The sequence below is a fragment of the Azospirillum sp. VT-I1 genome (genome assembly GCF_055698305.1).
Genome location: NZ_CP168800.1, coordinates 1,681,062 through 1,736,604, shown reverse-complemented (window position 1 = coordinate 1,736,604; position 55,543 = coordinate 1,681,062). Strand labels below are relative to the sequence as shown.

Annotated in this window: 54 protein-coding genes and 1 tRNA gene (1 of these 55 running past the window's edge); 33 read left to right on the top strand and 22 right to left on the bottom strand. The window is 68.7% G+C overall.

What is annotated here, in order from left to right; all coding sequences use genetic code 11:
- Window positions 1-169: 169 nt before the first annotated feature.
- From AB8P05_RS08390 to AB8P05_RS08335, 12 genes are all read left to right on the top strand, one after another.
- Window positions 170-256: transfer RNA gene (locus AB8P05_RS08390), tRNA-Leu, on the top strand.
- A 120-nt stretch (window positions 257-376) separates the two neighbouring features.
- The gene (locus AB8P05_RS08385) at window positions 377-1,003 is read left to right on the top strand and encodes a ribonuclease D (RefSeq protein WP_012972732.1); all 627 of its coding nucleotides are present in this window, start codon (window positions 377-379) and stop codon (window positions 1,001-1,003) included.
- Between the two features lie 357 nt (window positions 1,004-1,360).
- Window positions 1,361-2,410 carry a KpsF/GutQ family sugar-phosphate isomerase gene (locus AB8P05_RS08380; RefSeq protein WP_455172787.1) on the top strand — a complete coding sequence of 350 codons (1,050 nt, stop codon included), beginning with the start codon at window positions 1,361-1,363 and terminating at the stop codon, window positions 2,408-2,410.
- Between the two features lie 52 nt (window positions 2,411-2,462).
- Window positions 2,463-3,185, top strand: coding sequence for an LPS export ABC transporter periplasmic protein LptC (gene lptC, locus AB8P05_RS08375; RefSeq protein ID WP_472757614.1), 723 nt, complete (start codon window positions 2,463-2,465; stop codon window positions 3,183-3,185).
- Entirely contained in the window at window positions 3,182-4,054 is an 873-nt protein-coding gene (locus AB8P05_RS08370) for an LptA/OstA family protein (RefSeq protein WP_472757613.1), read from the top strand. The genes lptC and AB8P05_RS08370 overlap by 4 nt, the downstream gene beginning before the upstream one ends.
- Window positions 4,051-4,848 (top strand): LPS export ABC transporter ATP-binding protein, encoded by a 798-nt coding sequence (gene lptB / locus AB8P05_RS08365; protein WP_455172784.1) that lies wholly within the window; start codon window positions 4,051-4,053, stop codon window positions 4,846-4,848. Before AB8P05_RS08370 ends, lptB begins: the two co-directional genes overlap by 4 nt.
- Before the next feature lie 33 nt (window positions 4,849-4,881).
- Window positions 4,882-6,498 (top strand): RNA polymerase factor sigma-54, encoded by a 1,617-nt coding sequence (gene rpoN / locus AB8P05_RS08360; protein ID WP_472757612.1) that lies wholly within the window; start codon window positions 4,882-4,884, stop codon window positions 6,496-6,498.
- A gap of 137 nt (window positions 6,499-6,635) precedes the next feature.
- Window positions 6,636-7,226 carry a ribosome hibernation-promoting factor, HPF/YfiA family gene (gene hpf, locus AB8P05_RS08355; RefSeq protein WP_455172782.1) on the top strand — a complete coding sequence of 197 codons (591 nt, stop codon included), beginning with the start codon at window positions 6,636-6,638 and terminating at the stop codon, window positions 7,224-7,226.
- Between the two features lie 34 nt (window positions 7,227-7,260).
- Complete coding sequence (gene ptsN, locus AB8P05_RS08350; RefSeq protein ID WP_455172781.1) at window positions 7,261-7,719, top strand: PTS IIA-like nitrogen regulatory protein PtsN; 459 nt, start codon at window positions 7,261-7,263, stop codon at window positions 7,717-7,719.
- A 152-nt stretch (window positions 7,720-7,871) separates the two neighbouring features.
- On the top strand, window positions 7,872-8,417 hold the full coding sequence (locus AB8P05_RS08345) for a Uma2 family endonuclease (protein ID WP_472757611.1): 546 nt from the start codon (window positions 7,872-7,874) through the stop codon (window positions 8,415-8,417).
- Between the two features lie 191 nt (window positions 8,418-8,608).
- On the top strand, window positions 8,609-8,947 hold the full coding sequence (locus AB8P05_RS08340) for a type II toxin-antitoxin system MqsR family toxin (protein WP_472757610.1): 339 nt from the start codon (window positions 8,609-8,611) through the stop codon (window positions 8,945-8,947).
- Window positions 8,944-9,384, top strand: a complete 441-nt coding sequence (locus AB8P05_RS08335; RefSeq protein WP_472757609.1) for a type II toxin-antitoxin system MqsA family antitoxin — start codon at window positions 8,944-8,946, stop codon at window positions 9,382-9,384. Before AB8P05_RS08340 ends, AB8P05_RS08335 begins: the two co-directional genes overlap by 4 nt.
- Window positions 9,385-9,548: 164 nt before the next feature.
- Here AB8P05_RS08335 and ubiG read toward each other — a convergent pair whose 3' ends face one another.
- Window positions 9,549-10,343, bottom strand: a complete 795-nt coding sequence (gene ubiG / locus AB8P05_RS08330; protein ID WP_472757608.1) for a bifunctional 2-polyprenyl-6-hydroxyphenol methylase/3-demethylubiquinol 3-O-methyltransferase UbiG — start codon at window positions 10,341-10,343, stop codon at window positions 9,549-9,551.
- A gap of 183 nt (window positions 10,344-10,526) precedes the next feature.
- Between ubiG and AB8P05_RS08325 the strand changes: the two genes are divergently transcribed.
- The 7 genes from AB8P05_RS08325 to prfA all read left to right on the top strand — a co-directional run bounded on the left by AB8P05_RS08325 (window position 10,527) and on the right by prfA (window position 20,467).
- Window positions 10,527-11,762 (top strand): aspartate kinase, encoded by a 1,236-nt coding sequence (locus tag AB8P05_RS08325; protein WP_472757607.1) that lies wholly within the window; start codon window positions 10,527-10,529, stop codon window positions 11,760-11,762.
- A 53-nt stretch (window positions 11,763-11,815) separates the two neighbouring features.
- The gene (locus AB8P05_RS08320) at window positions 11,816-12,934 is read left to right on the top strand and encodes an NAD(P)H-dependent flavin oxidoreductase (protein ID WP_472757606.1); all 1,119 of its coding nucleotides are present in this window, start codon (window positions 11,816-11,818) and stop codon (window positions 12,932-12,934) included.
- A 55-nt stretch (window positions 12,935-12,989) separates the two neighbouring features.
- Complete coding sequence (gene ptsP / locus AB8P05_RS08315; protein ID WP_472759322.1) at window positions 12,990-15,269, top strand: phosphoenolpyruvate--protein phosphotransferase; 2,280 nt, start codon at window positions 12,990-12,992, stop codon at window positions 15,267-15,269.
- Between the two features lie 187 nt (window positions 15,270-15,456).
- Window positions 15,457-16,734, top strand: a complete 1,278-nt coding sequence (locus AB8P05_RS08310) for a helix-turn-helix domain-containing protein (RefSeq protein WP_472757605.1) — start codon at window positions 15,457-15,459, stop codon at window positions 16,732-16,734.
- 148 nt (window positions 16,735-16,882) lie between these two features.
- Window positions 16,883-18,049, top strand: a complete 1,167-nt coding sequence (gene ispG, locus AB8P05_RS08305; RefSeq protein ID WP_455172775.1) for a flavodoxin-dependent (E)-4-hydroxy-3-methylbut-2-enyl-diphosphate synthase — start codon at window positions 16,883-16,885, stop codon at window positions 18,047-18,049.
- Between the two features lie 38 nt (window positions 18,050-18,087).
- A complete protein-coding gene (gene hemA / locus AB8P05_RS08300; protein ID WP_455172774.1) occupies window positions 18,088-19,419 on the top strand; it encodes a glutamyl-tRNA reductase in 1,332 nt (443 codons plus the stop codon).
- Window positions 19,394-20,467 carry a peptide chain release factor 1 gene (prfA, locus tag AB8P05_RS08295; protein WP_472757604.1) on the top strand — a complete coding sequence of 358 codons (1,074 nt, stop codon included), beginning with the start codon at window positions 19,394-19,396 and terminating at the stop codon, window positions 20,465-20,467. Before hemA ends, prfA begins: the two co-directional genes overlap by 26 nt.
- Here prfA and AB8P05_RS08290 read toward each other — a convergent pair.
- The gene (locus AB8P05_RS08290) at window positions 20,355-20,945 is read right to left on the bottom strand and encodes an endonuclease domain-containing protein (RefSeq protein WP_472757603.1); all 591 of its coding nucleotides are present in this window, start codon (window positions 20,943-20,945) and stop codon (window positions 20,355-20,357) included. The genes prfA and AB8P05_RS08290 overlap by 113 nt on opposite strands.
- A 97-nt stretch (window positions 20,946-21,042) precedes the next feature.
- Between AB8P05_RS08290 and prmC the strand changes: the two genes are divergently transcribed.
- Both prmC and AB8P05_RS08280 read left to right on the top strand, forming a co-directional pair.
- Complete coding sequence (gene prmC, locus AB8P05_RS08285; protein WP_472757602.1) at window positions 21,043-21,891, top strand: peptide chain release factor N(5)-glutamine methyltransferase; 849 nt, start codon at window positions 21,043-21,045, stop codon at window positions 21,889-21,891.
- 283 nt (window positions 21,892-22,174) lie between these two features.
- Complete coding sequence (locus AB8P05_RS08280) at window positions 22,175-22,612, top strand: DUF4167 domain-containing protein (RefSeq protein WP_472757601.1); 438 nt, start codon at window positions 22,175-22,177, stop codon at window positions 22,610-22,612.
- 10 nt (window positions 22,613-22,622) lie between these two features.
- Here the strand turns inward: AB8P05_RS08280 and AB8P05_RS08275 are convergent, their stop codons facing one another.
- Both AB8P05_RS08275 and AB8P05_RS08270 read right to left on the bottom strand, forming a co-directional pair.
- A complete protein-coding gene (locus AB8P05_RS08275) occupies window positions 22,623-23,387 on the bottom strand; it encodes an MOSC domain-containing protein (protein WP_472757600.1) in 765 nt (254 codons plus the stop codon).
- A 130-nt stretch (window positions 23,388-23,517) separates the two neighbouring features.
- The gene (locus AB8P05_RS08270; RefSeq protein WP_472757599.1) at window positions 23,518-24,105 is read right to left on the bottom strand and encodes an NUDIX domain-containing protein; all 588 of its coding nucleotides are present in this window, start codon (window positions 24,103-24,105) and stop codon (window positions 23,518-23,520) included.
- Window positions 24,106-24,408: 303 nt separating this feature from the next.
- Here AB8P05_RS08270 and clpB point away from each other — a divergent pair, with 303 nt between their 5' ends.
- A complete protein-coding gene (gene clpB, locus AB8P05_RS08265) occupies window positions 24,409-27,012 on the top strand; it encodes an ATP-dependent chaperone ClpB (RefSeq protein ID WP_472757598.1) in 2,604 nt (867 codons plus the stop codon).
- Between the two features lie 45 nt (window positions 27,013-27,057).
- Here the strand turns inward: clpB and AB8P05_RS08260 are convergent, their stop codons facing one another.
- The gene (locus AB8P05_RS08260; RefSeq protein ID WP_472757597.1) at window positions 27,058-27,693 is read right to left on the bottom strand and encodes a glutathione S-transferase family protein; all 636 of its coding nucleotides are present in this window, start codon (window positions 27,691-27,693) and stop codon (window positions 27,058-27,060) included.
- A gap of 226 nt (window positions 27,694-27,919) precedes the next feature.
- On the opposite strand from AB8P05_RS08260, the gene AB8P05_RS08255 reads away from it, so the two are divergent.
- Window positions 27,920-29,302, top strand: coding sequence for an aspartate aminotransferase family protein (locus AB8P05_RS08255; RefSeq protein ID WP_472757596.1), 1,383 nt, complete (start codon window positions 27,920-27,922; stop codon window positions 29,300-29,302).
- 75 nt (window positions 29,303-29,377) lie between these two features.
- Here the strand turns inward: AB8P05_RS08255 and AB8P05_RS08250 are convergent, their stop codons facing one another.
- From AB8P05_RS08250 to AB8P05_RS08240, 3 genes are all read right to left on the bottom strand, one after another.
- Window positions 29,378-30,604 (bottom strand): class I SAM-dependent methyltransferase, encoded by a 1,227-nt coding sequence (locus tag AB8P05_RS08250; RefSeq protein WP_472757595.1) that lies wholly within the window; start codon window positions 30,602-30,604, stop codon window positions 29,378-29,380.
- Window positions 30,605-30,723: 119 nt separating this feature from the next.
- The gene (locus AB8P05_RS08245; protein WP_472757594.1) at window positions 30,724-31,629 is read right to left on the bottom strand and encodes an AraC family transcriptional regulator; all 906 of its coding nucleotides are present in this window, start codon (window positions 31,627-31,629) and stop codon (window positions 30,724-30,726) included.
- A gap of 61 nt (window positions 31,630-31,690) precedes the next feature.
- Window positions 31,691-32,848: an asparaginase gene (locus tag AB8P05_RS08240; RefSeq protein ID WP_472757593.1), complete on the bottom strand. Its 1,158-nt coding sequence runs from the start codon at window positions 32,846-32,848 to the stop codon at window positions 31,691-31,693.
- A gap of 79 nt (window positions 32,849-32,927) precedes the next feature.
- Here AB8P05_RS08240 and AB8P05_RS08235 point away from each other — a divergent pair, with 79 nt between their 5' ends.
- Window positions 32,928-33,509 (top strand): RNA methyltransferase, encoded by a 582-nt coding sequence (locus tag AB8P05_RS08235; RefSeq protein ID WP_455172761.1) that lies wholly within the window; start codon window positions 32,928-32,930, stop codon window positions 33,507-33,509.
- A gap of 7 nt (window positions 33,510-33,516) precedes the next feature.
- Here the strand turns inward: AB8P05_RS08235 and AB8P05_RS08230 are convergent, their stop codons facing one another.
- Window positions 33,517-34,077, bottom strand: a complete 561-nt coding sequence (locus AB8P05_RS08230; protein ID WP_472757592.1) for a class I SAM-dependent methyltransferase — start codon at window positions 34,075-34,077, stop codon at window positions 33,517-33,519.
- Between the two features lie 202 nt (window positions 34,078-34,279).
- On the opposite strand from AB8P05_RS08230, the gene AB8P05_RS08225 reads away from it, so the two are divergent.
- The 5 genes from AB8P05_RS08225 to AB8P05_RS08205 all read left to right on the top strand — a co-directional run bounded on the left by AB8P05_RS08225 (window position 34,280) and on the right by AB8P05_RS08205 (window position 39,850).
- Window positions 34,280-34,855, top strand: a complete 576-nt coding sequence (locus tag AB8P05_RS08225) for a DUF1178 family protein (protein WP_472757591.1) — start codon at window positions 34,280-34,282, stop codon at window positions 34,853-34,855.
- A gap of 356 nt (window positions 34,856-35,211) precedes the next feature.
- Entirely contained in the window at window positions 35,212-35,514 is a 303-nt protein-coding gene (locus AB8P05_RS08220) for a DUF485 domain-containing protein (RefSeq protein ID WP_455172758.1), read from the top strand.
- A 50-nt stretch (window positions 35,515-35,564) separates the two neighbouring features.
- On the top strand, window positions 35,565-37,238 hold the full coding sequence (locus AB8P05_RS08215) for a cation acetate symporter (RefSeq protein WP_455173067.1): 1,674 nt from the start codon (window positions 35,565-35,567) through the stop codon (window positions 37,236-37,238).
- Window positions 37,239-37,482: 244 nt separating this feature from the next.
- Window positions 37,483-39,351 (top strand): DUF294 nucleotidyltransferase-like domain-containing protein, encoded by a 1,869-nt coding sequence (locus tag AB8P05_RS08210; protein WP_472757590.1) that lies wholly within the window; start codon window positions 37,483-37,485, stop codon window positions 39,349-39,351.
- A 7-nt stretch (window positions 39,352-39,358) separates the two neighbouring features.
- Entirely contained in the window at window positions 39,359-39,850 is a 492-nt protein-coding gene (locus AB8P05_RS08205; protein WP_472757589.1) for a 3'-5' exonuclease family protein, read from the top strand.
- Between the two features lie 22 nt (window positions 39,851-39,872).
- Here AB8P05_RS08205 and AB8P05_RS08200 read toward each other — a convergent pair whose 3' ends face one another.
- The 4 genes from AB8P05_RS08200 to AB8P05_RS08185 all read right to left on the bottom strand — a co-directional run bounded on the left by AB8P05_RS08200 (window position 39,873) and on the right by AB8P05_RS08185 (window position 42,135).
- The gene (locus tag AB8P05_RS08200) at window positions 39,873-40,709 is read right to left on the bottom strand and encodes a carbon-nitrogen hydrolase family protein (protein WP_472757588.1); all 837 of its coding nucleotides are present in this window, start codon (window positions 40,707-40,709) and stop codon (window positions 39,873-39,875) included.
- Window positions 40,706-40,969 carry a glutaredoxin 3 gene (grxC, locus tag AB8P05_RS08195; protein ID WP_109152413.1) on the bottom strand — a complete coding sequence of 88 codons (264 nt, stop codon included), beginning with the start codon at window positions 40,967-40,969 and terminating at the stop codon, window positions 40,706-40,708. Before grxC ends, AB8P05_RS08200 begins: the two co-directional genes overlap by 4 nt.
- Before the next feature lie 117 nt (window positions 40,970-41,086).
- Window positions 41,087-41,854 carry a ComF family protein gene (locus AB8P05_RS08190; protein WP_472757587.1) on the bottom strand — a complete coding sequence of 256 codons (768 nt, stop codon included), beginning with the start codon at window positions 41,852-41,854 and terminating at the stop codon, window positions 41,087-41,089.
- A 14-nt stretch (window positions 41,855-41,868) separates the two neighbouring features.
- Window positions 41,869-42,135, bottom strand: coding sequence for a flagellar biosynthetic protein FliQ (locus tag AB8P05_RS08185; RefSeq protein WP_310111241.1), 267 nt, complete (start codon window positions 42,133-42,135; stop codon window positions 41,869-41,871).
- A gap of 112 nt (window positions 42,136-42,247) precedes the next feature.
- On the opposite strand from AB8P05_RS08185, the gene AB8P05_RS08180 reads away from it, so the two are divergent.
- Window positions 42,248-43,159, top strand: coding sequence for a methyltransferase domain-containing protein (locus AB8P05_RS08180; RefSeq protein WP_472757586.1), 912 nt, complete (start codon window positions 42,248-42,250; stop codon window positions 43,157-43,159).
- 19 nt (window positions 43,160-43,178) lie between these two features.
- Here AB8P05_RS08180 and AB8P05_RS08175 read toward each other — a convergent pair whose 3' ends face one another.
- From AB8P05_RS08175 to AB8P05_RS08165, 3 genes are all read right to left on the bottom strand, one after another.
- Complete coding sequence (locus AB8P05_RS08175) at window positions 43,179-43,949, bottom strand: sulfite exporter TauE/SafE family protein (protein WP_472757585.1); 771 nt, start codon at window positions 43,947-43,949, stop codon at window positions 43,179-43,181.
- A gap of 302 nt (window positions 43,950-44,251) precedes the next feature.
- Window positions 44,252-45,199, bottom strand: coding sequence for a replication protein RepA (locus AB8P05_RS08170; RefSeq protein ID WP_472757584.1), 948 nt, complete (start codon window positions 45,197-45,199; stop codon window positions 44,252-44,254).
- Window positions 45,200-45,504: 305 nt separating this feature from the next.
- A complete protein-coding gene (locus tag AB8P05_RS08165; protein ID WP_472757583.1) occupies window positions 45,505-46,344 on the bottom strand; it encodes a universal stress protein in 840 nt (279 codons plus the stop codon).
- A gap of 519 nt (window positions 46,345-46,863) precedes the next feature.
- Between AB8P05_RS08165 and AB8P05_RS08160 the strand changes: the two genes are divergently transcribed.
- Window positions 46,864-48,609, top strand: a complete 1,746-nt coding sequence (locus AB8P05_RS08160; protein ID WP_472757582.1) for a putative bifunctional diguanylate cyclase/phosphodiesterase — start codon at window positions 46,864-46,866, stop codon at window positions 48,607-48,609.
- Window positions 48,610-48,770: 161 nt separating this feature from the next.
- Here AB8P05_RS08160 and AB8P05_RS08155 read toward each other — a convergent pair whose 3' ends face one another.
- From AB8P05_RS08155 to AB8P05_RS08130, 6 genes are all read right to left on the bottom strand, one after another.
- Window positions 48,771-49,238: a protease complex subunit PrcB family protein gene (locus AB8P05_RS08155; protein ID WP_472757581.1), complete on the bottom strand. Its 468-nt coding sequence runs from the start codon at window positions 49,236-49,238 to the stop codon at window positions 48,771-48,773.
- Between the two features lie 7 nt (window positions 49,239-49,245).
- The gene (locus AB8P05_RS08150) at window positions 49,246-50,427 is read right to left on the bottom strand and encodes a M20 aminoacylase family protein (RefSeq protein WP_472757580.1); all 1,182 of its coding nucleotides are present in this window, start codon (window positions 50,425-50,427) and stop codon (window positions 49,246-49,248) included.
- Window positions 50,428-50,502: 75 nt separating this feature from the next.
- Complete coding sequence (locus AB8P05_RS08145; RefSeq protein ID WP_455172746.1) at window positions 50,503-51,138, bottom strand: glutathione S-transferase family protein; 636 nt, start codon at window positions 51,136-51,138, stop codon at window positions 50,503-50,505.
- Between the two features lie 109 nt (window positions 51,139-51,247).
- Window positions 51,248-51,496 (bottom strand): DUF1272 domain-containing protein, encoded by a 249-nt coding sequence (locus AB8P05_RS08140; protein WP_455172745.1) that lies wholly within the window; start codon window positions 51,494-51,496, stop codon window positions 51,248-51,250.
- 113 nt (window positions 51,497-51,609) lie between these two features.
- Window positions 51,610-53,250: an HD domain-containing phosphohydrolase gene (locus AB8P05_RS08135; protein WP_472757579.1), complete on the bottom strand. Its 1,641-nt coding sequence runs from the start codon at window positions 53,248-53,250 to the stop codon at window positions 51,610-51,612.
- Between the two features lie 131 nt (window positions 53,251-53,381).
- Entirely contained in the window at window positions 53,382-53,756 is a 375-nt protein-coding gene (locus AB8P05_RS08130; RefSeq protein ID WP_472757578.1) for a response regulator, read from the bottom strand.
- A gap of 232 nt (window positions 53,757-53,988) precedes the next feature.
- Between AB8P05_RS08130 and AB8P05_RS08125 the strand changes: the two genes are divergently transcribed.
- Together AB8P05_RS08125 and rlmN are read left to right on the top strand one after the other, a co-directional pair.
- The gene (locus AB8P05_RS08125; protein WP_472757577.1) at window positions 53,989-54,540 is read left to right on the top strand and encodes an invasion associated locus B family protein; all 552 of its coding nucleotides are present in this window, start codon (window positions 53,989-53,991) and stop codon (window positions 54,538-54,540) included.
- A gap of 77 nt (window positions 54,541-54,617) precedes the next feature.
- Window positions 54,618-55,543, top strand: partial view of a dual-specificity RNA methyltransferase RlmN gene (rlmN, locus tag AB8P05_RS08120; RefSeq protein ID WP_472757576.1) — the 5' portion only. Its footprint extends 244 nt past the window's final position; 926 of the gene's 1,170 nt are visible here — the first part of the coding sequence; its start codon is at window positions 54,618-54,620; its stop codon lies beyond the right edge, outside the window.

The window sequence follows — 55,543 nt, the reverse complement described above, 5'->3', positions numbered from 1 at the left end:
CGGGCATGCTTATAGCGAATGGACCGCCGCCAATCTAGGGACTGCATTGCCGCGCCGGCCGGCGATGGGGTGAAAACCCGCGATGCGACAAAAAAATGAAGGGGTCGAAAAAAGCTGTTGACGCCCCCCGGCCGGATCATTAAACAACCGCCCACACACCGAGCACCGAGCCCAGGTGGCGGAATTGGTAGACGCGCAGGTTTCAGGTACCTGTGGCAGAAATGTCGTGGAAGTTCGAGTCTTCTCCTGGGCACCATTTCTTTCTACCCGGCTGCGCCGCATGCACAGCTCCTTCGATCGAGAAGGAGGAAGTGCAGAGCGGCGTTCGTCGTTTCTAGGGTCCGTGGCCGGGGGCCTGACCACCCGGGAAGCGACCATGCCCATCGACCTTCATGACGGCGACCTCCCCGACGGCCTCGACCTCGCCGCCGGCGCCCGCGACAACTGCGTGGCCATCGACACCGAGACCATGGGGCTGAACCCCCACCGCGACCGCCTGTGCCTCGTGCAGCTGTCGGCCGGCGACGGTGCGGTCCATCTGGTGCAGTTCCGTCCCGGCCGGTACGAGGCGCCGAACCTGAAGCGTCTGCTGACCGATCCCGGCGTGACCAAGCTGTTCCATTTCGCCCGCTTCGACGTGGCGGTGATGAAGGCCTATCTGGGCGTCGATTGCCGGCCGGTCTATTGCACCAAGGTCGCCTCCAAACTGGTCCGCACCTTCACCGACCGCCATGGCCTGAAGGATCTGTGCAAGGACCTGCTGGGGGTGGAAATCTCCAAGCAGCAGCAGTCCTCGGACTGGGGCGCGCCGGAGCTGACCACCGACCAGATGAAGTATGCGGCGTCGGACGTGCTGCACCTGCATGACCTGAAGGCGAAGCTGGACGTCATGCTGGCGCGCGAGGGACGCACCCATCTGGCGCAGGCCTGCTTCGACTTCCTGCCCGCCCGCGGCGAGCTGGACCTCGGCGGCTGGGAAACCCCGGACATTCTGGCGCATTGACGGCCTGATCATCGCCCTCTCCCGCCTCTCGCACAAACTTCGTTTGTGCTGACGGCGTCAGGCGGATCGAAGATCCGCTGAGAGCCCCGGGAGAGGGAGGGGACCCACGAAGTGGGGAGGGTGAGGGGTGATCCAAGAAACCCGGACCGCAAGGTTCCTTGGATCACCCCTCACCCTTCCCACCGCTTTGCGGCGGGCCCCTTCCCTCTCCCGGGGCGGGAGAGGGAGCCATACCGCCCCCTGACCGGCCGTGGATTTGACCCGGGGTCCGGGGGTGGGCATACTGCATGACGCGCCTGCCGGGAGCCATCCCGGCGGGCGCGCGTTTGTGAACGGCCCATCGACCGGGCCTTTTGAATGGAAGGCATGACAGCCTTGACCAGCGTTATCACGTCCGGCCTGACCGCCAGCCTGTCCGGCGACTCCGCCGCTTCGACGGAATCGAGCGCCGTGGAGAACCGCGACCTCGCCTGCGCCACCCGCGTCCTACGGACGGAGGCCGATGCGCTGGTCGCCCTGGCGGACAGCCTCGACGGCGCCTTCCTCAAGGCGCTCGACCTGCTGAACGGCATCGAAGGGCGCGTGGTCGTCACCGGCATGGGCAAGTCGGGCCATGTCGCCCGCAAGATCGCCGCCACCATGGCCTCCACCGGCACGCCGGCCTTCTTCGTCCATCCGGGCGAGGCGAGCCACGGCGACCTCGGCATGATCGCGAAGAACGACGCGGTGGTGGCGCTGTCCAATTCGGGCGAGACGCACGAGCTGGCCGACATCATCGCCTACACCCGCCGCTTCGGCATCCCGCTGATCGGCATGACCCGCCGGGCCGCCTCCTCGCTGGCCGAGCAGTCGGACGTGGCGCTGATCCTGCCGCCGGTGCCGGAGGCCTGCCCGCTGGGCCTGGCGCCCACCACCTCCACCACCATGATGCTGGCGCTGGGCGACGCCATCGCGGTGGCGCTGCTGGAACGGCGCGGCTTCTCCGCCGCCGATTTCCGCGAGTTCCACCCCGGCGGACAGCTGGGCCGCGCCCTGCTGAAGGTGACGGACATCATGCACAAGGGGACCGATTTGCCCCTGTGCCGTCTTGACTCGCCGCTGTCCGACGTCATCTTCGAGATGACGGCCAAGCGGCTCGGCTGCGTCGGGGTGACCGACGAGGCGGGGGCGCTGGTCGGGATCATCACCGACGGCGACGTTCGCCGTCATCTGACGCCGGAGCTTCTGGCAGAGCGCGCCGACAGCATCATGTCGCCGCGGCCCAAGACCATCCGCCCGAAGGCGCTGATCGTCGAGGCGCTGCGCGAGATGAACGAGAAGAAGATCACCACCCTGTTCGTGATCGAGGACGACCGGCCGCTGGGCATCGTGCACATCCACGACTGCCTGCGCGCGGGCGCCGCCTGACCGCGTTCTTGTCCATTATGGAAGCCAAGCGCCGAGCCGGAGGGACAGAGAGTTGAGCCTGGACGACCTGCGCAGCCCCGACCGCACCGGAACCGCCCAGCCGGCGAGTGGAGAGGCCCGCCGCGTGTCCGCCGCCGCGGAGCCGCCGGCGGTGCTGCGCGCGCACCGGCGGCGCGACACCCGCCCGGTCAGCCGGTTCCACAGCCGCTTCGTCTCGGCCCTGAAGTTCGCGCTTCCGGCCGCGGCGCTGGCGATGGTGGCGCTGCTTGCCGCCTGGCCGTCGCTGAACAGCCCGCCGACCCCGCGCATCTCCGCCGACGCCGGGCAGAGCGAGATGCTGAAGCCGCGCTATTTCAGCCTGGACGAGCACAACCAGCCCTTCTCGCTGGTGGCGGCCAAGGCCGACAAGTCGGCCGACCAGCCCGACATCGTGCTGCTGGACGACCCGCAGGCGGAGATGACCGAGAACACCGGCACCTGGGTGACCATGCGGTCCGACAAGGGCTGGTACAACCAGGTCACCGGCATCCTGCTGATGCGCGGCAACGTCCATGTCCTGCGCGACGACGGCAACGAGTTCACCACCAGCGAGGCCGAGGCCGACATCCGCAAGGGCAACGCCTGGGGCGACCAGGCGGTGGCCGGCCAGGGTCCGCAGGGCGAGATCAACGCCAAGGGCTTCCGCATGACGGACCGCGGCAAGAATGTCGTCTTCCTCAACCAGTCGAAGGCCGAGGTCCAGGCCGCCGAACGCCCCGGGAGCAAGAAGCCGTGACGTCCAAACGGTCGCCGTTCAGAACCGTTTTCTCCCTGCCGGCGGTCCCGGCCGCCGTGGCGCTGGCCGCCGGGCTGCTGCTCGCCGCTCCGGCCTTCGCCCAGGGCCTGCCCGGCATGGGCGGCAAGCAGCCGGTCGAGATCAACGCCGACCAGGCGATCGAATGGCACCAGGACGTCCGCGCCTATGTGGCGCGCGGCAACGCCTCGGCCAAGCGCAACGACTCGACCGTCTTCGCCGACGTGCTGACCGCCTATTACCGCGAGGTCCCCGGCAAGGGGAACGAGGTGTTCCAGCTGGTGGCCGACGGCAATGTCCGCATCGTCGGCCCGACCCAGCAGGTGTTCGGCGACCATGGCGTCTATGACGTCGACAAGCAGGTCGCCGTCGTCACCGGCAAGGACCTGAGGCTGGTCACCAACAAGGACGTGGTCACCGCCCGCGACAGCCTGGAATATTACGAGGCACGCGAGCTGACCGTGGCGCGCGGCGACGCGGTGGCGGTGCGCGGCACCGACCGGCTGCGCGCCGACGTCCTGATCGGCCGGCTGAAGAAGCTGCCGGACGGCACCACCCAGATGGAGCGGATCGACGGATCCGGCAACGTCGTCGTCACCACCCCCACCGATGTGGCGCTGTCGGACAAGCTGGTCTATTCGGTGGCCGACAATGTGGCGGTGCTGATCGGCAATGTCAGGATCACCCGCGGCGACAACCAGCTGAACGGCGAAGCCGCCGAGATGAACATGAACACCAAGATCAACCGCGTCATCGCCGGCCGCGACGCCGGCGGCCGGGTCAGCGGCCTGCTGATCCCCGGCGAAAAGACCGGCGACCAGCCCGGCGCCGCGGCAGGCAAGAAGCCGTGACCGTGCTGACCGCCAACGGACCCGGCGCCGCCCCCGCCCCTTCCGGTTCGCACGCCGCAGCATCCGCCCCGGTCGAAGGGCTGGTGGCGCAGCATCTCGGCAAGTCCTTCAAGAAGCGGCCGGTGGTGCGCGACGTCTCGATCAGCGTCCAGCGCGGCGAGGCGGTCGGGCTGCTCGGCCCGAACGGCGCCGGCAAGACCACCTGCTTCTACATGATCACCGGCCTGATCGCCGCCGATTCCGGCACGATCACGCTGGACGGGCAGGACATCACCGCGCTGCCGATGTACCGCCGCGCCCGGCTCGGCATCGGCTATCTGCCGCAGGAAGCCTCGATCTTCCGCGGCATGACGGTGGAGAACAACATCCGCTCCGTTCTGGAGGTGGTGGAGAGCGACCGCGACGCGCGCGAGGCGATGCTGGACGAGCTGCTGGCCGAATTCTCGGTCACGCACCTGCGCCGCTCCCCCGCCCTGGCGCTGTCGGGCGGCGAGCGGCGGCGCGTGGAGATCGCCCGCGCGCTGGCCGGACAGCCGCATTTCATCCTGCTGGACGAGCCGCTGGCCGGCATCGACCCCATCGCGGTGAACGACATCCGCGAGCTGGTCGGCCACCTGCGCGACCGCGGCATCGGCGTGCTGATCACCGACCACAACGTGCGCGAAACGCTCGACCTCGTCGATCGGGCATACATTTTGCACGATGGTGTGGTACTAATGGAGGGACGGCCGGACGAGATCGTGGCGCACGAGGGCGTGCGTCGGGTCTATCTCGGCGACCGGTTCAGTCTGTAGCCCTCCGTTTCCACTGGTCCCGGTTCCACAGCCATGGCGCTTGCTCAACGTCTCGATCTTCGACAAGCCCAGACCCTGGTGATGACGCCGCAGCTGCAGCAGGCGATCAAGCTGCTGCAGCTGTCGAACATCGAACTGTCGGACTTCGTCGACCGCGAGATCGAGCAGAACCCGCTGCTGGAGCGCGACAGCGGCCCCGGTGACGGCGGCAGCGACCCGGTGGGCGACGGGGCCGGCGGCGAGGCGCCCGGCGGACTGGACGGTCCCGGCGGCATGGAGGCGAACGGGCTCAGCGCCGACGGGCTGAACGGCCGCGACGACGGGCCGGCCCTGCCGATGAGCGACGGGCGCACCCGCGACACGGTGGAGATGACCTCCTCGGACACGCTGGCCTCCTCGTCGGAAGCGCCGCTCGACACCGATTTCGAGAATGTCTACGGCGACGACCGCTTTTCCGACGGGTCGGACGGCGGCAGCGAGGTCTACGGCTCCTACGGGGAGCGCGGCGGCCGCAGCGGTTTCGAGGATGACGACAGCAACCTTGAAGCGACGCTGACCAGCGAAAAGAACCTGCGCGACCACCTGACCGAGCAGCTGAAGATCGACCTGCCCGACCATGGCGACCAGCTGATCGGGCTGGCCCTGATCGACATGCTGGACGAGGCCGGCTGGCTGATCGGCTTCGACGCCCAGGCGCTGGCCGAGCAGCTGGGCTGCGGCGTGGACCGGGTGGAACGGGTGCTGGCCGCCTGCCAGCGCTTCGACCCGCCCGGCATCTTTGCCCGCTCGCTGAAGGAATGCCTCGCCATCCAGCTGCGCGAGAAGAACCGGCTGGACCCGGCCATGGCGGCGCTGCTCGACAATCTGGAGCTTCTGGCCGCCCGCAACCTGCCGGCCATCATGAAGGTCTGCGGCGTCGATGCCGAGGACGTCGCCGACATGGTCGCCGACATCCGCAAGCTGAACCCGAAGCCGGCGCTGGCCTTCGACCACACCCCGGCGCAGCTGGTCACCCCCGACATCCTGATGCGCGCCAATCCCGGCGGCGGCTGGCTGATCGACCTGAACCCGGACACGCTGCCGAGGGTGCTGGTCAACCACCGCTATTTCGCCCGCATCTCCGACAGCGCCAAGTCGAAGGCCGACAAGGAGTATCTCTCCGAACGGTTCCAGTCGGCGAACTGGCTGGTCAAGTCGCTGCACCAGCGCGCCACCACCATCCTGAAGGTGGCGAGCGAGATCATCCGCCAGCAGGACGCCTTCTTCATCCATGGCGTCTCGCACCTGCGGCCGCTGATCCTGCGCGACATCGCCGAGGCCATCGGCATGCATGAGAGCACCGTCAGCCGCGTCACCACCAACAAGTTCATGGCGACCCCGCGCGGCGTCTTCGAGCTGAAATACTTCTTCACCTCCGCCATCCAGGGTGCGGACGGCCAGGCCGCCCATTCCGCGGAAGCGGTTCGGCACCGCATCAAGACGATGATCGATGCCGAGAAGCCGGACGACGTGCTGTCGGACGACAAACTGGTGGAGATTCTCCGTGCCGAAGGGATCGACATTGCGCGAAGGACGGTCGCGAAGTATCGTGAAGCGATGAAAATACCGTCATCGGTGCAGCGACGCCGTGCCAAGATGTCACGCATGTAGGCAGGTTCGGCGGGGGAGGGCTCGATTGACAGTCTGGTGGCCCTTGCCTATCGTCCCGGCCCGCACGCGGTGGACCGCATCTCCACACGTCGTCTCTACACCGTCCCCAGCGGACCAATTTTTGGAAACGTTCCACCATGCAACTCACCGTCAAAGGCAAGCAGCTCGACGTGGGCGACGCTCTGCGCACCCATGTGGCCGATAGCCTGAACGCCGTCGTCGGCAAGTACTTCGACAAGCCGATCGAAGCGACCGTGATCCTGACCAAGGACGCGCACCTCTACAAGGCCGACATCCAGGCCCATGTGGGTCGCGGCATCATGCTGCAGAGCGCCGGTGACGCCACCGAGCCGTATCCGGCCTTCGACATCGCTTGCGACAAGCTGGCCAAGCGCCTGCGCCGCTACAAGCGCCGCCTGCGCGACCACCACGCCGCCGAGAACGGCGCCGCCATGCCCGCGAACTACCGCGTGCTGGAGGCCGACGCCGACGAGCAGCATGACGAGGTCGAGACGGTCGCCGACGGCGCCCACCAGCCGATGGTCGTGGCGGAGATGGAGACGAGCATCGCCACCCTGTCGGTCAGCGAGGCGGTGATGCGCCTGGAGCTGGCGCAGGCCCCCGCCCTGATGTTCCACAACGGTGCGCATGGCCGCCTGAACATGGTCTATCGCCGCGCCGACGGGAACATCGGCTGGGTCGATCCGGCGGAGAAGGCCGGCGCCTGACGGCGCCGACCCGTCCCACTGGTCTAGAAGCGTCATGCTCGACCTCATCTCTCCGCACGCCATCCTCCCGAACCTGAAGGCCGGCAACAAGAAGCAGGCCCTGCAGGAGATGGCGCGCAAAGCGTCCGAGCTGACCGGTCAGCACGAGCGGGCGATCTTCGACGTGCTTCTGGAGCGCGAAAGGCTGGGCACGACCGGCGTGGGCCATGGCATCGCCATCCCGCACGGCAAGCTGTCCAGCCTGGACCGCGTCCATGGCGTCTTCGCCCGCCTGGAGCGGCCCATCGATTTCGACGCGATCGATGAGCAGCCGGTCGATCTGATCTTCCTCCTCCTCGCCCCGGAACAGGCGGGAGCCGACCATCTGAAGGCTCTGGCCCGCGTCTCGCGCCTTCTGCGGGACCAGTCCATGTGCGAAAAGCTGCGCGGAGCCCAGTCCGGCGACGCGATGTACGCGCTCCTGACCCAGCACGAGCCGAGCCCGTCCAACTGACGGGTCGCCGGTGCGGGAACCAAGATGCCGAAGGGCCGCTGCACGGGCTGTGCGCGGCCCTTTTTCTTTAGGGCCGGATGCACCAAGTGGTGTGGGGCCGGATGGGCTGGTAGGATACCGGCAAGCCGACACGACCGACGGGGGCCAAGGCCATGGCGGGCATATCGCGCAAGCCGTGGATTACGCCGCAGGACTATCTCGCCGCCGAGCGGACGGCCGAGGTGCGTCATGAGTATGTCGATGGCGAGATCTTCGCCATGGTCGGGGCGAGCCGCCGGCATGCGACCATCGTCGGCAACCTGTTCGTCGCCCTGCGGCAGGCCGCCCGCGCCCGCGGATGCCAGGCTTACGCCAACGACGTGAAAGTCCGGGTCGAGGCGGCGAACGCCTTCTACTATCCCGACCTTGTCGCGACCTGCGCCGGTGGCGACGACGATCCCTATGTGGTCAAGGACCCGGTGCTGGTCGTGGAGGTGCTGTCCGACAGCACCGAGGCCATCGACCGGCGGGAGAAGCGGACCAACTACCAGAAAATCCCGTCCCTACGCGAAATCGTCCTGGTCTTGCAGACCGAGCGTCTGGTCGAGGTGTACCGCCGCGACGGCGGCGGCTGGACCGTCGATGTGCTGCGCGAGGGTCCGGTCATGCTGGCGTCGCTGGACCTGACCATTCCGCTGGAGGCGGTGTACGAGGACTGAGGGTGGTCAGGAATCGCCTCTTTGACACGTCTCAGTTTAGCAGCAACGCATGCCGCCTTATTTGCTGTCTCTATCGGCGAGGCGATACTTCGGGCGTGCAATTGACGCCAGCCAAACCCCAAACACGGCAAAAACAACCGATAAGGTTGTTTTTGCTTGTAGGCCTCCCATCTTCATGGCACGATTGAGGTATGTCGACGAAGCGTAAACCAACCTATGCTCTGGCTAGCTTTCAGGCAGTGGTTGCCCGAGAGATCAAATCGAAGGGCGACAATGGTGTGATTGCCGGCAGTGCAATCAAGGGCGCTCGCTCCATAGGCTTTGGTATTGCCCAAATGGGAAACGTTATCGCTTCCCTCACCACAAACCACTTCAATCACTCTGTGACCACTATCGGCAACAGTAAGGAGTGGCAGGACGTTTACTACTTCCCATATGAAGATAAGTTAACGATCTATATCAAGTTTCGCGCTGACGCTGTATGCGAGTTCCGCCTACTGTCGTTCAAGGAAAAGGACGAGGGATCATGACGATGACCAACACCGACAATGCAAAGCCAAACCCGCATTGCGACTGTGGTGGCGAAATGGTCCGAGATAGCCGCCCTATGGAGTTCAAATATCGCGACCAGTCAGTCATACTGGATCAACCCGCTTGGTACTGCACTTCGTGTGGTGATAGTCTGCTGTCTGTCTCAGACAGTCTTGCGACTGAGGCGGCGTTCATGGACTTTAAGGCCGTTGTCGATGGCTCGCTGCCCGCTGCCGAGGTGAAGCGAATCCGGAAAAAACTGCGACTGACGCAGGATGAGGCGGGCAGGAGGCTTGGTGGCGGACCTGCTGCTTTCAACAAATACGAAAAGCGTCGAGAAATCCCCTCGCGAGCCATGGCCAATCTGCTCAGGCTTTTGGATCGAGATCCGAGCCGGCTGAATGAAATCGCTCCCACCGACAAGTCGGCAGCGTAACGTTGGTGCCCAGCTGCGTGGCTGGCCGACACTATTTCAGAGGCAGTCGTTCGCGATAAGTGTACCATTGATATCAAGCGTGTTCGATGCCCAAGGACCGCTACTCAGAGTTGGCGGTCCTTGGTGTTTTCGGCTTATGGCTGATTCCAAAAGCTTACAAACTCTCACCCCCGCTCCGCCCAGCCCATGTAGTTCACGTCCAAATCGCGCGCGTTCAGCCGGAACTCGTCGCTCAGCGGGTTGTACGTGATGCCGGTCAGGTCGCGTACGCTCAGCCCGTACGTGCGTACGGCGGCGTTCAGTTCGGACGGGCGCAGGAACTGGCGCCAGTTGTGGGTGCCGCGGGGAAGCCAGCGCAGGATGTACTCCGCCCCGACGATGGCCAGCGCGAAGGACTTCGGCGTGCGGTTCAGCGTCGCCAGGAACAGGACGCCGCCCGGCGCCAGCAACTCGGACAGCGACTTCACGAACAGGCTCACGTCGGCGACATGCTCGATCACCTCCATCGCCAGCACCACGTCGAACGTCTCGCCACTGGCGGCCAGGGCCTCGGCGGTGGTGGCGCGGTAGTCGACGGTCGTGCTGGTCTCGGCGGCATGGGTGGCGGCGGTCTTGATGTTGTTTTCCGACGCATCGACGCCGACCACGGTGGCGCCCATCCGCGCGATCGGCTCGGCCAGCAGGCCGCCGCCACAGCCGATGTCGACCACGCGCAGGCCCGCCAGCGGGCTCGGCGCCAGCGGGTCGCGGCCCAGCCGCTTGCACACGCTGTCGCGGATATAGGTCAGGCGCAGCGGGTTCAGCCGGTGCAGCGGCTTGAACTTGCCGGTCGGGTCCCACCATTCGGCGGCGATGGCCGAGAAGCGGGCGACATCCTCCGGATCCACGGTTCCGCCCCCGATACCGCCGGCAGGAGCGGTTGCGGATGCATGCGGGAAGGCGGAGGAGGACGCGGTCATGGTGAAAATCCGTAAACTGTGAGGCGGGACGGACGCGGGCAACTTGCCTCGCTTCCACCGACGGAGTATGGATACGCCGCCCCGCGCCGGCAACGGTGGAGCGGGGGTGCGCTCAGCCGACCCGCATGATCCAGATGGCATGATCCAGATGGCATGACCGGGCGGCCAGACATGGTGTGAGGTATGGCGCGGATCGTCCTGAAGTTCGGAGGCACGTCGGTCGGCGACATCGACCGCATCAAGAACGTGGCCCGAAAGGTCGAGCAGGAAGTCAAGGCGGGACATCAGGTCGCCGTCGTCGTGTCGGCGATGTCCGGCGTGACCAACCAGCTCGTCAAATACTGCAACGACATCGACAAGCTGCACGATGCGCGCGAATATGACGCGGTCGTCGCCAGCGGCGAGCAGGTGACCTCCGGTCTCCTGGCCGTCGCCCTGCAGTCGCTCGGCATTCCCGCCCGTTCCTGGGCCGGCTGGCAGATTCCGATCCGCACCGACGATACGCACGGCAAGGCGCGCATCGTCTCCATCGACACCACCGAGATGGAGAAGTCCCTGCAGACCGGCGAAGTCGCCGTGGTCGCGGGCTTCCAGGGCGTGTCGAACGAGGGCCGCATCACCACGCTGGGCCGCGGCGGCTCCGACACCTCCGCGGTGGCGCTGGCGGCGGCGGTGAAGGCCGACCGTTGCGACATCTACACCGACGTGGACGGTGTCTACACCACCGACCCGCGCATCGTCGCAAAGGCGCGCAAGCTCGACAAGATCACCTACGAGGAAATGCTGGAAATGGCCTCGCAGGGGGCCAAGGTGCTTCAGACCCGCTCGGTCGAGATGGCGATGAACCACCGCGTGCGCGTGCAGGTGCTGTCCAGCTTCGAAGCGGCGGCGGGCAGCTCGCTTCCCGGAACCCTGGTTGTTGACGAGGACGAGATCGTGGAAAAGGAAGTTGTTAGCGGCATCGCCTACAGCCGCGACGAGGCGAAGGTCACTCTGGTGGGCGTCGCCGACCAGCCGGGCGTCGCCGCCGCCATCTTCGGTCCGCTGACCGACAACGCGGTCAACGTCGACATGATCGTCCAGAACGTGTCGGAAGACGGCAAGTCCACCGACATGACCTTCACCGTCGGCAAGGCCGATCTGGCCCGCGCCGTGAAGGTGCTGGAGGACGCGCAGTCCACCCTGAACTACAAGCGCATCGTGTCCGATGCCAACGTGGTGAAGGTGTCGGTCATCGGCGTCGGCATGCGCAGCCATGCCGGCGTCGCCCAGCGCATGTTCAAGGCGCTGGCCGACAAGGGCATCAACATCCAGGTCATCTCGACGTCGGAGATCAAGATTTCGGTCCTGATCGCCGAGGAGTATGCGGAGCTGGCGCTGCGCGCGCTGCACACCGCCTACGGCCTGGACGCCGCCTGAGCGCAGGTGGGGACCCGGGTGCCGGGGACCGCAACAGCAGGAAAGGGCCGGCCATGACCGACGCCATATCGCACGCGGCGGCAGGATCGGTCCGGCAACGGCCCAATCTGGCGCGTCTCGACCGGCTCTGGCAGCGGGGCCGGGACTTCCTCGGCACCCGCACCGCCGTGATGGGCGGTGCGATGAGCTGGGTGTCGGAACGGCATCTGGTCTCCGCCATCTCCAACGCCGGCGGCTTCGGCGTGCTGGCCTGCGGCTCCATGGCCCCGGACCAGCTGGCGGTGGAGATCGCCGCCACCCGGGCGCTGACCGACAATCCGTTCGGCGTCAACGTCATCAACATGCACCCGGCGCTGGACCAGCTGCTCGACGTCTGCCGCGAGCAGGGTGTGGGCCATGTGGTCGTCGCCGGCGGGCTGCCGTCCGGGGCCACCCTGCGCCGCATCAAGGACGGCGGGGCCAAGGCGATGGCCTTCGCCCCCACGCTGGTCGCCGGTCGGCGGCTGGTGAAGCATGGCGTCGACGCGCTGGTGATCGAGGGGACGGAGGCCGGCGGCCATATCGGCCCGGTCTCCACCACCGTGCTGGCCCAGGAAATCCTGCCCGACCTGCGCGAGGTGCCGGTGTTCGTCGCCGGCGGCATCGGCCGGGGCGAGGCCATCCTCTCCTACCTGGAGCTGGGGGCGGCCGGCGTTCAGGTCGGCACCCGCTTCGTCTGCGCCACCGAATGCGTGGCCCATCCCAATTTCAAGCAGGCCTTCATCCGGGCGTCCGCCCGCGATGCCCAGCCGTCGGTACAGATCGACCCGCGCTTTCCGGTGATCCCGGTGCGGGCGCTGGCGAACGAGGCGTCCAAGCGCTTCATGGAGTTCCAGCGCGAGGTCATCGCCAAGGTCGATGCCGGCGCCATGAGCCGCGACGAGGGCATGCTGGAGATCGAGCATTTCTGGGCCGGCGCCCTGCGCCGCGCGGTCATCGAGGGCGACGTGGAGACCGGATCCCTGATGGCCGGCCAGAGCGTCGGGCTTGTCACCCGCGAACAGCCGGTGGCCGATATCCTCGCCGAATTGATCGCCCAGGCCGAATCGGCGCTGGCACGGCGGGCGAGTGATGAGGCATCGTTGGTGGGATTGGGGGACATGGTGGCGGAGCCGCCCGTGGGAGCGCTGTAGCGACATGACCGACACCCTCGACACGGCAGCCGGCGATGGTGGTATGGGCGGCGGTATGGGAGGGGGCATGCATTCCCGCTTCGACGGCACCTCGTCGCGCCGGCTGCTCGCGCGTCTGCGCGACATCATGGCCGGGTCGGGGTCGGGTCAGGACCGGCTGGACAAGATCGTCACGCTGATCGCGGCCGAGATGAAGGCCGACGTCTGCTCCTGCTACATCATGCGGGCCGGCGAGGTGCTGGAGCTGTTCTCCACCGAGGGCCTGAACAAGACCGCCGTCCACAACACCCGCCTGCGGGTGGGCGAGGGTATCGTCGGCTACATCGCCGGCCACGCCCGCCCGGTCGCTCTGGACAACGCGCCCTCCCATCCCAGCTTCGCCTACCGCCCGGAAACGGGGGAGGATCCGTTCCAGTCGCTGGCCGGCGTGCCGATCCTGCGCGGCAGCAAGGTGCGCGGCGTGCTGGTGATCCAGCACAAGGATCGCCGCCGCTATGTCGAGGAGGAGGTGGAAACCCTCCAGACCATCGCCATGGTCGTCGCCGAGCTGGTGGCCCAGAGCGAGCTGGTCAACCCGGTGGAGGTCACCACCACCGGCGATCCCGTGCTGCTGCCCGCCCGCCTGTCCGGTACGGCGATGAGCGCCGGGCTGGCGATGGGGCTGGCCGTCATCCACCGGCCGCAGCTGACCGTCCGCCAGATGGTGGCGGAGGACGCCGACGTCGAGCTGGAGCGCTTCAACACCGCGCTGCAGACCATGCACAGCGCCATCGACGACCTGCTGGAAGCGGCGTCGCTGGCGGGCCTCAGCGAACCGCGCGACATCCTGGAGACCTACCGGATGTTCGCCGAGGACCGCGGCTGGCTGTCGCGCATCCGCGAGGCGATCCGCGTCGGCCTGACCGCCGAGGCCGCGGTGCAGCAGGTGCAGAACGACACCCGCGCCCGCATGAGCCACCTGACCGATCCCTACATCCGGGAACGGTTGATGGATTTCGAGGACCTGACCAACAGGTTGCTGCAACATCTGGCCGGCAAGACCAGCGGCACCGACGGCGCCACCCTGCCGGACGACATGATCCTGGTCGCCCGCTCCATGGGGCCGGCGGAGCTGCTGGATTACGACCGCACCCGCCTGCGCGGCCTGCTGCTGGAGGAAGGGTCGCCGGCCAGCCATGTCTGCATCGTCGCCCGCGCGCTGAACATCCCGGTGGTGCAGGCGGCCGATGCGCTGAACCGGATCGAGCCGCTGGATCAGCTGATCGTCGACGGCGACCATGGGCAGGTGTTCATCCGTCCCGCCGAAGACATCCAGATGGCCTTCGCCGAGGCGGTGGCGCTGCAGCACCGCAAGGAGCAGATGTATGCGGAGATCCGCAACCTGCCTTCGGTGACGCGCGACGGCGTGCCGATCTCCATCCAGCTGAACTGCGGCCTGCTGATCGACCTGCCGCACCTGACCGCCAGCGGCGCCGAGGGGGTCGGGCTCTACCGCACCGAGATTCCCTTCATGGTCCGGGCCTCCTATCCCGACGTGAAGGCGCAGACCGACCTCTATTCCCGCATCCTGGACGAGGTCGATCCGAAGCCGATCGTCTTCCGCACGCTGGATGTCGGCGGCGACAAGATGCTGCCCTACATGACCGGCGGCGAGGAGGAGAACCCGGCGCTGGGCTGGCGCGCGGTGCGCATCGGCCTGGACCACCCGTCGCTGCTGCGCCAGCAGTTGCGGGCGCTGCTGCTGGCCGCCGCCGGCCGGCCGCTGTCGGTGATGTTCCCGATGATCGCCGAAGTCGCGGAGTTCGACGGCGCCCGCCGCCTGCTGGACCTGGAGCTGAAGCGGCTGGACTCCCAGGGTATCGAGCGGCCCAGCGGCCTGCGCGTCGGCACCATGCTGGAGGTGCCGTCGCTGTTGTGGCAACTTCCTGCCCTGCTGCCCAAGCTGGACTTCCTGTCGGTCGGCTCCAACGACCTGACCCAGTATCTGTTCGCCGCCGACCGCGGCAACCCGCGCACCTCGACCCGCTACGACCCGCTGTCGCCGTCGATGCTGTGCGTGCTGCGCCGGCTGGTGGACGAGTGCGCCAAACACAAGGTGTCGCTGAGCATCTGCGGCGAGATGGCTGGCCGGCCGCTGGACGCCATGGCGCTGATCGGCGTCGGCTTCCGCACCCTGTCGATGTCGCCGCCGTCGGTCGGTCCGGTGAAGACCATGCTGCGCTCGCTGGATGTCGCGGCGCTGCGGCAGTACATGAGCGGGCTCTACACCGGCGCCGACCACAGCCTGCGCGACAAGCTGAAGACCTTCGCCAAGGATCACGGGGTGATGATCTGAGGGGGCAACCTCGCCCCCAGGCCACTCCCCAGGCCACTTGTCACGACCCGCACCCCCTGACCCGCGGTCATTGCGGTTGCGCCGCGGGAGCGGCTGTCGTACCCATTCCGCTTGTTGCATCCGCACGGATGCCCCGGTTGCGCATGACTTTCGGCGTGCGCGCAAGTTGCGAGCAGATGGCGAGCCCATGGCCAAGCGCAAGGTTTTCGACGATTTCGATCCGGCCCCGCCCGGCCCCTCCGTCTCCGAGACTCTGCGCTCCACGCGCATGGCGCACGGCTATGACCTGCGCGACGTCGCGGCGATGCTGCGCATCCGCTACCCGTATCTGCTGGCCATCGAGGAAGGGCGGTTCGACGAGCTGCCGGGCAGCACCTATGCCATCGGCTTCCTGCGCTCCTATGCCGAGTGCCTGGGGCTGGACCCGGACACCGTCGTCACCCGCTACAAGGACGAGGCGGCGGGCACCGTCCGCCGGCAGGAGCTGTACCTGCCGACCCCGGCGGCCGAAGGGCGCGCGTCGGGCGGGACGCTGCTGCTGGGCACGCTGGTGCTGGCCGGCATCGTCTATGGCGGCTGGTACTATCTGTCGGCGACCGACCGGACGGTGACCGATCTGGTGCCGACCCTGCCGGACCGGCTGGTCTCGCTGCTGGACGGCGTGCCGTCCAAGCCGGCAACCCCGGCGCCCGAGCAGGCTGGCACCGCGACGCAGCCGGGTGCGGAGCCGTCGGTTCCGGCACCGGTGATCGCCTCCGCCCCGACCACGCCCGCCCCGACCACGTCCACTCCGGCCACGTCCACCACGCCGCCGCCTGCCGCTGCTCCGGCGACTCCCGCCCCGGCGACCGGCGCCCCTGCTCCGGGTGCCGCGGTGAAGCCGCCGCAGGGGGCCGCCCCCGCTGCGCCGGCTCCGGCCGCTTTGACGGCTGCCGGCAAGCCGCCGGCCGTCGCGGCCGTTCCGCCCGCGGTTCTGCCGCCGGCCCAGTCGCCGCTGCCGTCCGCGAACCCGCCGTCCACCAACCAGGCGGCCGGGCAGACCCCGGGGCAGACCATCGTCAACGTTCCGGCCCCGCCGCCGGAGGATGACGAGGAGGCGTCCCCCCAGGACCCGACTCCGCTGAACGCCGCGGCCAACCCGCCGGCCGCCCCGGCCGCGCCGACGGCGACGGTGCCGGCCAACGGCAAGGTCTATGGCACGCTGAACACCAACGCGAAGCTGGTCCTGAAGGCGACCCAGGAAAGCTGGCTGCAGGTGCGCGACGGCAGCGAGATCGTCTTCACCCGCGTGCTGAAGCCGGGCGACACCTTCCGCGTTCCCGACAAGCCCAACGTGAAGATCCGCACCGGCAATGCCGGCGGTCTGGTGGTGATGGCCGACGGCGGCGAAAGCCCGCCGCTGGGCTCGGTCGGGCAGGTCCTGCGCGACGTCGCCATCGACAGCCACGGGGTGGTGCGGCGCTGAGCCCCGCCATCCCGCATCGCCCACTTAATTGCATGGCTTGAATACCCGATCTTGAATCCGGGGCGGCGGACCGCACTTCTGGCCTGACGCCGGCTGCGCTAGGATGCGGCTCCCGGCACCGCTTTCGCTGTCCAGAGGCTGACCTGAGATGACCGTCCGCGCCTACCGCCAGATCCTTCGCCGCAAATCGCGCCAGATTCGCGTCGGCAACGTGTTGGTCGGCGGCGATGCGCCGATTTCGGTCCAGACCATGACCAACACGCCCACCACCGACGTCAAGGCGACGGTGGAGCAGATCCAGGCGGCCGAGCGGGTGGGGGCGGACATCGTCCGCGTCTCCTGCCCCGACCGCGAGTCGGCGCTGGCACTGAAGGACATCGTGCGGCAGGTGAAGGTGCCGATCGTCGCCGACATCCATTTCCACTACAAGCGCGCCATCGAGGCGGCGGAGAGCGGTGCCGCCTGCCTGCGCATCAACCCCGGCAACATCGGCTCGGCCGAGCGGGTGCGCGAGGTGGTGAAGGCGGCCAAGGATCATGGCTGTTCGATGCGCATCGGCGTGAATGCCGGCTCGCTGGAGCAGGATCTGCTGGAGAAATACGGCGAGCCCTGCCCGGAGGCGATGGTCGAAAGCGCGCTGAACCACGCCAAGATCCTGGAAGACAACGATTTCCGCGAGTTCAAGATCTCGGTGAAGGCGTCCGACGCCTTCCTGGCCGTCGCCGCCTACCAGGGCTTGGCCGAGGCCTGCGACTATCCGCTGCATATCGGCATCACCGAGGCGGGCGGCCTGCGCGCCGGCACGGTGAAGTCGTCCATCGGGCTCGGCATGCTGCTGTGGTCAGGCATCGGCGACACCATGCGCGTCTCGCTGTCGGCCGATCCGGCGGAAGAGGTTCTGGTCGGCTACGACATCCTGAAGTCGCTGGGCCTGCGCCGCCGCGGCGTGACCGTCATCTCCTGCCCCAGCTGCGCCCGGCAGAACTTCAACGTCATCAAGACGGTGGAACTGCTGGAACAGAAGCTGGCCCACATCACCACGCCGCTGACCCTGTCGGTGATCGGCTGCGTCGTCAACGGCCCGGGCGAGGCGCGGGAGACCGACATCGGCCTGACCGGCGGCGGCAACAACACCCATCAGGTCTATCTGTCCGGCGTCACCGACCACCGGCTGAAGGACCAGGACATCGTCCAGCATCTGGTCGGGCTGGTCGAGAAGAAGGCGGCGGAGATCGAGGCGGCGAAGGCCGCCGCGGAAGCCGCAGAGGCTGCGGAGGCCGAGAGCAGGCAAGACGTGGCCCCCGCCGCGGAGTAAGCTGCCCGGAATTCGGGCAAGGGACAGCGACCCTCGGCGTGACCACCACCTCCTACCTCGTCATCGGTGCCAGCCACCGGACCTGTTCCGGCGCCGTCCGCGACCGCCTGTCCACCGACGAGGCGGAAGTGGCGGGCATGCTGGACCGGCTGCGCGCCGCGGGCGTGGGGCAGGCGCTTTGGCTCAGCACCTGCGACCGGGTGGAGGTGCAGGCGGTCCATGAGCGCCCCAACGAAGCGGCGCTGACGATCGCCGAGGCGATGGCCGACCGCGTCGGCCTGCCGACATCCGATCTGGCACCGCAGCTCTACACCCGCACCGGCATCGACGCGGTGCGCCACCTGTTCGCGGTGGCCTGCTCGCTCGACAGCCAGATCGTCGGCGAACCGCATATCCTGGGCCAGCTGAAGGCCGCTCACCGCAGCGCCGCGTCGGCCGGCATGACCGGGCCGGAGCTGGAGGCGGTTCTGCAGGCCGCCTATGCCGCCGCCAAGCGGGTGCGCAGCGAGACGCCCATCGCGGAGGGCGCCACCTCGCTGGCCGCCGCCGCCATCCAGGTGGCGCGCGACCTGCACGGCGACATCCGGCGCTGCGGCGCCCTGCTGCTGGGGCTGGGCGACATGGGCGCCCTGGTGCTGGAGGGGCTGCGCGAGGCCGGGCTGCCGCGGCTGACGGTGGCGGCGCCGGTGGACCGGCGGGCGGAAGCGGCGGCGCGGCGGCTGGACGGGCATTTCGCCCCCTGGGCCGATCTGGAGACGGCGATGACCGGCGCCGATATCCTGGTGGCCGCGGCCGGTCTTGGGCGCTATATCCTCACGGCTCCGATGATGGAGGCGGTGCTGAAGCGCCGCCGCCGCCGGCCGGTCTTCGTGGTCGATGCCGCCATTCCGGCCGACGTCGATCCGGCGGTGGCGCGCATGGACGGTGCCTTCGTCTATGATCTGGCCGATCTGGAGCGGGTGGCGCTGCAGGGCCGCGTCGGACGCGAGGCGGCGACCCAGGCGGCCTGGATGATCGTGGACGAGGCGGTTTCCGCCTTCGCCCGCGACCGGGCGGAACGCGCCGCGGTGCCCGCCGTGGCGGCGCTCCGCACCCATTTCGAGGCGGAGCGGCGGCGCCTGCTGGCCGGCCACGGTGACCTGGACGCGGCGTCGGCGACGCGGCTGCTGGTCAACCGGCTGCTGCACGCCCCGTCGGAGGCGCTGCGGGCGCTGGCCGCCGACGGCAGCGGCGAAGGGCTGGCCGAACGGGCCGCCGCCGAACGGCTGATGTTCCGGCTCTTCGGGCTGGACAGGGTGACGGGCGCGGCACTGGAAGAGAACGAACGGGATAAGGACGAGCGACGTGAGCCTGGACGAGAAGTTCGATAAGGTGATGGCCCGGTACGACGAGCTGCGCGACACGCTTGCGGCCGGCCTTGCCGAGTCCGGCGACTTCGCCCGGCTGTCCAAGGAATATGCCGACCTCACCCCCATCGCCGAAGCCATCGCGGAGCTGAAGAAGGGCCGCGCCGAGGCCGCCGATCTGGCGGAGATGATCGCAGCACCCGACGCCGATCCAGAGATGAAGGCGATGGCGGAGGAGGAGTTCCACCTCCTGACCAAGCGCATCCCCGATCTGGAGCGCAAGGTGCAGATCTCGCTGCTGCCGAAGGACGAGGCGGACGAGAAGAACGCCATCCTGGAGGTGCGCGCCGGCACCGGCGGCGACGAGGCCGCCCTGTTCGCCGCCGAGCTGTTCGAGATGTACCGCCGCTATGCCGGCCTGCATGGCTGGCGGTTCGAGGCGATGGACGTCAGCGAGACCGGCATCGGCGGCTACAAGGAGGCCACCGCCAACATCACCGGCCGCGGCGTGTTCGCCCGGCTGAAGTTCGAGTCCGGCGTCCACCGCGTCCAGCGCGTGCCGGCGACCGAGGCGCAGGGCCGCATCCACACCTCCGCCGCGACCGTCGCCGTGCTGCCCGAGGCGGAGGAGGTGGACATCCACATCGACGAGAAGGATCTTCGGATCGACGTCTTCCGCTCCTCCGGCCCCGGCGGCCAGTCGGTCAACACCACCGACAGCGCCGTGCGCATCACCCACCTGCCGACCGGTCTGGTGGTGAGCCAGCAGGACGAGAAGTCGCAGCACAAGAACAAGGCCAAGGCGCTGAAGGTGCTGCGCGCCCGCCTGTACGACCGCGAGCGTGCGGAAAAGGACGCCGCCCGCGCCGCCGACCGCAAGAACCAGGTCGGCAGCGGGGACCGGTCCGAACGGATCCGCACCTACAATTTCCCCCAGGGGCGGGTGACGGACCACCGCATCAACCTGACGCTCTACAAGATCGACAAGGTGATGGCCGGCGAAGCGCTGGACGAGCTGGTCGACGCGCTGGTGTCCGAGGACGAGGCCGCCCGGCTGGCGGAACTGGGGTGAAGGGCTTTGCCAAGCGACCCCTAATCCCCTCCCCCGCCCAGCTCTCGCACAAAGCTCCGCTTTGTGCTGACGCGGCAGGCGGACCAAAGGTCCGCCGAGAGCGGGGAGGGTTAGGGTGGGGGCAAGTGTCCGCACTCCTTGGCCCTCCCAAAGCCTCCAGCACGCTCGCCGCCACCCCCTCGGGATTGCGAAGAACATCGTTGTTCCAAAACCTCAACACCCGCCAGCCGCGCTCCATCAAAAACGCCGTGCGCGATTCGTCATAGCCGGAGTCGGCATGCTGCCCGCCATCGACCTCGACCGCGAGACAAACCTCCAGGCAGGCGAAATCAAGGATGTAGGGAGGGATAGGATGCTGACGCCGGAATCTCCAGCCGCCAAGCTGGCCGTTGCGCAGGTACCGCCACAGGCGCCGCTCGGCGTCGGTCGGCAGCATGCGCATGCCGCGGGCGCGGTGCTTGAGGACGGGGTCGCGCATGGGGGGAGTGCGTATGTGTGGGGAGTTTGCCCCCACCCTAACCCTCCCCCGCTGGGCGGGGAGGGGATGAGTTGTCACGGGGGAGGGGAGTGCATCCATGAACCTCCGCACCCTGCGCGCCCAGGCCGAAGCTCGCCTGCGCGAGTCCGGTGTCGATACGCCGGAACTCGACGCCCGCTACCTGCTGGAACATGCGCTGACCCTCACCCGCACCGACTTCGTTACGAAGGCGGAACAAACCATTCCCGACGCCGATGCCGCCCGCGCCCTGGCGCTGGTCGAGCGGCGCGCCGCGCGGGAGCCGGTGGGGCGCATCCTGGGGCACCGGGAGTTCTGGACCATCGACCTCGCCCTCAATCCCGACACGCTGGAGCCGCGGCCCGACACCGAGACGGTTGTGGAGGCGGTGCTGGCCGCGATCCCTGACCGAAAAGCCAATCTAAAACTTGTCGATTTCGGAACCGGAACAGGTTGCATCCTGCTGGCGCTGCTGTCGGAGCTGCCGAACGCCACCGGTCTCGGCGTCGATCTCAGCCCGCTGGCGGTCGAGGGGGCGGCCGGCAATGCCGAGCGCAACGGGCTGGCGGACCGCGCCCGCTTCCAGACCGGCGATTGGGCCAAGGGGATCGGGGATCGTTTCGACATCGTGGTGTCCAACCCGCCCTACATCCCCAGCGCCGACATTGCTGCGCTGGAGCCGGAGGTGCGGGAGCATGATCCGCTCCGCGCGCTGGATGGCGGGCCGGACGGGCTGGAGCCCTACCGCATCCTCGCCGCCGAACTGCCGCGCCTGCTGGTGCCCGGCGGGCTGGCCGCCTTCGAGGTCGGGCAGGGTCAGGCGGAGGACGTGGCGGCGCTGGTCGAGGCGCAGGGGTTGGGGGAGACCGCGATCCTGTGTGACCTCGGTGGGGTAAAGCGCTGCGTCAGGGCACGAAAGGGCCTGTAGGACGGGCGGTTATCCAAAAAAACGGTTGGATCGGCAGGCTTTGCCGGGTAGTGTGCGGTACACGACCGCGAACCTACGGCCTGCGGAGCAAGAAACTCGGATGGTTTTCTGCCGAGCGCTGACCGCCATGGCCCGCCGCACCCGATGCGGACGCGTCGTTTGAACCCCGTGAGCGACCCATGGAAATCGTCCATGGCGGGCTCGGTGGCCGGGCCGGAAGGCCGGATGGCCGCCGGAGCGTTCCGGGGACTGCGCTTCTCTTGCATGGGGCCTTAAGAGCCGAATGAGACAGGGACCGAACTCCAGGCGTTCGCGTGGTCGTGGCAACAGCGGCGGCGGGGGCAGCGGCGGTGGTGGTGGTGGCGGCGGCGGTGCCGGCCGGCGCCAGAATGTTCCGCTGCGTCACCAGACCTTCGACAGCAACGGCCCCGACGTCCGCATCCGCGGCAATGCGTGGCAGGTGCAGGAAAAGTACCAGGCGCTGGCTCGCGACGCGATGTCGTCCGGCGACCGCGTGCAGGCGGAAAACTACCTGCAGCATGCGGAGCATTACCTGCGCATCATCAACCAGATCCAGGAATCGGAAAACCGCCAGCGCGGCGGCCAGCCCGGCAACGGGCACAGCCATCAGCCGCAAGGGTCCTCCCAGGTTGGCGAGGATGACGACCAGCCGGCCGAGGACGAGACCGACGGCGAGGAACGGGCGGCCGTCAACGCCTGAGACTTGATGCTTATCCGGCCGGCGTGACCGGGTCGCCCACCGCGATCCGGCCGCCGCCGGTCACCCGGGCGCGCAGCAGGATCTGGCTGTGGCCGTAGCCGCGCTCCATGATGGTCGGCAGGCTGAGGTCGGCGATACCGCTGTCCGGGTTCACGTCGTTGCCGGGCGTGCAGTCCAGCGCCTCCACCACCTCCAGCGTCGCAGGCCCGACGGTCAGCGTCCGGCCGATCCAGCCGCGCTCCGCCCAGGGATCGACGCCGTCCAGCAGCAGGTTGGCGCGCAGGCGGCGCGGATCGACCGGCTGCTTGGCGATCCGCTCTTCCAGGTCGCGCAGGCTGGCGAGGTTCAGCAGGGTGACCGACGGCTCCTCGCTGTTGCCGAAGGCGCCGTGCTGCGCCTCGATCAGGCGGGGCATGCCGGGGACGATGCCGGCCAGATAGGCGGCGAAGAACTGTTCCAGCAGCGTCCGGCCCATCGGCTGGTCCAGCCGGCCGCGCGACACCTGCCGGCCGCCGCGCCGGATCAGCAGCGCCCGCGTCTCCTCGTCGAATTCGGTCTGCAGCGCCGCCAGCTTTTCCGTGCGGTCCAGCGTGAAGAAGTCGGACGGCAGGCGCCAGCCCTCCGTCTCGGTATCCAGCGCGGCCGGGCCGTGCAGCAGACCGTAACGGCGGTCGAGCGGGATCGCCTGTCCGGCGGTCAGGTCGGTGGCGGTCAGGTCCTGGCCGCTCATGCCCTTGACGGGATAGCGGCGGATGGCGGTCAGTGTGGCGTTCATTGCACTGCACAATGAAAGGGCCGGAGCGTCCCTGTCAACCGATGCGGTGCCTGTTTCTCACCTTGCGGCTGGGGGATAGGCGGCCGGGGATCATCCGGACCGCCCGCTCCACCCCCATCATCTGGTGCCGCTACCAGCGTTCGGCGACGGGCTGGTGCCCCAGAAATTCCTGCAGCCGCCGCCCGGTGGCCGGCGACAGCTCCGCCGGAAGCCGATCGATCGGGAAGAAACGCGCCTCCACGATCTCCATCCCGTCCGCCTTGGGCTGGCCGCTCCATCCGCGCACGACGAAGACCGCCACATGGTCGCTCGCCCCGTTGCGGAAGCGGGCATAGATGCCGAAAGGCTGAGCGGGACGGTCGGCGATCAGACCGACCTCCTCCCGCACCTCCCGCCGCATGGCGTCGGACAGCGTTTCCCCCCGCCCGACGCCGCCGCCGGGGAAATGCCAGCCGCCGACATAGCTGTGGCGGATCAGCAGCACGCGCGGGCAGGCCGGGTCCGACTCGTCGAGGATGATCGCCCGCACCCCCATGGTCAGCGGCCGCGCCACCCGGTGCCAGATGCCGCGCAGGCTCCAGGCGAGGCGCAGCAGCCGCGCCGTGATGGTCCGCGGCGTGGTCTGGCCCTCGGGCGCTGTTGCGGGCTTCAGGTCGGTGGCGGTGCGCGTGGCGGGGCGCGTGGCAGGGGGCGTGGTGGAGCTGGCCAGATCGGTCATGATGGGAATCCGGGGCGGGGAAACCGGCGGAAGGCGGGCTGGCGGCAGTCTAGCCGGGGCGGGCGGGCGCCGTGTAGGGGGGCAATCGGCGGGTCGCGCGCTACCCCTTTTCCCGGTCCTACGCGGTCCGGGGGACGGCCGGACGGCAGGATTTCTCCTGCGATAACCTTTCTACGCCGATGGTCTTGCATGACCTCCGGCCCTGCCTACATCTCCGGCAGCATCCTTGCGGATCGCACAATTGCGTGGATCGTGTTGGCCGGGCTGCCTCGCGGACGGTCGACGGGAGATAAGGGGAGCATCATGGATTTCGAGCAATACACCGAGCGCAGCCGCGGATTCATCCAGTCGGCGCAGACCCTGGCCGTGCGCCGCGGGCATCAGCGCCTGACTCCGGAACATCTGCTGAAGACCCTGCTGGACGACAAGGAGGGCCTCGCCGCCAACCTGATCCGTGCGGCGGGCGGCGACCCCAGGGCGGCCCTGTCGGCGGTCGACGCCGAGCTGGACAAGCTGCCGAAGGTCGAGGGCAGCGGCGCCGGTCAGCTCTACCTGACGCCCGAACTCTCCCGCGTCTTCGAACAGGCAGAGAAGGTCGCCGAGAAGGCCGGCGACAGCTTCGTCACCGCCGAACGCATCCTGCTGGCGCTGGCCATGGCCGACGGCACCCCGTCGGCGCGTGCGCTGAAGTCCGCCAGCGTGTCGCCGCAGGCGCTGAACACCGCCATCAACGACATCCGCAAGGGCCGCACCGCCGACAGCGCCAGCGCCGAGCAGGGCTATGACGCGCTGAAGAAGTATGCGCGCGACCTGACCGCCGCGGCGCGCGACGGCAAGCTCGACCCCGTGATCGGCCGCGACGAGGAAATCCGCCGCACCATCCAGGTCCTGGCGCGGCGCACCAAGAACAACCCCGTCCTGATCGGCGAGCCCGGCGTCGGCAAGACCGCCATCGTCGAAGGGCTGGCCCAGCGCATCGTCAAGGGCGACGTGCCGGAAGGGCTGAAGAACAAGCAGCTGCTGTCGCTCGACCTCGGCGCGCTGGTGGCCGGCGCCAAGTATCGCGGCGAGTTCGAGGAGCGGCTGAAGGCCGTCCTGTCGGAAATCCAGGCGGCGGCCGGCGAGATCGTCGTCTTCATCGACGAACTGCACACGCTGGTCGGCGCCGGCAAGTCGGACGGCGCGATGGACGCCTCCAACATGCTGAAACCCGCGCTGGCGCGCGGCGAGCTGCACTGCGTCGGCGCCACCACGCTGGACGAGTTCCGCAAGTATATCGAGAAGGACGCGGCGCTGGCCCGGCGCTTCCAGCCGGTCTTCGTGTCGGAGCCGACGGTGGAGGACACCATCTCCATCCTGCGCGGCCTGAAGGAGCGCTATGAGGTGCACCACGGCGTGCGCATCACCGACAGTGCCATCGTGTCGGCGGCGACCCTGTCCAACCGCTACATCACCGACCGCTTCCTGCCCGACAAGGCCATCGACCTGATCGACGAGGCGGCGAGCCGCCTGCGCATGGCGGTGGACAGCAAGCCGGAGGCCATCGACGAACTGGACCGCCGCATCATCCAGCTGAAGATCGAGCGCGAGGCGCTGAAGCGCGAGCAGGACTCCGCCTCGCGCGACCGTCTGGTCAACCTGGAGCGCGAGCTGTCCGACCTGGAGCAGGAGTCGGCCGAGCTGACCGCCAAGTGGCAGGCTGAGAAGGACCAGCTGCAGGGCGCGCAGAAGATCAAGGAGGACCTGGAGAAGGCCCGCACCGAACTGGAGACGGCGCAGCGCGACGGCAATTGGGGCCGCGCGGGTGAGCTGGCCTACGGCGTCATTCCGGGCCTGGAAAAGGCCCTGAAGGAGGCCGAGGAGCATGCCAGCAGCCGCATGCTGAACGAGGAGGTGCGCGACGGCGACATCGCCGCGGTGGTCAGCCGCTGGACCGGCGTGCCGGTCGACAAGATGCTGGCCGGTGAGCGCGAGAAGCTGCTGGCGATGGAGGACAAGCTGCGCGGCCGGGTGATCGGCCAGGACGAGGCCATCGTCGCCGTGTCCAACGCGGTGCGCCGGGCGCGGGCCGGCTTGCAGGACCCGAACCGTCCCATCGGCTCCTTCCTGTTCCTGGGACCGACCGGCGTCGGCAAGACCGAGCTGACCAAGGCGCTGGCCGAATTCCTGTTCGACGACGAGACGGCGATGGTCCGGCTCGACATGTCGGAATACATGGAGAAGCATTCCGTCGCCCGCATGATCGGCGCGCCTCCGGGCTATGTCGGCTATGAGGAGGGCGGGGCGCTGACCGAGGCGGTGCGCCGCCGGCCCTATCAGGTCGTGCTATTCGACGAGGTGGAGAAGGCCCACCCCGACGTCTTCAACGTGCTGCTGCAGGTGCTGGACGACGGCCGCCTGACCGACGGGCAGGGCCGCACGGTCGATTTCCGCAACGTCGTCATCATCATGACCTCCAACCTCGGCTCGCAGGCGCTGGCCGAGCAGCCGGAGGGCCAGGACAGCGGTGCGGTGCGCGAGGAGGTGATGGAAGCCGTCCGGGCGCATTTCCGGCCGGAGTTCCTGAACCGCCTGGACGAGATCCTGCTGTTCCACCGGCTCGACCGCCGGCATATGGGCGGCATCGTCAAGATCCAGCTCGGCCGCCTGACCAAGATGCTCGCCGACCGCGAGATCACGCTGACGGTGGACGAGGCCGCGACCGAATGGCTGGCCGAGGCCGGCTATGATCCGGTGTACGGCGCCCGTCCGCTGAAGCGGGTGATCCAGCGCGAGTTGCAGAACCCGCTGGCGACCCTGATCCTGGAAGGCCGGATCAAGGACGGGCAGACCGTGGCGGTCGGGGCCGAAGGCGGATCGCTGACCATCGACGGCCAGCCGGTCAGCGGGCTGGTTCGCAAAGGGTGAGCGGTCGACATTGAAATCCCCTCTCCCGCCCCGGGAGAGGGCGTTTTAGTAATACGGCGCCGCCAGCCCCTCAGCCTCGAAGGCCGCCTTCACCGCCGGGCGTTCCAGCACGCGGGCCAAGTACGGGCCCAGGTTGGCGAGCGTACGTGCCGGCCGGCCCATGAATCGGGTCCAGCGGCACAGCATGAACAGGTACGGGTCGGCCGCGCTGTACGTGTCGCCAAGCAGCCACGTACGCCCCGCCAGCGCCCGGTCCAGCCCATCGAAATGGCCGTTCAGCCGGGCCTCGGTCGCCGCCTTGAAGGCGGCCTGCGCCTCCGCGCCCTCGACATAGCGTTCGGGGTAGAAATACAGCAGCATCTCCGCCTGGACGCTGTTGGTCAGGTAGACCAGCCACTTGTAGAACTCCGCCCGTTCGGGCGTGCCGACCGCCGGGGCGAGCTTCGCCTCCGGATGCCTGTCGGCCAGATGCAGGCAGATGGCGGCGGCCTCGTACAGCACCAGATCGCCGTCCACCAGCGTCGGCACCCGGCCGTGCGGGTTCAGCGCCAGATAGGCCGCACTCCTGTGCTCCCCCTTGTCGCGGTCGAGCAGCACGAGGTCGAACGGCCGGCCGATCTCGCGCAGCAGGATGTGCGGCGCCATCGCGGCGGTGCTGGGCATGCCATAAAGCGTGGGCAAAGCGGTTCCTCCCGTCCTGTCGTTCCGGTCAAGCTGTCCCATCGGCTCCGGCGTCCCGCCAGCGCCTTGCGCGCATGGCACGGATGACCACGAAGCAGGTTTGTCGAGTGGCCGAACTGTGCGTATGATCGGCGGTACTGTTTAACAAATCGAACACCCCCCGGCAGACCTCCCGGGCATTGCGGGGGGAACGAAACCGACAAGACTGAACAGGAAGACCCTCTCCATGACCGCTTCGGGCAGCACCGTCGGCAACTCCGCCGCCAGCCGCGACAAGGCCTTCATCCTCCATCCCTACACCAACCTAGACGTCCACGAGACGCAGGGGCCGCTGATCATCGAGCGCGGCGAGGGTGTCCGCGTCTTCGACGACGGTGGCAAGGATTATATCGAGGGGATGGCCAGCCTGTGGTGCGTCTCGCTCGGCTGGGGGGAGGAGCGGCTGGTGCAGGCGGCGGCCAAGCAGATGCGGCAGCTGTCCAGCTATCACATCTTCGGCCACAAGTCGCACGAACCCGGCATCGATCTGGCGGAAAAGCTGATCGGGCTGGCACCGGTGCCGATGTCGAAGGTCTTCTTCGCCAATTCAGGATCGGAAGCCAACGACACCGCGATCAAGCTGATCTGGTACTACAACAACGCGCTCGGCCGGCCGGAGAAGAAGAAGATCCTCTCGCGCCAGCGCGCCTATCACGGCGTGACGGTGGCGACCGCCAGCCTGACCGGGCTGCCCAACAACCACCGCGACTTCGACCTGCCGATCGCCCGCATCATCCATGGCGACTGCCCGCACCATTACCGCAACGGGCTTGAGGGCGAAAGCGAGGATGCCTTCGCCACCCGCCTCGCCGAACAGCTGGAGGCGCTGATCCTGGCCGAGGGGCCGGACACCATCGCCGCCATGTTCGCCGAGCCGATCATGGGCGCCGGCGGCGTCGTGGTTCCGCCCGCGACCTACTTCGCCAAGATCCAGCCGGTGTTGAAGAAATACGACATCCTGCTGGTCGCCGACGAGGTGATCTGCGGCTTCGCCCGCACCGGCAATTTCTGGGGCAGCCAGACCGTGGGCATGCAGCCGGACATCCTGACCTGCGCCAAGCAGCTGTCGTCGGGCTATTTGCCGATCTCCGCCGTGATGGTCACCGACGCGATCTATCGCGCCTGCGTCGACGAGAGCCGGAAGATCGGCACCTTCGGCCATGGCTACACCTACTCCGCCCACCCGGTGGCGGCGGCGGTGGCGCTGGAAACGCTGAAGATCTACGAGGAGCGCGACGTGCTGGGCCATGTCCGCTCGGTCGCCCCGGCCTTCCAGAGCCGCCTGAAGGCGCTGGCGGATCATCCGCTGGTCGGCGAGGCCCGCGGCACCGGCCTGATCGGCGCGCTGGAACTGGTGGCCGACAAGGCGACCAGGACTCCCTTCGACCCCGTCGGCCGCGCCGGCGCGGTGGTCAACGGGCTGAGCCAGGACAACGGCCTGATCGTCCGCGCCATGGGCGATTCCATTGCGCTGTGCCCGCCGCTGGTGATCTCCGAGGCGGAAATCCACGAGACCTTCGACCGGCTGACCAAGGCGCTGGACGCCGCGGTGTCCGTGCTGCGGGGGTGAGTTGATACCCTCTCCCGCCCCTGAGATCCCCTCTCCCCGAAGGGAGAGGGGGAGAAGCCGGTGGGGAGAGGGAACTTAATCCCGCCGCAGGTGCATCTTGCCCAGGCCGCCCAGCGCGTCGAACAGCTGGCGGAACTGGGTGAGGAACTGCTCCCAGGTCGCCTTCGTCGTCGGTTCGATGGCGGCGTGCAGGGCGCCCAGGCTGGTCTTCCCGTCGATCCGCGACAGGATCGGGCCGGCCAGCCGGGGCAGGGGGAGCGCCACCACGCTGCCCATCAGGTCGAACTCCAGGCTGCCGCCGGGCGGGACATTCTTCGCGACGGTGGGGCCGTCGATGTCGCGCAGCACCGGAACCACATCCGGCCCGTCCGGCAGGATGCGGGCGGCGTCCAGGTCGGCGGGGCGCAGCAGATAGGCGATGTGCTTGGTGAAGGCGCCGGTGACGCGCTCGGTCCAGGCGGCGCGGTCCAGCATGCCCATCCCCTCCAGCCGCTTCAGGACGCGGGCGTCCTTCACCCACAGCGACGGCTCGTAGCGCAGCGGGTCGATCAGCGTCGCGATGGCGAGCCCGGCGCTGTCCGCCAGCTCCGCCAGCTGCGGCACGCTGTAGGGGCGGTCGCAGCTGTGCAGCAGCAGGTCGTAGAGGTTTGCGTCGGCCAAGCGGTGGTCGCTGATGTGCGGGTTGTTCAGCAGCCAGTTGGTCGGCGGCAGCGCCTGGATCAGCCGGCGGGCCAGCGCCACCTTCTCGGCCGGCGGCAGCCCGTCGGTCATGCCGCGCAGAGCCTCCTGCATCGGATAGACGCCGGTGCGGCCATAGGGGGCGTAGACCATGATGCCGATGCCGCCGCCGGACGCCAGCGCGCCGGCCAGCGAGCGCAGGCCGGCCGACGGATCGTCCAGATGGTGCAGCACGCCGCAGCAGTCGATGTAGTCGAACGGTCCCATCCCGTCGAGTTCCAGCAGCGATCCGCGGCGGAAGTCGATGTTGGTCAGGCCGCGCGCCTTGGCCCGAGCCTCGGCGACGGCGCGGCTGGCGTCGGACAGGTCGATGTAGGTGATGCGGCCGGGGTTGCCGGCATCGGCCATCTGCTGCGCCAGCATGATGGTGCCGTCCCCCGTGCCGCCGCCCGCCACCAGCACGCGCAGCGGCTTGGAATGGTCGATCCGGCCGCCGAAGACATGCTGGACCAGCTCGTCCAGATGGCTGGGCGAGCCGGTGATCAGGCGCTTGGATTCGTCGGCCGGGTTGCGCGCCGGGTAGGGATAGGCTTCGTACTGGGCGCGCAGGTCGTCGATGCTCATGGGGGACTGCTCATAAGGAACGGGCGCGGCGACCATAGCACCGCGCCCGTACGATGGCAGCCGTCCGATGGCAGCCGTCCGATGGCGCAGCCATTCGGTGGCGGAGGTCTCGGCCGATCTCAATCCGCCAGCGGAACGCAGATCTCGGTCAGCCACTCGGTCGGCGGCAAGGCCCGCGGGTTGTTGAGGTATTCCTCGTAGCAGGGGGCATTGCCCGGGGTGTGGCCGCTGCCGGGCAGCCACTCGCCGTAGAGCCAGCGGTAGACCGCGCCCAGTTCGGCATAGGGACCCTTGTGCCGCACCACGGCATGGCGGCCGCCGGGAATGTCCACCACGCGGATCGCCCCATCCTCCACGACACCCAGGTTCAGCATCAGCCCGGCGAAGGAACGCAGCTCCTCCGGCTTCACCGACTCGGGATCGTCGTAATAAATGGCGAAGCTGCGGGTGCCCGGACCGATCAGCCCCTGTTTCGATGCCCAGGCATAGAGCCGGTCGAAGCTGACGCCGATGGTCATGTAGGGACCGGTGTGCGGCAGCCCGACGATGCGATAGGCGGGCAGATCGCGGATTTCGACTTCATGCATGCTGTCCTCCGTTTGATGAGTGGTCGGAACCGGAGGATTGAGTCGCCCCCGCTTGCGGTAGGCGGCCGGCGTCACGCCATAGCTCTGCCCGAAGGCGCGGGTGAAGGCTTCGACGCTGCCGTAGCCCGCCCGCCGGGCGATGGCCGGGATGGCGATGCTGTCGCACACCAGATCGCCCGACGCCCGGTGCAGGCGCAGGCGGCGCAGGGTTTCCGCCGCCGTTTCGCCGGTGATCGCCCGGTAGACCCGGTGAAAATGGTAGGGCGAGAAGCAGGCGACTTCCGCCAGCCGGTCGAGGTCGAGCGGCTCGTCCAGATGGGCGGCGATATAGGCCACCACCCGTTCGGTCCGGTCGCCGTAATCCAGCCGGGTGCCGGGCTTCGCCGCGATGGCGGAGCAAGGTACCGGCAGTTCGGCGGAGATGCTGTCGTGGGCCATGGGGTGACATCCTCCAGTCCCGCCGAGGCTAACCGGCAGCCGCTTGATCGCGCTTGCGGAGTTAGACGGAAGGCCAGCCGGCTGCAGGCCGCACCTCGCCCACCCGCGTGCCGGCGCGGTTCAGCAGCGGTGTGGTCAGCAATTGCGGCACGCGCGCCCATTGGGCGTCGGTCAGCGCCCCGGTCGAGCGGATCAGGGCGGCCATCGCCACCTCGCGGGCGCGGGCGGCGCCGTCCTCGATCTTCAGCGCGATGCCGATGCCCTGTTCCGGGATCACGGCGCAGCCGACCCCCTCGGCCCCGGCCTTGACCAGGACGGCGCCTTCGGCCGCCTCCATCAGCGCGGTGTCGAAGGTTCCGGTGCCGCCGATCAGGAAGGGGTGCCTGCCCCAGGCGGCGGCGATGCGGGTGACCGCCTCGGCCCGCGTGTCGGGCAGGTCGACCGGGTCGGCGATGCGGGCCATGGCATAGGCGATGGCGCCCAGCGGGATGCCGATCGTGGGGATGGAGCAGCCGTCCACGCCCCAGGGCGCGCCGAACAGATCCTGGCCGGTCATCTGCTCCATCACGCCGAGGATGCGCTGCTGAACCGGGTGTTCGTAGCGGACATAGCCCTTCAGCCGCTCGCCCCTGTGCTTCGCCGTGGTCAGGAAGCCGCTGTGCTTGCCGGAGCAGTTGTTGTGGAAGGCGGTCGGCGCCTCGCCGCGGCGGACCAGATCCTCGGCGGTGGCGGGATCGTAGGGGATCTGCGCGCCGCATTCATAGTCGTCGAGCGTCAGCCCGACCCGCTCCGCCCAGGACCGCACCAGTTCGGTATGCCGCGCCTCGCCATTGTGGGAGGAGCAGGCGAGCGCCAGCTCCTCGTCCCCCAGCCCGAAGGCGTCGAGCGCGCCGCTTTCCACCAGCGGGATCGCCTGCAGCGACTTGATGGCGGAACGCGGGTAGACCGGCGCGTCGATGTCGCCCCAGCGCGCCAGCACATGGCCGCCGGCATCGACGATGCAGGCGCGGGCGCGGTGGACCGACTCCACCAGGCTGCCGCGCGTCACCTCCACCGTGATCGGGCTTTCCGCCGGGCCGGACAGGTCGGCGCGGCCTTCGGCGCTCTCACCATGAGGGTGGGAGTGGCCGTGGTGGTGGGAATGGCCGTGATGGTGGGAATGGCCGTGGTGGTGATCCCCACCGCAGCAGGAATGGTCGTGCGTATGGTCTTGGCTCATGCCGGCAAGCTTGCCTCGGGCGGGCGGCGGCGGCAAGCTCCCGCCCGGTCATATCCTTACTTCGATCAGCGGGTTCTTCATGCGTGGCTATTTCGGAATCGGGGTGGAGCGGATCAGCAAGCCGGGCAATGTCGGCAACCTGATGCGCACCGCCCATGCCTTCGGCGCCTCCTTCTTCTTCGCCATCGATCCGGAACCGGACCTGCGGGAGACGAAGCTGGTCGACACCTCGGGCGCCACGCTGCACCTGCCGCTCTACATCCACGAACGGGTTGCCGACTTCACCCTGCCCAGGGACTGCATGCTGGTGGGGGTGGAGCTGACCGACGACGCGGTGGAACTGCCCAGCTTCCGCCACCCGTCGCGTGCCGCCTATGTGCTGGGGCCGGAGCGCGACAGCCTGTCGCCCGCCCTGCTGGCGCGCTGCGACCATGTGGTGAAGATCCCGATGTCCTTCTGCATCAATGTCGGCGTTGCCGGGGCGCTGGTGATGTATGACCGGATGATCTCGCTGGGCCGCTTCGCCGAACGGCCGGTGCGTCCCGGCGGCCCGCTGGAGGGGCCGGCGCAGCACAAGCATGGCAAGCAGATCATGCGCAAGGAGGACCGCCGCCGCCGCATCCGCGGGGAGCAGAAGCCGGCCGACGGCAGCGACGAGTAAGGATGCGTCAGAGCGGCAGCGGATCGTTCCCGGCGACGGCGCAGATCCGCTGCACCACCGCTGGCTTGGGCACCGATATCTCCCCCTGCTCGAAGGCCACCACCTGAAGCGTGCCGCGCACCGCCTCCAGCAGCTCGCCCCGCCGCAGCAGGAAGTCGGGGGAGGACGGGCGGCCGAAGCGGGCATTGCCGTCGGCAAAGGTCTCGTAGATCAGCACGCCGCCCGGCTCCAGTGCCGCCAGGATGGCGGGGAAAAGCGGACGGTGCAGGTAGTTGGTGACGACGATCCCGGCGAAGCGCCCGTCGATTGGCAGGGTGGCGAGAGAGACGCCCGAGTCGCCGCCTTCAAGATCGGCCTGGATCAGGGTGACGCCGGCGCTGCCCTCCAGGTCGGCGACGCCGCCGAGGTCGCGGTCCAGCCCGACCGCCGGATGGCCGCGCCGGTGGAACAGCCGCAGATGCCGCCCGCCGCCGCAGGCGAGGTCGAGCACCGGGCCACCGGCCCGTACCAGCGGGGCGAATCGCTCCACCCAGGGGGAGGGCGGCGACAGCGGATGCGGCGTCGGCATGGTCGGATTCTCCTGGTCGGGGCTTCTTTTCCGCGGCCGCGGGAACGATATCACAGGGGGTATGGACGAAGGACCCGCCCGGCGTTTGACGGCGCGGTCCCGCCGTGCTGAATTAAGGCGATTCCCGAGTCGCGCCGCAACCCGGAACGGCGTGCCGGGACGGAGCTTCGTCGTTGCGGGTCAGTTTGGGGCTTGTGGGGATATGATCCTCTTCGCGTTGAGATGCTCGGCCGACCATCGGTTCGAGGCGTGGTTCCGCAACGGTGCGGCCTATGACGAGCAGGCGGCGGCGCACCAGATCGCCTGCCCGATCTGCGGCGACACGATCGTCGGCAAGGCGCCGATGGCCCCGCGCATTGCCAAGGGCGTCGCCAAGGCCGCCGACCGCGCCCGCGAACAGGCCGAAGCCGTCGCGGCCAGCGCCCCGCCCGCGGCCGCTCCCGGTCCGGTGCCGGCCGGCCTTCCGGCGCCGATCCCCGCCCCGGTCCCGCTGCCCAGCGCCGCCGACATGGTCGCCGCCCTGCCGCCAAGCCTGAACGACGCCCAGCGCGAGGCGGTGGCCGAGGTGATGCGGCAGCTGACCGAGGTGCGGCGCAGCGTGGAGAAGAACTGCGATTATGTCGGCGACCGCTTCGCCGAGGAGGCGCGGCGCATCCATTACGGCGAGACCGATCCCCGCGGCATCTATGGCGAGGCGTCGGACGACGAGGTCGCCGAACTCCACGAGGAAGGTGTGACATTTCACCGCATTCCGTGGATCCCGCGGACCGATTCCTGAGGAAGGCGCCGGCCGCGCGACCGCGGCCGCGACACTGATTCCCAACGAAACCATCTGAAAAGCTGACGGTTTGCAAGGCGCGCCCGGAAACGGGGGCGCCTTTTCCATATCCCGTCAAAGCCAAGCCCGAGCCGGGATTCCCGGGGGATCGTCCCCGGCCGGCGCGCCGTCCCATCGACCAAGGTAGGGGGTGCGCCCAACAATGATCTGTATCAAACAATTGGGCAGGTCAAGGGCGTACGAATTACGGGGAGAAACCCGGACGCGACCGCCCGGACGGCAAATGCCGCACTGTCCCGCAGACGGGGCTCTGAAGGACAGCCGAACAATTGCCGGCACTCGATGAGGGGACGCACATGAATCAAAACGCACAACGGATTTTGAACAATCCGAAGTTCCAGGAGCTGGTGGCGAAACGCTCCGCCTTCGCCTGGACTTTGTCGATTGCGATGCTGGTCATCTATTTCGGTTTCATCCTGCTGGTGGCGTTCGGGAAGAGCTTCCTGGGCACGCCGATCGGCTCCGGCGTCACGACCTGGGGCATTCCCATCGGCGTCTTCACCATCGTGTCCGCCTTCATCCTGACCGGCATCTATGTCTACCGGGCGAACGGCGAATTCGACGAGCTGAACCGCCAGATCCTGGAGGAATCGAAGTGATCCGCGCCGCCACCACCCGCATCGCCGCTCCGGCCGCCGCCCTGGCCGCCATGGCGGGCGCGCTGGTTCCCGCCTCCGCTTACGCCGCCGCCGTCGAAGGCGCGGTGACGAAGCAGGCGACGAACTGGTCCGCCATCATCATGTTCCTGATCTTCGTCCTCCTGACGCTGGGCATCACCTTCTGGGCGGCCCGCCGGACGAAGTCGGCCAAGGACTTCTACGCCGCCGGCGGCGGCATCACCGGCTTCCAGAACGGTCTGGCCATCGCCGGCGACTACATGTCGGCCGCGTCCTTCCTGGGCATCGCCGGCCTGGTGTACGCCAACGGCTTCGACGGCCTGATCTTCTCGGTGGGCTGGCTGGTCGGCTGGCCGATCATCCTGTTCCTGATCGCGGAACGGCTGCGCAACCTCGGCAAGTACACCTTCGCCGACGTCGCCTCCTACCGCTTCCAGCAGACGCCGATCCGCACGCTGTCGGCCTGTGGCTCGCTGGCGACCGTCACCTTCTACCTGATCGCCCAGATGGTGGGTGCGGGCAAGCTGATCCAGCTGCTGTTCGGCCTCGACTATCTGGTCGCCGTCATCATCGTCGGCGTGCTGATGATCGGCTACGTGACCTTCGGCGGCATGCTGGCGACCACCTGGGTGCAGATCATCAAGGCGGTGATGCTGCTGTCCGGCGCCTCCTTCATGGCCTTCATGATCCTGGCGAAGTTCGGCTTCAGCCCGGAGGCGATGTTCAAGGCCGCCGTCGACATCCACCCGAAGGGTCTGGCGATCATGTCGCCGGGCGCGCTGATCAACGACCCGGTCTCGGCGATCTCGCTGGGCATGGCGCTGATGTTCGGCACCGCCGGCCTGCCGCACATCCTGATGCGCTTCTTCACCGTCGCCGACGCCCGCGAAGCCCGCAAGTCGGTCTTCTACGCCACCGGCTTCATCGGCTACTTCTACATCCTGACCTTCATCATCGGCTTCGGCGCCATCCTGATGATCCTGGCCCCCGACGCCACCGGCGCCTATCCCTTCCTGACGGCGGCCCCGGCGGCCGGTGCCAAGGCGGTGATCGCCAACGTCATCGGCGGCACCAACATGGCGGCCATCCACACCGCCCATGCGGTCGGCGGCGACCTGTTCTACGGCTTCATCTCGGCGGTCGCCTTCGCCACCATCCTGGCGGTGGTCGCGGGCCTGACGCTGGCCGGCGCCTCGGCGGTCTCCCATGACCTCTACGCCTCGGTCATCGCCAAGGGCCGCGTCAACGAAGCCGACGAAATCCGCGTCTCGAAGATCACCACCGTCGTCATCGGCATCCTGTCGATCGTCCTGGGCATCGCCTTCGAGAACCAGAACGTCGCCTTCATGGTCGGCCTGGCCTTCGTCATCGCCGCTTCGGCCAATTTCCCGATCCTGCTGATGTCGATGTTCTGGAGCAAGATGACCACCCGCGGCGCCGTCATCGGCGGCACGCTGGGCCTGGTGTCCGCGGTCGTGATGCTGATCCTGGGTCCGACGGTGTGGAAGGCGGTTCTGGGCAACCCGACCGCGATCATCCCCTACGACAACCCCGGCCTGTTCTCGATCACCATCGCCTTCATCGGCATCTGGTTCTTCTCGATCACCGACAACAGCGCGCAGGCCCAGAAGGAGCGCAAGGACTTCGAAGCCCAGTACATCCGGTCGCAGACCGGCCTGGGTGCCGAGGGTGCCTCCGCCCACTAAGGCAACCTGCCGAACGAAGAAAAACGGGCACAGCAGCCAGAAGAAGAAGGGAAGGGATCGCGTCTCGCACCGCATCCCTTCCTCCCTCCGGGAAAGGCTCCAGCCCGTGCGGTGACCGAACCACGCCGCCAAATGTCGCACCCGCTTCCGGCCCCGCGCCCGGCGGGTGTATCCTGAAAAGCGCCTCCGGATCCGATCCGGGGGCGCTTTTTTATGCCCCGCCCTCCTGTGACGGAGCCCGCCCGTGCAGCACGCGACGCCGACCGCCTCCCCGGACTTCGATTTCGGCCGACCCCCTTTCGATCTGCTGACGGCGGATCAGCGCGCGGCGCTGGCCGATGCGCTGGACGTGGCGCTCCATCCGCGTGGGGCCGTGATCCTCAGCCGGGAGGAGCCGACCGATTCGCTGTTCGTCGTGCTGCGCGGGAGCGTGCAGGAACGCCGCGGCGGCGAGGTGGCGGCGGTCCACGGACCCGGCGACCGCTTCGGCTTGCAGGCGCTCTATGGCACGGCAGGAGGAGGGTACGGCTCCGGCAACCGCCGCTTCGTCGCGGCGGAGGACTGCGTCTGCCACCTGATCCCGCGCCCGGCGCTGGAAGCGCTGGCCGCAGAGAACCCGGCATTCGGCGCGGCGATCCTCGGCGATTTCGCCCAGCGCATGCGCGATCTGGCGGCCGAACGCTCCAACCGCGAGATGGCGGCCCTGACCATGGCCCGCATCCGGCAGGCCTACCTGCACCCGCCGCTGTTCGTGGAGGCCGGCGCCAGCCTGCGCGACGCGGCCGAGGCGATGCGGCAGAACCGCGCCAGCAGCGTGCTGGTGCGCGGGGAGGACGGGCGCACCGGCATCCTGACCGGCACCGACCTGCGCGATCTGGTGGTGCTGGACGGCCGGCCGGTGAGCGACCCGGTCGGGCCGCTCGCCCGCTACGGCCTGCTGACTCTGGACCGCGACGACCTGCTGTTCAACGCGCTGGTCCTGATGACCAAGCACGCGGTGCGCCGCGTCGTGGTGACGGAGAACGGGGCCATCGCCGGGCTGTTGGGGCAAAGCGACCTGCTGGCGGTGCTGTCCAACCATTCCCAGGTCATCGGCGTGCAGGTGGAGCATGCGACCGGACCCGACGACCTGCGCCGGGCCAGCCGATCCATCGTCGAGCTGATCCGCACCCTGCACGCCACCGGGGTCAAGGTGTCCTTCATCGCCGATCTGGTGACGGAGCTGAACCGCCGCATCTTCCGCAAGCTGTTCGAACTGCTGGCCCCGCCGGAGCTGCTGGCGAACAGCTGCCTGATCGTGATGGGCAGCGAGGGGCGCGGCGAGCAGTTGCTGAAGACCGACCAGGACAACGGGCTGATCCTGCGCGATGGCTTCGACTGTCCCGACCTGCCGCGCATCGCCGCCGAGTTCACCCGCCATCTGGTCGCGTTCGGCTATCCGCCCTGTCCGGGCAACATCATGCTGTCCAACCCGGAGTGGACGCGGCCGCTCGCCGGCTACAAGGACGCGATCTTCAGCTGGATCCACCGCCCGGACGAGGCGGCGCAGATGAACCTCGCCATCTTCTACGACGCCGCCCCGGTGGCCGGCGACGCTTCGCTGCTGGCCGCCGCGAAGGACTATCTGCTGAGCCGGCTTCAGGACAACCAGATGTTCTTCACCCAGTTCGCCCGCCCGACCCTGTCCTTCGACACGCCGAGCGGCCTGTTCGCCGCCCTGTTCGACCGGCGGCGGGGAGAACCGGTGGACATCAAGAAGGCCGGCATCTTCCCCATCGTCCATGGCGTGCGGGCGCTGGCGCTGGAGAAGCACCGGGCGGAAACCAACACGGTGGAGCGCATCCAGGTGCTGGCCGAGCTTGGCGCGCTGGACCGCAAAATGGCCGGCGATCTGGTGGAAGCCTTCACCATCCTATCGACCATCCGGCTGAAGGCGCGGGTCGATCTTCCCCAGGAAGGCGAAGGGGCGGAGGAGGGGGCGGAGCTGGCGATCGACAACCTCGTTCATCCCGACCGGCTGGGCAAGCTCGACCACGACCAGTTCAAGGATTGCCTGGCGCTGGTGAAGAGCTTCAAGGAGCTGATCGCCCACCATTTCCGACTGAACCACTGAGGCGGCGATGGTCCAGTCCGCACACACCGACACCGACCGTCACGGCGACCGGCGCGAACGCGTGGCGATCCATTGCGAGGCGACCGGCTTCGACCCGGAGGCCGCGCGGCCGCTGGCCTTCGCCGCCATCCGCATCCGCGGGCCGCGCATCCTGACCGGCAGCGCCCTGCTGCTCCATCCCGGCAGCGACACCGGGCTAGGGGAGGCCGGCGACCGGCTGCATGCCTTCATCGGCGACCGGCCGCTGGTCGGCTATTATCTGGATTTCTCCGTCGCCATGGCGGAACGGCTGACCGGACGCCCGCTGGCGCAGGAGCGGGTGGAGGTGTCCGGCCTCTATTACGACCGCAAGATTCGCAACGCGCTGAAGCACGCGGTCGACCTGCGGCTGGACAGCATGATCCGTGACCTCGACCTGCCGGTCCGCGCCGAGGGCGCCTTCGGCACCGCGCTGGCCGTGGCGATGGCGTGGCTGCGGCTGACGCAGGAGGAGCGCTGAGGAGGGATCAGGACCCGACTCCTCAGAACCCCACCCGATCCACCTCGACGTTGCGGTCGTGGGTCAGCGACGGGACCATGCCGCGGGCCTCCGCCACCCGGTCGAGGTCGAGGTCGGCGGTGATGAAGCCGACATCGGTGCCGGCATCGGCCAGCACCTCGCCCCAGGGGGCGATCAGCAGGGAATGGCCGTAGGTCTGGCGGCCCTGGTCGTGGCTGCCGGTCTGGGCCGGGGCGATGACGAAACAGCCGGTCTCGATGGCGCGGGCGCGCAGCAGCGTGTGCCAGTGGGCGCGGCCGGTCGGCACGGTGAAGGCGGCCGGCACGGTCAGGATCGACGCCCCCGCCTGGGCCAGCGCCCGGTACAGATAGGCGAATCGCACGTCGTAGCAGACGGTCATGCCGATGCCGCCCCACGGGCTGGACGCCACCACCGCCCGCCCGCCCGGCCGGAAGGTTGCCGATTCGCGGTAGGATTCGCCGTCCTTCAGCGTGACGTCGAACATGTGGATCTTGTCGTAGGAGGCGACGATCCGCCCGCCGGCGTCGAACAGGTAACTGCGGTTGGCGGCGCGCCCGTCGTCGAGCAGGACATGCAGGGTGCCGCCCAGGATCCAGGCCCCGGTCTCCCGCGCCAGATCGGCGAAGAAGGGGATGCCGGGATGCTCCGCCTCGGTGCGGACGCGCTCCATCGTCTTGTCGCGGCCCTGGACGATCCAGCCGACATTCTCCGGCAGCGCGATGAAGGCCGCCCCGGCGTCGCGGGCGCGGCGGACGAGGTCGCCCGCCGCCCGCAGGTTCGGCTCAAGCTCCGTCCCCGCATTCACCTGGACGCAGGCGGCCTTCAGGACGCCGCTCATGCCGCGATGCCGAGCAGCGGGTCGAGCTTGCCGGCGCGGTCCAGCGCGTGGATGTCGTCGCTGCCGCCATAGGGCTTCCCGTCGATGAAGATCTGCGGGACGGTGGTCCGCCCTTCCGACCGCTCGATCATCTCGCTGCGGCGGCCCGGCTGGGCGTAGAGGTCGATTTCCTCGTATTTCACGCCCTTGCCGTCGAGCAGGCTCTTGGCCCGCATGCAGTAGGGGCAGAAGGGCGTGGTGTAGATGACGACGTCGGCCATGCCACGGGGCTCCTTTTGGACGTGGGGAAACTATAAGGTCAACCCACGAGGGGCGCCAGACGTTGCAGCCCGCGCGCAACGCCGGTCAGCCTCGCCGGACGCGGCCCTTTTCAAGCGTCAGCGGAGCACCACGCGGGCCAGCGTCAGCACGTCCACCCTGGCCGCCCCTGCGCGCAGCAGGACCCGCGTGCATTCGGCCAGCGTCGCCCCGGTGGTCAGCACGTCGTCGACCAGCACCAGCCGCTGGCCCCGGACGGATTGTCCCGGCCGCAGGCGGAAGGCGCCCTTGACGTTGCGGTGACGCCCCTGGCGGTCCAGCCCGCCCTGGGTCGGGGTGGCGCGCCGCCGTTCCAGCAGGTCCGGTGTGGTGGGCACGCCGCTGTGCCGCGACAGCGCCTGCGCCAACAGGGCGGCCTGGTTGTAGCGGCGGTGGAACAGGCGGGCGCGGTGCAGCGGCACCGGCACCAGCCGGTCGGCACCCTCCAGCAGCTCCCGCCCCGCGCGGGCCATCCAGACGCCGTAGGCCCTGGCGGCATGGATGCGGTCGCCATGCTTGAACCCCAGCACCAGCGGCCGGCTGCCGTCGTCATAGACCAGCACGGCGCGGGCGCGGGCGAAGGGCGGAGGAGCGGCAAGGCAGGCGCCGCACAGCGCCCCCTCTTGCGCCTCATACTCGAAGGGCAGGCCGCAGCAGGCGCAGAAGGGCGGAGCGATGAAGGTCAGGCCGGTCCAGCAGCGTGCGCACAGGCCCCCCTGCCGGTCCACCGCCTCGCCGCAGCTGAGACAGCGCGGCGGCAGCAGCGCGTCCAGCAGCTGGCCGGCCAGCCGGGCGGCGGTACCGGCGGCGGCGCGGCCGAACCCTGCGATCGGGGAGGGTGCCTGCATCCGACCGGTCCCCGTCACTGCAGCATGGCGATGCGTTCGAAGATCACGCCGGTGTAGTCGCGCAGCGCCAGATAGATCGCCGGCCCGGTGACGAACAGGATCAGCAGCGTGGCGAAGAACTTCGAATCCTGCTGCAGCGAGGGCTCGTTGATGTGGGTGGCGCTCTGGAACAGCATAATCACCGCCGACAGCAGGGCGGTGATTCCCAGTGGCGGCAGCGAGATCTTCAGGATGACCATCAGCGCCTCGTGGCTGACGGCGATGGCCTCGTCGATGCCCATGCGGATGCCTGTCCGGTTTGCCGACCCGTTCGGGGGTAGTGCCGTGGAGAAGGTGGCTGGGCTGCGAGTGTAGCACGGTTGTCGTGCCGCCGGGCTGGGGTATAGTGCGGCCATGACAAGCCCCGACAGCATGACCGTCTTCGACCGCGCGCTGGTCCGCCGCCGCCGCGACCGCGCCGTCGCCGAATTCTCCGACCACTCCTTCCTGTTCGAGGAGATCGCCGACCGGCTGGCCGACCGGCTGGAGGACGTGATCCGTCCCTTCCCGCTGGCGCTGGACGTCGGCTGTCACGACGGGGCGATGGGCCGCATCCTGAACGGCCGCAAGGGGATCGAACGGCTGGTCGCCTGCGACCTGTCGCCGGACTTCGCCCGCGCAGCCCTGGCTCCCGGCAACCCCACCGTCGCTGCCGCAATCGCCGCCGACGAGGAGTTCCTGCCCTTCGCCCCCGGCAGCTTCGATCTGGTGGTCAGCAATCTCAGCCTGCATTGGGTCAACGACCTGCCGGGCGCCCTGGTGCAGATCCGGCAGGCTCTGAAGCCCGACGGCTTCTTCTGCGCCTCCATGCTGGGCGGCCAGACGCTGGCCGAGCTGCGCCGCTGCCTGTACGAGGCGGAGATGGAGGTGGCCGGCGGCGTTTCCCCCCGCGTGTCGCCCTTCGCCGAGATCAAGGATGCCGGAGGGTTGCTGCAACGCGCCGGCTTCGCCCTGCCGGTGGTCGACAGCGACGTCATCACCGTCACCTATTCCGACGCCTTCGCCCTGATGCGCGAGCTGCGCGGCATGGGCGAGACCAATGCCGTGCTGGCGCGGCGCAAGGTTCCGGCAACCCGCGCCCTGCTGTTCGACGCGGCCCAGCGCTATGCCCAGCTCTATGCCGAGCCGGACGGGCGGATTCCGGTGACCTTCGAGGTGCTCTATCTCGCCGGCTGGTCGCCGCACGAAAGCCAGCAGCAGCCGCTGAAGCCCGGCAGCGGGCAGATTCCGCTGGGCGATGCGCTGAAGGGCGGCGGTATTCACTAAATCATGGTGAGGGGCCGGTTCACGCAACCAGCTTCCAGGCCATCCAGCCCAGCACCCCGGCGTTCACCAGCATGATCGCCGGGGCGACGCGGGCGACGGCGGTCCGCCATGTGCGGCCGGCGACATGGCCGGCCAGCCCTACCGCCAGCAGGCTCGGCACCGTGCCGAGCGCGAAGGCCATCATGCCGAGCGCGCCGGTCAGCGCGCTGCCGCTCGCCGCCGCCACCGCGATGGCGCCATAGAGCATGCCGCAGGGGATGAAGCCCAGCGCCACCCCCAGCCCATAGCCGCGCCAGCCGGTCGGGTTGCCGAACAGCGGCCGGGCGAGGCGCGACACCCGCTCTCCCCACCAGCGCTGCACTCCGCCGCTTCCCAGCGACGGCGCTTTCGGCAGCCAGGACAGGATGTTGCGCGCCGCGTAGCCGAGGAAGAACAGCGCCGCCAGCGCCAGTAGGGCGACCGACAGCCAGCGCAGGCCGGGCAGCGCCCCGACATGGCCGGCGACCGAGGCCGACAGCGCGCCGACCAGCGCATAGGTGGTCGCCCGCCCGGCATGGTAGGGCAGGACGGCGGCCCCGGTCAGGCGCCGGAACTCCGACATCGCCGACAGCGGCACCCGCTCCAGCCGTGCCGAGACCTGGGCCAGCACGAAGGGGCCGCACATGCCGGTGCAATGGGTGGTCCCGCCGACCAGCCCGGCGGTCAGCAGGGCCAGCAGCAGCCCGCCGTCGCGGTCGATGACCAGGGCGCACTGGTTCAGTCCGGCATCCAGCAGCGACAGGGCGTCCAAGGCAGGGCCTCTCCGATTCGGGAACTGGCGGCGATCTTAGGGGGAGGGGTGGGCGGTCCAATGACGTGGGTCAATGGATTTGGGGTGTGGGGGGAAGCGACCGGGGGGCTGTTTGTCGTGGGGTGTACGATGCCCCTCCCTAACCCTCCCCCACCCTCGGCCGGCCAAAGGCCGGTCCGATAGTGGGAGAGGGGACTGCCGCCGCTCTGCCACTGACTCCCTCTCCCGCGGAACGCGGGGAGGGTTGGGGAGGGGGCATTCGCCAGCCGACACCTTATGGTCGGTCGCTTAACCCCACGCCCTCAGGCCAGCAGGCGGGCAATGGGTGGGCGGCTGGGGTGGAGGACGACGCCGTCGTCGGCCGGCTCCACCTTCGCATCGGGATAGGCCGCCAGCGCATATTGCAGCGCCTGCACGAAGCGCGGCTTGAAATGCTTCATCTGGTCGTAGCCGGCGCCGAACTGGGCATAGAGCGACGGCCAGGAGATCGGCTGCGGCCGGCTCAGCGAATGCAGCCGGTAGGCCAGCCAGACATAGAGGTCCAAGCTCAGCGAGCGGTCCTTCAGCTGCCGCACCGCCTCCTCCAGCAGGGGCACCGGATGGTCGCGCAGGGCCTGGAAGAAGGTCTCGTCCAGCTGGACCACGTCGTTCCACAGCGTGCCCTGGCGGTCGTCGCCGAGATCGTCGTGGAAGATCAGGCCGCGCTTGACGATGCCGCCCTTCTCGAACACGTCGGCATTCTCGCCGTCCCAGAAGAACTTCAGGGTGCAGGCGGAGATGCGGAGCGACTGCTCGCGGAAGCCGCGGAAGGTCTCGCCGCCGACGCTGATGCCCATGCGGGTCAGCCAGTCGCGCATGGAACGGCCGAGTTCGACCTCGCGCCGGCCGGTGCGCACCGCCTGGGTCTGCAGATAGATCAGGATCATCCGCGCCCGCGCGCCATAGGGCACGCCGAACAGCTTCACCTTGCCGTTCACCTTCAGCCGGCCCGGTTCGACCAGCAGCGTCACCTGATGGCCGCGCTTTTCCCACGGAGCGTCGTCGGCCAGCTTCTTGTGCGGCAGGCTGGTCAGGCAGAAGCCGCTGTAGGTGATGCCGAGATGCTGGTTCTCGTCCGCCAGGATGTCGGCGGCGATGTCCACCAGCGTCCGCTCCTCGGGCCGGACCAGCGCGCGCGCCTTGTCCCGCCCATGTTCGATCACCAGCCTGTGTATGTCGCCCATCGCCGCCCCGCCCAGATGTTGTGGCATCCTGGTGAGCGGCGGACGCCGGAGTCAATGTGGGGTTAGGCGACCGTGCTAGTCGACGGTTAGTTGTTAGACTTATTAGTTGAGTCGCCGCTTATCCCCATGGGGAAAGCCCGAGTCGCGCCGCTTTTCCCCACGAATCCGCCGCTTTTCCCCACGGGGATGGGGGTGGACAAAAGGGCTTGGTCGCTTTTCCCCACGGGCGGCGAAGGGCGACTCGCGACGGTTGCGGAGGGACTCGGGAGACGGGTGGTCGCTTAACCCCACGGGTGGGGGAAGGGGCATTCGATGCCACTCCCCCGTTCCCCTCAATGGCTCATCAGCACCGGAACCGTCATGTGTTGCAGCATGAAGCGGGTCATGCCGCCCAGAACCAGTTCGCGGAAGCGGGAGCGGCCGTAGGCGCCCATCACCAGCAGGTCGCAGCTTTCGTCCGCGGCGGTGTTCAGCAGGGTGTCGCCGGGTTCGACCACGTCGGTGGCGACGTGGGTGGCCTCCACGCGGCAGCCGTGGCGGGACAGGTGGCGGGCGATGTCGGCGCAGGGCTCGTCGCCCAGGCCGTTGGGACCGGGCTTCGGATTGGCGGCCATCACCACGACGCGCTTGGCGGCGGCCAGCAGCGGCATGGCGTCACCGATGGCGCGCGCGGCCTCGCGGCTGCCGTTCCAGCCGACCAGGATGCGTTCGCCGATGCTGGCGAAGCGGCCGGCATAGGGCACGACCAGAAGCGGCCGGCCGCAGTCGAACAGCAGGTCGGCCGGCTGCGCCACGGGCTGGTCGCGGTCGCGCTCGGGATCGGGCTGTCCGACCACCACGAGGTCGGCGTAGCGGCCGCGCACCGCCGCGGCGATGGTGGGATCGCCTTCCTGGACCAGCCACTCCGAACGGTCGGTCAGGCCGTGATGGCGCATGGTGTCGTCGAAGGCAGCGGCCATGCGGGCGGTGTGGTCGTTGCGGGACCGGCGCTGGCTCTCGCGCAGTTCCTGCGGGATCTCGGCTTCGATATAGCCGGGGAACACGACGTCGGTGAAGGCGTAGAGCGCGGTCAGATGCGCATCGCACCGGGCCGCGAGCCGGGCCGCGAGGTCGAGACGCGCTGCGGACGCGGGCGTATCGTCGACGACCACCAGAATGTCCTTGAGAGCCATGGCGTGATTCCTGCCCATTGGTTGTGACCGTTGCCGTCATCGCCAATCGAAACAGGGGGCGATGCACGGGCGGGGCGGCGCGGCGGACGACCTCGACAGCAGCGGCCCGCACGCGTTGGCCCCACTTGCCTTGGCAGTATAAATCCGCCGGCGGTTGCGGATGTCATTCCTTTACAGGGCACAGCCATGCCTTGTTCGCGTTCCTGCACCGCACACAAACGACTCCGGAGCGGATGGCTGTGCAAGGATACAATCCCAGGCCGCAAGGACTGCGGCGGGAAACGCGGGTCCTATATTCGCCGGCAAAGAGCGAAGCAAAAAGCCTGGATTGCATGTCGATTCAACCTGCAACCCGGGCTTGAGTGAATACTATTATATGCGGCTGTGTCTTCGTCGCACCGGCTGTAGAAACCTCCAAGCTCTGTTGCGTCCGGGTGCCTTTGGTTTTGACGGACGGGTGACACTTCGCGTAAGTGTTGGGTATCGATTTCCTGATGAGTACCCCGCTCTAACCTCGCCATGAGTCCAGATCCCCGAATCTCCGCGCTGGCCGACGCACTGTCGGGTGCCGCCTCCGGTGCGCCGGGGCTTGACGCCCTGCGTCAGATTCTCGACGCGATGACCGTGAAGGTGGCGCTGATGGACCCGCAGCGGCGGCACATCTACGCCAACCGCGCCTATCTGGAGATGATGGGGACCAGCCTGGACAAGGCGCTGGGCACCACCATCGGCGAGCATCTGGGGCCGGAACTGCAACGCAGCACCGTGGCGCTGGCCGAACGCGCGCTGGCGGGCGAGACGGTACAGACGGAGGGGTGGATCACCCAGGCCGACGGGCAGCAGCGCTACGTGACGCGGCTGCATGCCCCGCACCGGACGGACGACGGCGCCATCTCCGGCTATTTCGTCATCCTGCAGGACATGACCGAACGCCGGCAGGTGCAGGACGACCTGTTCCGCCTCGCCTATTACGACCCCGTGACCGGGCTGGCCAACCGCCTGATGCTGCTGAAGCACATGGCGGACTACCGCAACATGGGCGAGCCGTTCACGCTGGTCATCCTGGACATCGACCGCTTCGCCGAAATCCGCAGCAGCATGGGCCAGGGCTTCGCCAACGAGCTGCTGGACGATCTGGCGCAGCGGATGGGGGCGCAGGCCGCCGCCTTCGACCTGATCGCGCGGGTCAGCGACCACGCCTTCGCCCTGCTGGCCGGCGGCGCCTGCGACCGCCCGGCGCTGGAGGCCGCCATCGACGAACTGGCGGCGGTGGTGCGCTCCGCCCGCTCCAGCTCCGGCGGCACGGTGTTCCTGTCGGCCAGCATCGGCGTGGTGGAGGCCCAGCCCGGCCACGAGCGGCCGGAGGACGTGCTGCGCGACGCCGAGATCGCCACCGCCCGCGCCCGCGAACAGGGCGGCGGCCGGCAGGCCTGGTTCGACCCGGCGATGCATTCCCATGTGGTCGAGCAGGTGCGGCTGGAGCATGACCTGCGCGGTGCGCTGGCCAGCGGCAGCGACCTGTGGGTGGCCTACCAGCCGATCGTGGAGATGGTGACCGGCGGTCTGGCCGGGTTCGAGGCGCTGATGCGCTGGAACCACCCCGAACGCGGCAACATCCCGCCCGGCATCTTCATCCCCATCGCCGAGAGCACCGGTCTGGTGGTGTCGCTCGGCACCTGGGTCCTGCGGCAGGCCTGCCTGCAGATCGCGGAGTGGCAGGACCGGCGCGAACCGGGCTCCGCCCCGCTGTTCATGAGCGTCAACCTGTCCACCCACCAGCTGTCCGATCCCAACTTCGTCCAGGTCGTGCGCGAGGTCCTGCGCGAGACCGGGGTGGAGCCGTCCTGGATCAAGCTGGAGCTGACGGAAAGCGCCGTCATGGACAAGGCGGAACAGTCGATCCGCCTGCTGCGCGACCTGCGGGCGCTGGGCATCAAGCTGTCGATCGACGATTTCGGCACCGGCTATTCGTCGCTGTCCTACCTGCACAAGCTTCCCATCGACAGCCTGAAGGTCGACCGCTCCTTCGTTTCGGCCATGCACCAGTCGGAGGAAAACCGCGCCATCGTCCGCATCATCATGGATCTGGCGCGTCTTCTGGGCTTCGACGTGATCGCCGAGGGCATCGAGACCAGCGCCGACGCCAACCTGCTGCGGGCGCTGGCCTGCGACTACGGCCAGGGCTACCACTTCGCCCGCCCGCTGCCGCCGGACGAGGCGGGCAAGCTGGTGGGCGGGGACGTGCCGTGGCAGATGCCGCGGTGAGGGGTGGTTTAGCGGTGCCCCTCCCTAACCCTCCCCACCTTCGGTGGGAGAGGGGACTGCCGCCGCTTCGGCATTTACGTTACGCAAACAAGCGTCCTGCCCCCTCTCCCTCGAAGAGGGGGAGGGATGGGGAGGGGGCAATCCGCTCAGTCCCCCCGAACTCACTTCCCCCGAACGAACTTCGGCGTTCCCGCGGCGCTGGGCAGCAGGCGGACGGCGTAGGGGCTGGTGCGCATCTGCGCCACCGCCTGGGCCGGGCCGGGCACCATCTCGCGGTAGCCGACGACCAGGTCGCCCCCCTTCTGCTGCACGCTGTCGATGGTGACGCCGTAGCCCGCCGTGTCGCGGGGGCCGAGGAACACCGCCACCGCCATCCGGCCGCCGGGCAGGGAGGTCGGGGCCGGTTCGCCGACGCGCGCCCACAGCGCCGTCCATTCGGCGCCGTCGCGGGCGACGACATAGGCGCGCTCGGCGGCGCTGCTGTGGTCGCCCTGCCAGACGGTGCCGGCCTCCGCCTGGGCCGGCAGCAGGTTGCCCTCGGCGCGGTCGGTGCCGCTCTGGCAGGCGGTCAGCACAAGGGCGGGGGCGAGAACCAGCGGGATCAGGCGCAGACGGGACGGCAGCTTCATGGGACGGTCAGGCGCTCCGCGGCAGGATCGTCTCGACCAGCGACGCCCAATAGCTGGCGCCGGTGGTCAGGATCGCGTCGTTGAAGTCGTAATGCGGGTTGTGCAGGCGGCAGGACGGACCGCGGTGGCCGCCATGGCCGAGCCAGATGTAGGCGCCCGGCCGCTCCTTCAGCATATAGCCGAAGTCCTCCGCCGCCATGGTCGGGGCGGGGGCCCAGACGACATTCTCCTCGCCCACCACCCGGGCGGCCGCGGCGGCGGCGACGCGCGCCTCCGGCTCGCTGTTGACCGTGGCGGGATAGCCGGGGCGGAAGCGCAGCTCGGCCTTGGCGCCCAGGCCCTCGGCGATGCTGGAGACCAGGCGGGCGAACTGTTCCTGGATGCGGCGGTGATTCTCTTCCGTGAAGGTGCGCATGGTGCCGAGCATCCGCGCGCCGTCGGGGATGACGTTGGCCGCGGTGCCGGCCTCCACCACCGTGATCGACACCACGGCGCTGTCGGCCGGGTTGGTGCCGCGGCTGACCAGGCTCTGCGCCGCGGTGATGATGTGGGCCGACACCAGCACCGGGTCGATGCCGCGGTGGGGCATGGCGGCATGGGCGCCGTGGCCGGTCACATGGATCTCGAACTGGTTGGCTGCGGCCATCACCGGGCCGGGATGGACGGCGATCTGGCCGGCCGGCAACTCCGGCCAATTGTGCAGGCCATAGACCTGCTCGCAGTCGAACTGACGGAACAGGCCGTCGTCGATCATCCGCTTCGCGCCGCCCAGCCCTTCCTCGGCCGGCTGGAAGATGAAGTGGACGGTGCCGTCGAAGTTCCGCGTCTCCGCCAGATAGCGGGCGGCGCCCAGCAGCATGGCGGTGTGGCCGTCATGGCCGCAGGCGTGCATCTTGCCAGCATGGCGCGAGGCATGGTCGAAGTCGTTCGCCTCCGGCATCGGCAGCGCGTCCATGTCGGCGCGCAGGCCGATGGCCCGGCCGCTGCCGGTGCCCAGCCCCTTCAGCGTGCCGACCACGCCGGTCCCGCCCAGGCCGCGATGCACCGGGATGCCGAACTCCGCCAGCTTCGCGGCGACGATGTCGGAGGTGCGCACCTCCTCGAACCCCAGTTCCGGGTGGGCGTGGATGTCGCGCCGCCACGCGGTCATGTCGTCCTGGAAGGCGGCGATGCGGTTGTTGATCGGCATGTCTCTAACACTGGTTGGAACGGCCGGATGCCGTTCGGGGAAGGTGGTGGAAGTGTCGTTGCGGAAGCGGAACGGCTAATCGGGAGCCGTCGTGTCGGGAACGGCCATGCCGCGCCGCACCGCCGGCCGGTCGGCCATGGCGTCGTGCCAGCGCTTCAGGTTGGGGAAGCGGTCGAGCAGCCCGCCGCCCGCCACCGCCGCGGCGGCGATGAAGGGGAAGCAGGCGATGTCGGCGATGGAATAGCTGGTGCCGCCCAGATGCTCCGCAATGCCCAGCCGGTCCTCCAGCGCCGAATAGCAGCGCATCAGCTCGCCCTTATAGAGGTCGATGGCGTGGGGGATGCGGTCCGGTGCGCGGGCGGCGAAGCGCTGCATGTCGATGGCGGTGGGTCCGAGATCGCTGACGCCCAGCATGAACCAGCTCATCGCCTCCGCCCGCTCGTCCTCGTCCTCGGGCAGCAGGCGGCCGGTGCGCTCGGCGAAATGCAGCAGGATGGCGCCGGAGCCGAACAGGCGGCGCACCCGGCCGCCCGGCAGTTCCTCCACCAGGGCGGGGATCTTGGTGATCGGGCTGATCGCCAGGAAATCGGGCCGCTTGTTCTCGCCGGCGGCCAGATCGACGCGGTGGACAGCGTAGGGCAGCCCCAACTCCTCCAGCAGGATGGAGGCCTTGCGTCCGTTGGGCGTGGGGAAGCTGTAGAGCGTGAGCATGCGGTGACGGTCCCTGCGCTCTGCACGGGGGCGGTTCCCCGGGAGCGATGGCACAGTCTGGCCGATTTGCGCGGCGAACGCCAGCGACAGCGCTGGCAATTCGGGGAACTCAGAACAACGAAGCGCAGCCGTCCGGCTTCACGATGCGCGTGGCCGACGGCGGGTTGGCCGCCAGCTTGGAGGCTGGGCGGATCGGCCGCCGCACCAGTTCGCCCCCGCAGTTGGGGCAGCGCTGCCCCGGCAGCCGGGCGCGGCAGTCGGCGCAGAAGGTGCATTCGAAGGAGCAGATGTAGGCGTTCTCCGCCGCGGGCGGCAGGTCGCGGTCGCAGCATTCGCAGTTGGGGCGCAGGTCCAGCATGGCGCGGTCTCCGGTATGGGATGCGCCATGAGGATAGCCGGACGTGCGGTGGATGAAGAGTGGCGCGGTTGACGGCGGGCGTGAAGATCCTGCCAAAGAGGGGGAGGGGACGCCTACATCGCCTCCGCCCGGCGGCCGAAGAGGGCGCGGAGCTTGCGGCCGATGCTGCCGCCCAACATGCCGTGGCCGCCATCGGCCTTGGGGAACCAGCCGGGATCGTCGGTCTGGAAGCGGCGGATGACATGGACGAAGGCGTCGACCACGTCGGGGTCGAAATCGCGTCCCGCCCGTTCGACGATCCAGGAGATCGCCTCCTCCACCGGCCAGGCGCCGCGGTACTGGCGGCTGGTGATCAGCGCGTCGAACACGTCGGCCACCGCCATGATGCGGGCGCCGATGGGAATGGCGTTGCCGCGCAGCCCTTCCAGATAGCCCGACCCGTCATAGCGTTCGTGGTGGTAGCGCGCGATCTCCGCCGCGATGGACAGCAGCGACCGGCCGCGCAGCGGCACCGCCGCCTCGGCCAGGATGCGGTGGCCGATCTCGGTGTGGCGCTGGATCATCTGCATGTCGATGCCGGTCAGCTCGCCCGGCATGCCCAGCGTCGCGTCGGACACGCTCAGCATGCCGACATCGTGCAGCAATGCCGCCAGCCCGACCTTCTCGACGAAGTCGGCGTCCAGCTCGTCGCCGAACTTCCCGCGCTGGTGCAGCTCGCGGGCGATGGAGCCCACCAGCTTCTCGATGCGCTGCAAATGGCCGCTGGCGGCGTTGTCCTTGTATTCGGCGAGCGCCCCCATCGCCAGGACGGTGGCCTTCTGCGAGGTGTTCAGTTCCTCGATCAGCAGGGCGTTCTCGAAGGCGATGGAGCATTTGTTGCGGAACAGCTCCAGCAGCTGCCATTCGCGCGCGGTGCCGTCGTTGCGTCCCTCGACATAGATCATGCCGGTGATGCCGCCGTTGGCGCGCAGGCGCAGGGCGCAGAAATCCGGCTCGATGATGGTTTCGCTGCTGGGCGACAGCCGTTCCAGCGCCGCCTCCACCCGCGGTTCGCCGAGGTCCGAGACCTCCACGTCCTTCCATTTGGCGAAGCGGCCGGTGGAGGCGCGCACGCGGATCTTGCGGTCGCGCGGCAGCGTGTCGCCCTGGATGCACAGCAGCGCATGGTGGCCGATGCCGAGCAGCCCGACGACGCGCGGCAGGATGTTGGGGAACAGCACGTCGGGCGTGCGCATCTCCAGCAGGCCGGTGGTGGCGACCAGCATGCGGGCCAGCCCCTTGCGTCCGGCGGCCAGCGCCTGGAGGCTGGCGAAGGTGCGCAGCTGTCCGGCCACGGCGGCGCGGAGCGCGCGCGGCGTCAGTTCCGCCTTCATGCGCCAGTCGCCGACGTCGTTGGCGGCGATGGCCTCGTCCTCCGCCGGGATCTCGGGATCGCCGGTGCAGACCAGGATGCGGGTGCGCTGGTTGCCCAGATCGCGGCGCAGATGGGTGACCAGTTCAAGACCGGCCCGGTCGCCTTCCAGCGCGATCTCCAGCAGGATCAGGGCGGTGTCGGGATGCCGCTGCAGGGCGTCGCGCGCCTCGGCGGCGGAGGCGGCGCCGACCAGCGCGACGCCGGCGCCCTCGATGGACAGCCCGTCCAGCGCCGACCGGGACGTCGCCAGAAGCGACGGGTCGGGATCGACGACCAGGACCTTGAACGGTGGCTTGGCGACCGGACCGGCCATCCCCGGCCGTGCATCGTCGTGGAGCATGGCATTCCCAGCGGTTGCGCGTTCGTCGTGCGCGTCCGCCAAAGTAATCCCATCCGGATATTCATTCAACCGAGGACGAAGGGTTTGCCGGCGATAACCGCGCCTGCGACGATGTAGCCTTCCCCGGACCCTCAGCCGGCGACGATGGCGGCCACCACTTCGGAGGCGAGAAGGGTGGGGTTGACCGGCTTGGAGATGACGCGCTTCACGCCCAGCTTGGCGAAGGCGGCGGCGGCCAGTTCGGACGGAACCTTGTCCTCGATGGCCGACAGGATGACGACCGGCATCTCCGGCCGCAGGGACCGCGCGGCCTTGATGACCTCGAACCCGTCATGGTCCGGCATGATGATGTCGGTCAGGACGAGGTCGAACTTCTCCACATAAAGGATGCCGATGGCTTCGGGGGCGCTGGCGCACAGGGTCAGCTCATGGCCTTCGCGGGTCAGGATCGCACGGATCAGGTTGCGCGTGACCGGATCGTCGTCCACCACCAATAGCTTGGCCATGCCAGTCCCCGTCGCGTTCATGCCGCGCGCAGATATAGCCTGAACCCCAGGTTAAGCCAGCGGCAAGTTTGTGACCCCCCATTGTCTCCAAGCGTGTCAAAATGTCACGCGGCGTGCAGGGCATGCTGTGAGAAACGGGCCGGTTCGGGCCCGCCGGTCTTGGAATGGTCTGTCCGTTTGGGGTAGTGTCCGCCCGCACCCCACGGACCAACAACGAGCAGACGCAAGACCGATGTTGCTTCCCAACGCCGTCCGCCGATTTGCCGGGGCCGCCTTTGCCGGTTCTGTCCTCTCCGCATTTCTTGCCGCCGGGCTGACTGCCGCGCCGGCCGCCGCCGCCGACCCGCGCCATCTCGGCACCTTCAAGGATTGGAACGCCTTCGCGTTCGAGGAGAAGGGGCAGAAGGTCTGCTACATCTCCAGCCAGCCCAAGAAGACGGAGCCGAAGGCCAAGCGCGGCGACATCTACACGCTGGTCACCCACCGGCCGTCGGAAAAGACGCTGGACGTCGTCAGCATCATCGTCGGCTATCCGTTCAAGAAGGGCAGCGAGGCCGAGGTCTCGATCGACGGCAAGGAGTTCAAGCTGTTCACCGACGGCGAGACCGCCTGGGCCCGCGACGCCGAGGGCGACCGCGCGGTGACCGCCGCCCTGCGCAACGGCAAGCAGATGGTGGTGAAGGGCGTGTCCGGCCGCGGCACCAAAACGACCGACACCTACAGCCTGGCCGGCGTCGGTCAGGCCTATGACGCCATCAACGAGGCCTGCGGCGTGAAGCGCTGATCGCCGCAGCGGTTTACTCGGTCTTTTTCCCTCGAGTCTTTTGACTCCGCGCGCGCATGGCCCTATGTAATGGGGCCATGAGCGCCTCCAATCATGCTTCCGCCTTCGTTCTGCCGGCGACCGATGCCGACGGACGCAAGAACCTTGTCGGCCTGTCCCGCGAAGAGCTGGAAGCCGAGATGCTGTCGGCCGGCCTGGAAAAGTTCCGGGCCCGCCAGCTCTGGCACTGGATCTACCACCGCGGCTCCACCGATTTCGCCGAGATGACCACGCTGGCCAAGCCGGTGCGGGAGAAGCTGGCCGGCGCCTATGTCGTGGCGCGGCCGACGGTGGTGAAGGACCTGAAGTCGGCGGACGGCACCCGCAAATGGCTGCTGCGCATGCCCGACGGGCAGGAGGTGGAGAGCGTCCACATCCCCGAGGAGGACCGCGGCACGCTCTGCGTCTCTTCCCAGGTCGGCTGCACGCTGACCTGCCGCTTCTGCCACACCGGCACGCAGCGCCTCGTGCGCAACCTGGACGCGGCGGAAATCGTGGCGCAGGTGATGCTGGCGCGCGACATGCTGGGCGAATGGCCGGCACCGCCCGACGGGCGCATGCTGTCCAACATCGTCATGATGGGCATGGGCGAGCCGCTGTTCAATTACGACAACGTCGCCAAGGCTCTGAAGATCGTGATGGACGGCGACGGCATCTCGATCTCCAAGCGGCGCATCACGCTGTCGACCTCCGGCGTCGTGCCGATGATGGAGCGCTGCGGCGAGGAACTGAACGTCAACCTCGCGGTCAGCCTGCATGCGGTGACCGACGAGCTGCGCAACATCATCATGCCCATCAACCGCAAGTATCCGCTGCGCGACCTGATGGAGGCCTGCCGCAACTACCCCGGCCTGTCCAACGCCCGGCGCATCACCTTCGAATATGTGATGCTGAAGGGCGTGAACGACACGCCGGCCGATGCGCGGGCGCTGGTGAAGCTGCTGGAAGGCATCCCGGCCAAGAT

Bases quoted from the DNA above. Each gene is read 5' to 3' on its own strand.
- AB8P05_RS08385 (WP_012972732.1), top strand. From the start codon at position 377: ATGCCCATCGACCTTCATGACGGCGACCTCCCCGACGGCCTCGACCTC.
- AB8P05_RS08380 (WP_455172787.1), top strand. From the start codon at position 1,361: ATGGAAGGCATGACAGCCTTGACCAGCGTTATCACGTCCGGCCTGACC.
- rpoN (WP_472757612.1), top strand. From the start codon at position 4,882: ATGGCGCTTGCTCAACGTCTCGATCTTCGACAAGCCCAGACCCTGGTG.
- hpf (WP_455172782.1), top strand. From the start codon at position 6,636: ATGCAACTCACCGTCAAAGGCAAGCAGCTCGACGTGGGCGACGCTCTG.
- ptsN (WP_455172781.1), top strand. From the start codon at position 7,261: ATGCTCGACCTCATCTCTCCGCACGCCATCCTCCCGAACCTGAAGGCC.
- AB8P05_RS08345 (WP_472757611.1), top strand. From the start codon at position 7,872: ATGGCGGGCATATCGCGCAAGCCGTGGATTACGCCGCAGGACTATCTC.
- AB8P05_RS08340 (WP_472757610.1), top strand. From the start codon at position 8,609: ATGTCGACGAAGCGTAAACCAACCTATGCTCTGGCTAGCTTTCAGGCA.
- AB8P05_RS08335 (WP_472757609.1), top strand. From the start codon at position 8,944: ATGACGATGACCAACACCGACAATGCAAAGCCAAACCCGCATTGCGAC.
- ubiG (WP_472757608.1), bottom strand. From the start codon at position 10,343: ATGACCGCGTCCTCCTCCGCCTTCCCGCATGCATCCGCAACCGCTCCT.
- AB8P05_RS08325 (WP_472757607.1), top strand. From the start codon at position 10,527: ATGGCGCGGATCGTCCTGAAGTTCGGAGGCACGTCGGTCGGCGACATC.
- AB8P05_RS08320 (WP_472757606.1), top strand. From the start codon at position 11,816: ATGACCGACGCCATATCGCACGCGGCGGCAGGATCGGTCCGGCAACGG.
- ptsP (WP_472759322.1), top strand. From the start codon at position 12,990: ATGGGAGGGGGCATGCATTCCCGCTTCGACGGCACCTCGTCGCGCCGG.
- AB8P05_RS08310 (WP_472757605.1), top strand. From the start codon at position 15,457: ATGGCCAAGCGCAAGGTTTTCGACGATTTCGATCCGGCCCCGCCCGGC.
- ispG (WP_455172775.1), top strand. From the start codon at position 16,883: ATGACCGTCCGCGCCTACCGCCAGATCCTTCGCCGCAAATCGCGCCAG.
- AB8P05_RS08290 (WP_472757603.1), bottom strand. From the start codon at position 20,945: ATGCGCGACCCCGTCCTCAAGCACCGCGCCCGCGGCATGCGCATGCTG.
- prmC (WP_472757602.1), top strand. From the start codon at position 21,043: ATGAACCTCCGCACCCTGCGCGCCCAGGCCGAAGCTCGCCTGCGCGAG.
- AB8P05_RS08280 (WP_472757601.1), top strand. From the start codon at position 22,175: ATGAGACAGGGACCGAACTCCAGGCGTTCGCGTGGTCGTGGCAACAGC.
- AB8P05_RS08275 (WP_472757600.1), bottom strand. From the start codon at position 23,387: ATGAACGCCACACTGACCGCCATCCGCCGCTATCCCGTCAAGGGCATG.
- AB8P05_RS08270 (WP_472757599.1), bottom strand. From the start codon at position 24,105: ATGACCGATCTGGCCAGCTCCACCACGCCCCCTGCCACGCGCCCCGCC.
- clpB (WP_472757598.1), top strand. From the start codon at position 24,409: ATGGATTTCGAGCAATACACCGAGCGCAGCCGCGGATTCATCCAGTCG.
- AB8P05_RS08255 (WP_472757596.1), top strand. From the start codon at position 27,920: ATGACCGCTTCGGGCAGCACCGTCGGCAACTCCGCCGCCAGCCGCGAC.
- AB8P05_RS08250 (WP_472757595.1), bottom strand. From the start codon at position 30,604: ATGAGCATCGACGACCTGCGCGCCCAGTACGAAGCCTATCCCTACCCG.
- AB8P05_RS08245 (WP_472757594.1), bottom strand. From the start codon at position 31,629: ATGGCCCACGACAGCATCTCCGCCGAACTGCCGGTACCTTGCTCCGCC.
- AB8P05_RS08240 (WP_472757593.1), bottom strand. From the start codon at position 32,848: ATGAGCCAAGACCATACGCACGACCATTCCTGCTGCGGTGGGGATCAC.
- AB8P05_RS08235 (WP_455172761.1), top strand. From the start codon at position 32,928: ATGCGTGGCTATTTCGGAATCGGGGTGGAGCGGATCAGCAAGCCGGGC.
- AB8P05_RS08230 (WP_472757592.1), bottom strand. From the start codon at position 34,077: ATGCCGACGCCGCATCCGCTGTCGCCGCCCTCCCCCTGGGTGGAGCGA.
- AB8P05_RS08225 (WP_472757591.1), top strand. From the start codon at position 34,280: ATGATCCTCTTCGCGTTGAGATGCTCGGCCGACCATCGGTTCGAGGCG.
- AB8P05_RS08220 (WP_455172758.1), top strand. From the start codon at position 35,212: ATGAATCAAAACGCACAACGGATTTTGAACAATCCGAAGTTCCAGGAG.
- AB8P05_RS08215 (WP_455173067.1), top strand. From the start codon at position 35,565: ATGGCGGGCGCGCTGGTTCCCGCCTCCGCTTACGCCGCCGCCGTCGAA.
- AB8P05_RS08205 (WP_472757589.1), top strand. From the start codon at position 39,359: ATGGTCCAGTCCGCACACACCGACACCGACCGTCACGGCGACCGGCGC.
- AB8P05_RS08200 (WP_472757588.1), bottom strand. From the start codon at position 40,709: ATGAGCGGCGTCCTGAAGGCCGCCTGCGTCCAGGTGAATGCGGGGACG.
- grxC (WP_109152413.1), bottom strand. From the start codon at position 40,969: ATGGCCGACGTCGTCATCTACACCACGCCCTTCTGCCCCTACTGCATG.
- AB8P05_RS08190 (WP_472757587.1), bottom strand. From the start codon at position 41,854: ATGCAGGCACCCTCCCCGATCGCAGGGTTCGGCCGCGCCGCCGCCGGT.
- AB8P05_RS08185 (WP_310111241.1), bottom strand. From the start codon at position 42,135: ATGGGCATCGACGAGGCCATCGCCGTCAGCCACGAGGCGCTGATGGTC.
- AB8P05_RS08180 (WP_472757586.1), top strand. From the start codon at position 42,248: ATGACAAGCCCCGACAGCATGACCGTCTTCGACCGCGCGCTGGTCCGC.
- AB8P05_RS08170 (WP_472757584.1), bottom strand. From the start codon at position 45,199: ATGCCACAACATCTGGGCGGGGCGGCGATGGGCGACATACACAGGCTG.
- AB8P05_RS08165 (WP_472757583.1), bottom strand. From the start codon at position 46,344: ATGGCTCTCAAGGACATTCTGGTGGTCGTCGACGATACGCCCGCGTCC.
- AB8P05_RS08160 (WP_472757582.1), top strand. From the start codon at position 46,864: ATGAGTCCAGATCCCCGAATCTCCGCGCTGGCCGACGCACTGTCGGGT.
- AB8P05_RS08155 (WP_472757581.1), bottom strand. From the start codon at position 49,238: ATGAAGCTGCCGTCCCGTCTGCGCCTGATCCCGCTGGTTCTCGCCCCC.
- AB8P05_RS08150 (WP_472757580.1), bottom strand. From the start codon at position 50,427: ATGCCGATCAACAACCGCATCGCCGCCTTCCAGGACGACATGACCGCG.
- AB8P05_RS08145 (WP_455172746.1), bottom strand. From the start codon at position 51,138: ATGCTCACGCTCTACAGCTTCCCCACGCCCAACGGACGCAAGGCCTCC.
- AB8P05_RS08140 (WP_455172745.1), bottom strand. From the start codon at position 51,496: ATGCTGGACCTGCGCCCCAACTGCGAATGCTGCGACCGCGACCTGCCG.
- AB8P05_RS08135 (WP_472757579.1), bottom strand. From the start codon at position 53,250: ATGCTCCACGACGATGCACGGCCGGGGATGGCCGGTCCGGTCGCCAAG.
- AB8P05_RS08130 (WP_472757578.1), bottom strand. From the start codon at position 53,756: ATGGCCAAGCTATTGGTGGTGGACGACGATCCGGTCACGCGCAACCTG.
- AB8P05_RS08125 (WP_472757577.1), top strand. From the start codon at position 53,989: ATGTTGCTTCCCAACGCCGTCCGCCGATTTGCCGGGGCCGCCTTTGCC.